Annotated in this window: 55 protein-coding genes, 1 pseudogene, 2 riboswitches and 1 other annotated feature (2 of these 59 only partly in view); of the genes and pseudogenes, 8 read left to right on the forward strand and 48 right to left on the reverse strand. The window is 34.2% G+C overall.

The features are described from left to right. Nucleotides 1-444 carry the 3' portion of a DUF4811 domain-containing protein gene (locus BW731_RS07310; RefSeq protein ID WP_079346949.1) on the forward strand. 273 nt of this gene lie to the left of the window's left edge, so the window shows 444 of its 717 coding nt (coding positions 274-717); its start codon lies off the left edge, out of view; its stop codon occupies nt 442-444. 247 nt (nt 445-691) lie between these two features. Here the strand turns inward: BW731_RS07310 and BW731_RS07315 are convergent, their stop codons facing one another. The 9 genes from BW731_RS07315 to BW731_RS07355 form a co-directional block, all read right to left on the reverse strand. Then, on the reverse strand, nt 692-1,228 hold the full coding sequence (locus tag BW731_RS07315) for an NYN domain-containing protein (protein ID WP_079346951.1): 537 nt from the start codon (nt 1,226-1,228) through the stop codon (nt 692-694). 17 nt (nt 1,229-1,245) lie between these two features. After that, complete coding sequence (rlmB, locus tag BW731_RS07320) at nt 1,246-2,061, reverse strand: 23S rRNA (guanosine(2251)-2'-O)-methyltransferase RlmB (protein ID WP_079346953.1); 816 nt, start codon at nt 2,059-2,061, stop codon at nt 1,246-1,248. Next, nucleotides 2,042-2,461, reverse strand: coding sequence for a Mini-ribonuclease 3 (locus tag BW731_RS07325; protein ID WP_079346955.1), 420 nt, complete (start codon nt 2,459-2,461; stop codon nt 2,042-2,044). Before BW731_RS07325 ends, rlmB begins: the two co-directional genes overlap by 20 nt. Further along, entirely contained in the window at nt 2,458-3,876 is a 1,419-nt protein-coding gene (gene cysS / locus BW731_RS07330; protein WP_079346957.1) for a cysteine--tRNA ligase, read from the reverse strand. Before cysS ends, BW731_RS07325 begins: the two co-directional genes overlap by 4 nt. Nucleotides 3,877-3,930: 54 nt before the next feature. Then, nucleotides 3,931-4,145, reverse strand: a binding site (T-box leader). After that, nucleotides 4,130-5,605 carry a glutamate--tRNA ligase gene (gltX, locus tag BW731_RS07335; RefSeq protein ID WP_079346959.1) on the reverse strand — a complete coding sequence of 492 codons (1,476 nt, stop codon included), beginning with the start codon at nt 5,603-5,605 and terminating at the stop codon, nt 4,130-4,132. It overlaps the preceding feature by 16 nt. A 101-nt stretch (nt 5,606-5,706) precedes the next feature. Then, the gene (locus tag BW731_RS07340; RefSeq protein WP_079346961.1) at nt 5,707-6,792 is read right to left on the reverse strand and encodes a PIN/TRAM domain-containing protein; all 1,086 of its coding nucleotides are present in this window, start codon (nt 6,790-6,792) and stop codon (nt 5,707-5,709) included. A gap of 19 nt (nt 6,793-6,811) precedes the next feature. Next, nucleotides 6,812-8,182 carry a DNA repair protein RadA gene (radA, locus tag BW731_RS07345; RefSeq protein WP_079346963.1) on the reverse strand — a complete coding sequence of 457 codons (1,371 nt, stop codon included), beginning with the start codon at nt 8,180-8,182 and terminating at the stop codon, nt 6,812-6,814. A gap of 108 nt (nt 8,183-8,290) precedes the next feature. Next, on the reverse strand, nt 8,291-8,818 hold the full coding sequence (locus BW731_RS07350) for a dCTP deaminase/dUTPase family protein (protein ID WP_079346965.1): 528 nt from the start codon (nt 8,816-8,818) through the stop codon (nt 8,291-8,293). Between the two features lie 99 nt (nt 8,819-8,917). Beyond that, on the reverse strand, nt 8,918-10,888 hold the full coding sequence (locus tag BW731_RS07355; RefSeq protein ID WP_079348585.1) for a KUP/HAK/KT family potassium transporter: 1,971 nt from the start codon (nt 10,886-10,888) through the stop codon (nt 8,918-8,920). A gap of 246 nt (nt 10,889-11,134) precedes the next feature. Between BW731_RS07355 and proB the strand changes: the two genes are divergently transcribed. Genes proB through BW731_RS07370 form a run of 3 tightly spaced genes read left to right on the forward strand, consistent with a single transcriptional unit; the run spans nt 11,135 to nt 15,872 of the window. Then, nucleotides 11,135-11,941: a glutamate 5-kinase gene (proB, locus tag BW731_RS07360; RefSeq protein WP_079346967.1), complete on the forward strand. Its 807-nt coding sequence runs from the start codon at nt 11,135-11,137 to the stop codon at nt 11,939-11,941. A gap of 19 nt (nt 11,942-11,960) precedes the next feature. Next, nucleotides 11,961-13,205, forward strand: coding sequence for a glutamate-5-semialdehyde dehydrogenase (locus BW731_RS07365; protein ID WP_079346969.1), 1,245 nt, complete (start codon nt 11,961-11,963; stop codon nt 13,203-13,205). Nucleotides 13,206-13,235: 30 nt separating this feature from the next. Beyond that, a complete protein-coding gene (locus BW731_RS07370) occupies nt 13,236-15,872 on the forward strand; it encodes a YfhO family protein (RefSeq protein ID WP_079346971.1) in 2,637 nt (878 codons plus the stop codon). Nucleotides 15,873-16,004: 132 nt separating this feature from the next. Here the strand turns inward: BW731_RS07370 and BW731_RS07375 are convergent, their stop codons facing one another. Both BW731_RS07375 and BW731_RS07380 read right to left on the reverse strand, forming a co-directional pair. Next, a complete protein-coding gene (locus BW731_RS07375) occupies nt 16,005-17,063 on the reverse strand; it encodes an IS30 family transposase (protein ID WP_079345281.1) in 1,059 nt (352 codons plus the stop codon). A 110-nt stretch (nt 17,064-17,173) separates the two neighbouring features. After that, on the reverse strand, nt 17,174-17,893 hold the full coding sequence (locus BW731_RS07380; protein ID WP_079346973.1) for a hypothetical protein: 720 nt from the start codon (nt 17,891-17,893) through the stop codon (nt 17,174-17,176). A 109-nt stretch (nt 17,894-18,002) separates the two neighbouring features. Between BW731_RS07380 and BW731_RS07385 the strand changes: the two genes are divergently transcribed. Continuing rightward, nucleotides 18,003-18,572, forward strand: a complete 570-nt coding sequence (locus tag BW731_RS07385; RefSeq protein ID WP_079346975.1) for a prepilin peptidase — start codon at nt 18,003-18,005, stop codon at nt 18,570-18,572. On the opposite strand, the gene BW731_RS07390 is transcribed toward BW731_RS07385, so the two are convergent. From BW731_RS07390 to BW731_RS07465, 16 genes are all read right to left on the reverse strand, one after another. Beyond that, complete coding sequence (locus BW731_RS07390; RefSeq protein ID WP_079348587.1) at nt 18,569-19,309, reverse strand: ABC transporter permease; 741 nt, start codon at nt 19,307-19,309, stop codon at nt 18,569-18,571. The genes BW731_RS07385 and BW731_RS07390 overlap by 4 nt on opposite strands. Before the next feature lie 8 nt (nt 19,310-19,317). Then, entirely contained in the window at nt 19,318-20,058 is a 741-nt protein-coding gene (locus BW731_RS07395) for an ABC transporter ATP-binding protein (protein ID WP_079346977.1), read from the reverse strand. 17 nt (nt 20,059-20,075) lie between these two features. After that, nucleotides 20,076-21,044 carry an ABC transporter substrate-binding protein gene (locus BW731_RS07400; protein ID WP_079346979.1) on the reverse strand — a complete coding sequence of 323 codons (969 nt, stop codon included), beginning with the start codon at nt 21,042-21,044 and terminating at the stop codon, nt 20,076-20,078. Nucleotides 21,045-21,126: 82 nt separating this feature from the next. Then, nucleotides 21,127-21,750 (reverse strand): sugar O-acetyltransferase, encoded by a 624-nt coding sequence (locus BW731_RS07405; RefSeq protein ID WP_079346981.1) that lies wholly within the window; start codon nt 21,748-21,750, stop codon nt 21,127-21,129. 102 nt (nt 21,751-21,852) lie between these two features. Beyond that, nucleotides 21,853-23,655 carry a sortase family protein gene (locus BW731_RS07410; RefSeq protein ID WP_079346983.1) on the reverse strand — a complete coding sequence of 601 codons (1,803 nt, stop codon included), beginning with the start codon at nt 23,653-23,655 and terminating at the stop codon, nt 21,853-21,855. Nucleotides 23,656-23,760: 105 nt separating this feature from the next. Beyond that, nucleotides 23,761-24,393 carry a pilin N-terminal domain-containing protein gene (locus tag BW731_RS07415; RefSeq protein WP_143592753.1) on the reverse strand — a complete coding sequence of 211 codons (633 nt, stop codon included), beginning with the start codon at nt 24,391-24,393 and terminating at the stop codon, nt 23,761-23,763. Nucleotides 24,394-24,502: 109 nt separating this feature from the next. After that, nucleotides 24,503-27,142, reverse strand: coding sequence for a Cna B-type domain-containing protein (locus BW731_RS07420; protein ID WP_079346987.1), 2,640 nt, complete (start codon nt 27,140-27,142; stop codon nt 24,503-24,505). 21 nt (nt 27,143-27,163) lie between these two features. Continuing rightward, a complete protein-coding gene (locus BW731_RS07425) occupies nt 27,164-28,930 on the reverse strand; it encodes a SpaH/EbpB family LPXTG-anchored major pilin (RefSeq protein WP_079346989.1) in 1,767 nt (588 codons plus the stop codon). 561 nt (nt 28,931-29,491) lie between these two features. Further along, entirely contained in the window at nt 29,492-30,661 is a 1,170-nt protein-coding gene (locus tag BW731_RS07430; protein ID WP_079346991.1) for an aminotransferase class I/II-fold pyridoxal phosphate-dependent enzyme, read from the reverse strand. 20 nt (nt 30,662-30,681) lie between these two features. After that, the gene (lysA, locus tag BW731_RS07435) at nt 30,682-31,944 is read right to left on the reverse strand and encodes a diaminopimelate decarboxylase (RefSeq protein WP_079346993.1); all 1,263 of its coding nucleotides are present in this window, start codon (nt 31,942-31,944) and stop codon (nt 30,682-30,684) included. Further along, on the reverse strand, nt 31,941-33,008 hold the full coding sequence (gene alr / locus BW731_RS07440; protein ID WP_079346995.1) for an alanine racemase: 1,068 nt from the start codon (nt 33,006-33,008) through the stop codon (nt 31,941-31,943). The genes lysA and alr overlap by 4 nt, the downstream gene beginning before the upstream one ends. Further along, nucleotides 33,005-34,150, reverse strand: coding sequence for a M20 metallopeptidase family protein (locus BW731_RS07445; protein WP_079346997.1), 1,146 nt, complete (start codon nt 34,148-34,150; stop codon nt 33,005-33,007). The genes alr and BW731_RS07445 overlap by 4 nt, the downstream gene beginning before the upstream one ends. Nucleotides 34,151-34,185: 35 nt before the next feature. After that, nucleotides 34,186-34,905 carry a 2,3,4,5-tetrahydropyridine-2,6-dicarboxylate N-acetyltransferase gene (gene dapD / locus BW731_RS07450; RefSeq protein WP_079346999.1) on the reverse strand — a complete coding sequence of 240 codons (720 nt, stop codon included), beginning with the start codon at nt 34,903-34,905 and terminating at the stop codon, nt 34,186-34,188. A gap of 15 nt (nt 34,906-34,920) precedes the next feature. Beyond that, complete coding sequence (gene dapB, locus BW731_RS07455; RefSeq protein WP_079347001.1) at nt 34,921-35,640, reverse strand: 4-hydroxy-tetrahydrodipicolinate reductase; 720 nt, start codon at nt 35,638-35,640, stop codon at nt 34,921-34,923. 3 nt (nt 35,641-35,643) lie between these two features. Next, on the reverse strand, nt 35,644-36,522 hold the full coding sequence (gene dapA / locus BW731_RS07460) for a 4-hydroxy-tetrahydrodipicolinate synthase (RefSeq protein WP_079347003.1): 879 nt from the start codon (nt 36,520-36,522) through the stop codon (nt 35,644-35,646). 18 nt (nt 36,523-36,540) lie between these two features. After that, complete coding sequence (locus BW731_RS07465; protein WP_079347005.1) at nt 36,541-37,743, reverse strand: aspartate kinase; 1,203 nt, start codon at nt 37,741-37,743, stop codon at nt 36,541-36,543. Between the two features lie 72 nt (nt 37,744-37,815). Next, a riboswitch (Lysine riboswitch) is annotated at nt 37,816-37,993 on the reverse strand. A gap of 151 nt (nt 37,994-38,144) precedes the next feature. Here BW731_RS07465 and BW731_RS07470 point away from each other — a divergent pair. Further along, on the forward strand, nt 38,145-38,774 hold the full coding sequence (locus BW731_RS07470) for a hypothetical protein (protein WP_143592754.1): 630 nt from the start codon (nt 38,145-38,147) through the stop codon (nt 38,772-38,774). A 60-nt stretch (nt 38,775-38,834) separates the two neighbouring features. On the opposite strand, the gene BW731_RS07475 is transcribed toward BW731_RS07470, so the two are convergent. The 10 genes from BW731_RS07475 to BW731_RS07520 all read right to left on the reverse strand — a co-directional run bounded on the left by BW731_RS07475 (nt 38,835) and on the right by BW731_RS07520 (nt 47,094). Then, the gene (locus BW731_RS07475; RefSeq protein WP_079347009.1) at nt 38,835-39,563 is read right to left on the reverse strand and encodes an LPXTG cell wall anchor domain-containing protein; all 729 of its coding nucleotides are present in this window, start codon (nt 39,561-39,563) and stop codon (nt 38,835-38,837) included. Nucleotides 39,564-39,673: 110 nt separating this feature from the next. Further along, nucleotides 39,674-40,495, reverse strand: coding sequence for a bifunctional hydroxymethylpyrimidine kinase/phosphomethylpyrimidine kinase (gene thiD, locus BW731_RS07480; protein ID WP_079347011.1), 822 nt, complete (start codon nt 40,493-40,495; stop codon nt 39,674-39,676). Beyond that, the gene (thiE, locus tag BW731_RS07485; RefSeq protein ID WP_079347013.1) at nt 40,485-41,135 is read right to left on the reverse strand and encodes a thiamine phosphate synthase; all 651 of its coding nucleotides are present in this window, start codon (nt 41,133-41,135) and stop codon (nt 40,485-40,487) included. Before thiE ends, thiD begins: the two co-directional genes overlap by 11 nt. After that, nucleotides 41,132-41,959: a hydroxyethylthiazole kinase gene (locus BW731_RS07490; RefSeq protein ID WP_079347015.1), complete on the reverse strand. Its 828-nt coding sequence runs from the start codon at nt 41,957-41,959 to the stop codon at nt 41,132-41,134. The genes thiE and BW731_RS07490 overlap by 4 nt, the downstream gene beginning before the upstream one ends. Further along, a complete protein-coding gene (gene thiW / locus BW731_RS07495) occupies nt 41,946-42,491 on the reverse strand; it encodes an energy coupling factor transporter S component ThiW (RefSeq protein ID WP_079347017.1) in 546 nt (181 codons plus the stop codon). Before thiW ends, BW731_RS07490 begins: the two co-directional genes overlap by 14 nt. Then, nucleotides 42,472-43,158, reverse strand: a complete 687-nt coding sequence (gene tenA / locus BW731_RS07500) for a thiaminase II (protein ID WP_079347019.1) — start codon at nt 43,156-43,158, stop codon at nt 42,472-42,474. The genes thiW and tenA overlap by 20 nt, the downstream gene beginning before the upstream one ends. An 11-nt stretch (nt 43,159-43,169) precedes the next feature. Continuing rightward, on the reverse strand, nt 43,170-43,823 hold the full coding sequence (locus BW731_RS07505; protein ID WP_079347021.1) for an energy-coupling factor transporter transmembrane component T: 654 nt from the start codon (nt 43,821-43,823) through the stop codon (nt 43,170-43,172). Further along, the gene (locus tag BW731_RS07510) at nt 43,762-45,192 is read right to left on the reverse strand and encodes an ABC transporter ATP-binding protein (RefSeq protein WP_079347023.1); all 1,431 of its coding nucleotides are present in this window, start codon (nt 45,190-45,192) and stop codon (nt 43,762-43,764) included. Before BW731_RS07510 ends, BW731_RS07505 begins: the two co-directional genes overlap by 62 nt. After that, complete coding sequence (locus BW731_RS07515) at nt 45,189-45,755, reverse strand: ECF transporter S component (RefSeq protein WP_079347025.1); 567 nt, start codon at nt 45,753-45,755, stop codon at nt 45,189-45,191. The genes BW731_RS07510 and BW731_RS07515 overlap by 4 nt, the downstream gene beginning before the upstream one ends. Nucleotides 45,756-45,972: 217 nt before the next feature. Continuing rightward, nucleotides 45,973-46,061: riboswitch (TPP riboswitch) on the reverse strand. 85 nt (nt 46,062-46,146) lie between these two features. Continuing rightward, the gene (locus tag BW731_RS07520) at nt 46,147-47,094 is read right to left on the reverse strand and encodes a hypothetical protein (RefSeq protein WP_079347027.1); all 948 of its coding nucleotides are present in this window, start codon (nt 47,092-47,094) and stop codon (nt 46,147-46,149) included. 179 nt (nt 47,095-47,273) lie between these two features. Here BW731_RS07520 and BW731_RS07525 point away from each other — a divergent pair, with 179 nt between their 5' ends. Beyond that, the gene (locus BW731_RS07525) at nt 47,274-48,332 is read left to right on the forward strand and encodes an IS30 family transposase (RefSeq protein WP_079346507.1); all 1,059 of its coding nucleotides are present in this window, start codon (nt 47,274-47,276) and stop codon (nt 48,330-48,332) included. A gap of 179 nt (nt 48,333-48,511) precedes the next feature. On the opposite strand, the gene BW731_RS07530 is transcribed toward BW731_RS07525, so the two are convergent. From BW731_RS07530 to BW731_RS07545, 4 genes and pseudogenes are all read right to left on the reverse strand, one after another. Next, nucleotides 48,512-48,919, reverse strand: a complete 408-nt coding sequence (locus BW731_RS07530; RefSeq protein WP_079347029.1) for a DUF4809 family protein — start codon at nt 48,917-48,919, stop codon at nt 48,512-48,514. Nucleotides 48,920-48,983: 64 nt separating this feature from the next. Then, nucleotides 48,984-49,508 carry an HdeD family acid-resistance protein gene (locus BW731_RS07535; protein ID WP_079347031.1) on the reverse strand — a complete coding sequence of 175 codons (525 nt, stop codon included), beginning with the start codon at nt 49,506-49,508 and terminating at the stop codon, nt 48,984-48,986. Between the two features lie 108 nt (nt 49,509-49,616). Next, a pseudogene (locus BW731_RS07540) lies at nt 49,617-50,325 on the reverse strand (MgtC/SapB family protein). An 85-nt stretch (nt 50,326-50,410) separates the two neighbouring features. Continuing rightward, nucleotides 50,411-51,148: a DUF4396 domain-containing protein gene (locus BW731_RS07545; RefSeq protein WP_079347033.1), complete on the reverse strand. Its 738-nt coding sequence runs from the start codon at nt 51,146-51,148 to the stop codon at nt 50,411-50,413. Nucleotides 51,149-51,313: 165 nt separating this feature from the next. Here BW731_RS07545 and BW731_RS07550 point away from each other — a divergent pair, with 165 nt between their 5' ends. Next, nucleotides 51,314-52,366 carry an endonuclease gene (locus BW731_RS07550; protein ID WP_079347035.1) on the forward strand — a complete coding sequence of 351 codons (1,053 nt, stop codon included), beginning with the start codon at nt 51,314-51,316 and terminating at the stop codon, nt 52,364-52,366. 180 nt (nt 52,367-52,546) lie between these two features. On the opposite strand, the gene BW731_RS07555 is transcribed toward BW731_RS07550, so the two are convergent. The 7 genes from BW731_RS07555 to BW731_RS07585 form a co-directional block, all read right to left on the reverse strand. Further along, nucleotides 52,547-53,107: a WxL protein host-binding domain-containing protein gene (locus BW731_RS07555; RefSeq protein WP_079347037.1), complete on the reverse strand. Its 561-nt coding sequence runs from the start codon at nt 53,105-53,107 to the stop codon at nt 52,547-52,549. Continuing rightward, nucleotides 53,071-53,559: a DUF916 domain-containing protein gene (locus BW731_RS07560; RefSeq protein ID WP_079347039.1), complete on the reverse strand. Its 489-nt coding sequence runs from the start codon at nt 53,557-53,559 to the stop codon at nt 53,071-53,073. The genes BW731_RS07555 and BW731_RS07560 overlap by 37 nt, the downstream gene beginning before the upstream one ends. A 20-nt stretch (nt 53,560-53,579) precedes the next feature. After that, entirely contained in the window at nt 53,580-54,302 is a 723-nt protein-coding gene (gene lepB, locus BW731_RS07565; RefSeq protein WP_079347041.1) for a signal peptidase I, read from the reverse strand. Between the two features lie 25 nt (nt 54,303-54,327). Next, nucleotides 54,328-54,684: a hypothetical protein gene (locus BW731_RS07570; protein WP_143592755.1), complete on the reverse strand. Its 357-nt coding sequence runs from the start codon at nt 54,682-54,684 to the stop codon at nt 54,328-54,330. Nucleotides 54,685-54,989: 305 nt separating this feature from the next. Then, nucleotides 54,990-56,033, reverse strand: a complete 1,044-nt coding sequence (locus BW731_RS07575; RefSeq protein ID WP_079347045.1) for a DUF3324 domain-containing protein — start codon at nt 56,031-56,033, stop codon at nt 54,990-54,992. 95 nt (nt 56,034-56,128) lie between these two features. Then, nucleotides 56,129-56,947, reverse strand: coding sequence for a WxL domain-containing protein (locus tag BW731_RS07580; protein WP_079347047.1), 819 nt, complete (start codon nt 56,945-56,947; stop codon nt 56,129-56,131). Between the two features lie 21 nt (nt 56,948-56,968). Beyond that, nucleotides 56,969-57,671, reverse strand: the 3' portion of a protein-coding gene (locus BW731_RS07585; RefSeq protein ID WP_158080178.1) for a WxL domain-containing protein. 98 nt of this gene lie beyond the right edge of the window; only the last 703 of its 801 coding nucleotides appear in the window; its start codon lies beyond the right edge, outside the window — the gene reads right to left on this strand; the stop codon is at nt 56,969-56,971.

Genomic DNA, 57,671 nt, shown 5'->3' on the forward strand with positions numbered 1-57,671 from the left:
AAAACAACACCTACTCAGAAAAAAGTTTCTCAAACAGGAACAGATCATGTAACGAACACTGTCAAAACAACTGATACAGATAAAGCAACTCTAGAAACGAAAACGACTCGTTGGGTATATAAAGATTCTTTTTATGACTTATTATTTGGTATTTCTGGAAACAATAAAGAATTTGATTCTAGAAAAAATACGTTCTATCTTCCAAGTGATTGGTTAGAATTAAGTACGGATCAAGCTAAAAAACTGGGAGAAGAAATGTCTGCTAAAAAAGATACCCTAGAAGCAGATATAAAAAAATATGTTGCTGATAAACTAAAAGAAGAGATTACTAAGGATCCATCCATCGCAACAAATAAAGATAAACAAACAGAATTATCTAAAACTTATGCTAAAGAATATCAAGAAAAAATGATGTCTGATATTCTGAAAAATATTTCAAAATAGACAAAACCAGTATCACACTGATTCAAGTGTCGATGCTGGTTTTTTATTGACCAAAATGGTACCTTTACTATTTAATGAATGTTATATTATGATAATAAAAATAAATTAATAACAAAAACCAAGAAGATCAAACACTCAAGTTAAATGCTATTATTTTATTATTGGCGATTGTTTTATTGAGCTTATGCGTTATGTAAAAAAATAAAAAATGACCCGTTACCATAATAAAGGTAACGAGCCATTTTGTTTAATGATACATTAAATCATCAAATAATTCTTGTAGTGTTTTGACTTGTTCTTGATTCCAAGGACTGTTTCGTCTCAAATTTTGATATTGGTAGTCCTGTGTGTCAGAATGAATTTCTTTTTCCACTTCTTTAATCGAATTAAACAACTCTCGTGCCGATACTCGTAGTGCTCCTTGTGAGAAAATAACCCATTGTTCTGCTAAATCACTTGTTGCCACACGAACAGTGGTCAATGCATTCATTTTATTAGGCACTTCTCGCTCAATATAAGTATCAGCCGTTTCATCTTCTTTTGTAAAAATAACCGTCAAGCCATACTTGTCATATGTTTGCTGAATTCCAGGAACAAGTTGGGCATCAAATACAACGATGATTTCGATTCCTTTATACTTTGCATAATTGGATAAGATAAATAATAATTGGTCTCTAGCGTCACTTAGTTTATCTTGTTTTTTCAATCGATTTAACTCAGGCCAAGCACCAATCATGTTGTACCCATCAACAAAGAGGACTTGATGTTTTAATTTTCGTGTCATGTGATGCCCTCCATAATTTATCTCCTTTTTCTATGCACTTCATACATTAACAAGCCAGCTGCCACACTCGCATTTAAACTTTGAACATGTCCATCTATCGGGATGGTAATCATTTCGTCTACTTCTTTTTTAAGTGCTTGCCCCATCCCTTTTCCTTCATTGCCAATAATTAAAGCAATGTCTCCTGAAACATTCCACTGAGTGTAATCTGTACCTTCCATATCTGTCCCAAATACCCAGATGTTTTCTTTTTTTAATTCCTTAACTGTTTGCGAAAGGTTTGTCACTCTTGAAATAGGAATGTGTTCTACCGCCCCTGTAGAAGTTTTCACTACCACTGGTGTCACTCCGACTGCACGATGTTTTGGAATAATGACACCATCAACATTCACTGCATCAGCTGTTCTTAGTATAGAACCTAAGTTATGTGGGTCCATAATGCTATCTAAAATTAAGAAAAAACGATTTTCTTTTTCTTTAGTTTTTTCTAGTAATTCTGATAACGATAGGTATTCATATGGCGTAATTTTTAAGACGATGCCTTGATGATTTAAGCCATCCACCATTTCATCTAATTTAGATTTTGGTACCCATTTGATAGACACAATCTTCTCTTGAGCCAATTGTTTAATCTCTTCGATTTTATTTCCTTTAATGTCTTCTTGTAAAAATAGTTTATTGCCTCGATTCGCTTGCAGTGCTTCTATTGTGGCATGTTTTCCTAACACTACATCATCCATCTCTGGTGTTGGTACATCTGCTTCTTGTTGATTTTTTTTATCAAATTTTGGGCGTTGTCTATCTGATTTTCTTTTATTTTGAGGTTTTCTCATTGTTTTTTTCTCCTATTGTTTGAATACACCATGCAATAACTTCTTCTAAGCGTTCTTTTTGCTCTGTTAAATGCAGGTAGCCCATCAATGCTTCAAATCCAGTTGATGAGCGGTACACAGCAATCGACGTATTTTTGGCACTCGTATGACTTTTAGCATTACGTCCACGGCGATACATATCTTGTTCTGTTTCAGTTAGTAAATCTTGCATCATCATTTGTTCAATCAAATAATGTTGTGCTTTTGCTGAAACATAGTGTGTTGCTAAACGGTGTAATTGGTTCGGGCGAGTTTGCCCACTTTTTACTAAATAATCGCGAATATAGGTCTCATATATGGCATCCCCCACATAAGCTAGTGTTAACCCACTTAATAAGGTATAATCTTTTTCATTTGTCATTCACTTCTACTCCATCTTGTTCCTTGAGGGGTATCTTCTAAAATAATCCCTTTTTCTTTTAATAAATCACGTATCTCATCACTTCTAGCAAAGTTTTTTTCTTTACGAGCGGCATTTCTCTCAGCGATTAACGCATCAATATCATCATCTAATAAATCAGTTTGATTAACAAGTTCAATCCCAAAAATAAGCATCAGTTTTTCTAATGTTTCTTGGTAAGCCGTGATAACTCCTTTTGAGACAACATCTTCTTCTAAATAACGATTCAAGTATTTCACTAATTGATAAACAACTGTGATACCATTTGCTGCATTGAAATCATCGTCCATCTCTGTAACAAATTCTATCATTAGTGAAGACAACTCTTTTAACCAATCATGGTCGTTTTCTAAAGAATCCACTGCTGTTTCTAATCTAAACGTTGCATTATTGTAACTACTTTTTATACGTCCTAAATTAGTCGTTGCTTCTTTGATGGTTGTCTCATTGAAAGGCATTGGTCGACGATAATGTGTCGTTGATAAAGCGAAACGCACCACTTCTGGTGACACATCTTTCATCAAATCATGTGCTGTAATAAAGTTGCCGAGTGATTTACTCATTTTTTCACCTGATTCACCTACAGTTAGATACGCATTATGCATCCAATAATGAGCAAACGTTTCACCCGTTTTCGCTTCACTTTGAGCTATTTCATTTTCATGATGAGGGAATTCTAAATCCTGTCCACCTGCATGAATATCTATTGTATCACCTAAATGCTTCGTTGCCATCACGGAGCACTCAATATGCCAACCTGGACGACCTTTTCCCCATGGCGAATCCCATGATACTTCTTGCTCTTTGGCTTGTTTCCATAATGCAAAATCTAATGGGTCCTCTTTTTTAGCTGATTCAGCACCCGTTCTTTGACTCGCACCTGTCTCTAATTCATCAATACTTTTATTACTTAATTTTCCATAAGGTTTAAATAGTCGCGTACGATAGTACACATCTCCTTGTGATTCATAAGCATATCCTTTTTCAACCAACACAGAAATAAATTCGATAATGTCATCAATATGATCAACGACACGCGGATGTAGACAAGCTGGTTGCACATTGAGTTTTCCGGTATCTTCTTTAAATGCGTCAATAAATTTATCTGCTAATTCTTTGGTTGAAATACCTTCTTGATTCGCTGTCTTAATAATTTTATCATCCACATCTGTAAAGTTAGAAACATAATTAACTTTGTAGCCCCTAAATTCAAAGTAACGGCGAACAGTATCAAATGCTACGGTACTTCTAGCATTTCCTATATGAATGTAGTTATAAACAGTTGGTCCGCATAGATACATGCTGACTTCATTTGGTTTAATTGGCACAAAATTTTCTTTTTTACGACTTAAAGTATTATAAATTTTTATTCCCATGATTCTCTCCTCTCACAAACAAAAAAAGCATCCTTTAACAATACACATATACTGTTAAAAGACGCTTTCACGTGGTTCCACTTTTTTTCATTCACTCAAACTATCTCAGTGAATCTTTTGATAAGGTAACGTCTATCACACGTGATAAGCTACTTGTTTCACTCACCCTACTCAAAGAGGCATTTCACTGATAGGTTGACACTTGTTTACACCTGCCACAAGCTCTCTTAAGACAATCTATCACTTACTTTTCTTATCCTTGTATTTCTTCTAACGCTAAATTAATATGTTCTGTTGCTTGTTCTTTTCCTAATAAAAGAATCGTTTCTGCTAATTCTGGTCCATGCATTTGACCACTCACGGCTACACGAATTGGCATGAACAGTTTTTTACCTTTAGCACCTGTTTCTTTTTGTACAGCTTTAATTGCTTTTTTAATTGCTGGAACATCAAATTCTTCTAAGTCATTTAATTCTTTTTTAAATGCTTCTAATACTTCTGGTACTTGCTCATCTGATAAGACTTCTTTAGCGGCATCATCAAATGACAATGTATCATTAAAGAATAAACTTGATAATTCAACGATTTCTTTTGCATAACTCATTTGTGGTTGGTAAAGACTTACCAATTCTTCCACCCATGCTTGTTTTTCAGCTGATGGGTTTTCTTCTACTAAACCTGCTTCGATTAAGTATGGTAAAGCCATCTCTGCCATTGTTTTTCTATCAAGTTGTTTCATGTATTGATTGCTAATCCACTCAAGTTTTTTATTATCAAATGCTGCAGGCGATTTACCTAAACGATCTGCATCAAATATTTTAATAAACTCTTCTTGGCTAAAGATTTCTTCTTCACCCACTGGAGACCAGCCTAATAAACTGATAAAGTTAAACATCGCTTCTGGTAAATAACCTAATTCACGATATTGTTCGATAAATTGTAGAATCGTTTCATCACGTTTACTTAGTTTTTTACCTGTCTCTGTATTAATGATTAACGTCATGTGACCAAATCTTGGTGGAGTCCAGCCAAATGCTTCATATACCATTAATTGTTTTGGCGTATTTGCAATATGGTCATCTCCACGTAGTACATGCGTAATGTTCATCAAATGATCATCTACTGCTACCGCAAAGTTATATGTTGGCATCCCGTCACGTTTTAAAATGACAAAATCGCCACCAACACTATCCGATTCAAACGTGATATTTCCTTTAACAATATCATCGAATGTATATTCTTCACCTTTTGGTACTCTGAAACGAACAACTGGTGTAATGCCTTCAGCTTCTTTAGCTGCTTGTTGTTCCGGTGTTAAGTGAGCACATTTTCCGTTGTAACGTGGAATTTGTCCACGACTACGTTGGCTCTCACGTTCTGTTTCTAATTCTTCTTCGGTACAGTAACATTTATAAGCTAAATTGCTCGCTAATAATTGATCTACTAATGGTTGATAGATATCTTTTCTTTCAGATTGACGATAAGGACCGTATTCACCTGGCTTATCAGGTGACTCATCCCAGTCAATATTTAGCCATGCTAAGTTATCTAACTGACTTTTTTCTCCGTCTTCAATATTACGTTTTTGGTCTGTATCCTCTATACGAATGATAAAATCGCCGCCATGATGACGAGCAAATAAATAATTAAATAATGCTGTTCGAGCATTTCCAATATGCAAATGACCTGTTGGACTTGGTGCATATCTGACACGTACTTTATTTCCCATGGTATTACCTTCCTTGTTCACGTATTATCGCTTCCTATGTTTCTAAGTTTACATGCATTTACCCAAATAGTAAAGGCACTTTCACAAGAGTTTTGTAACCTTTAATCAGCATTTATCGTTGTTTGAGAATGACTTGGTTTTGCAAAAATCATTCGACCAGCAGCCGTTTGTAATGCACTCGTCACAATAACATTTATTTTCTTGTTCATAAAGTGTTTACCATCTTCCACTACAACCATTGTGCCATCATCTAAATAAGCCACACCTTGCTGGCGTTCTGTACCATCTTTCATCACAATAACATCCATCGTCTCACCTGGAATAACAACTGGTTTAACAGCATTTGCCAAGGCATTAATGTTAAATACTGGCACATTTTGAAATTCACACACTTTATTTAGGTTGTAGTCGTTTGTAACCACAATTCCATCTAACATTTTAGCTAATTTAATCAATTTACTATCGACTTCTTGAATATCTTCAAAATCACCTTCATACATTTCAACCGAGATATTTTCTTCTTTTTGCAAGGCGTTTAAAATATCTAACCCCCGACGCCCACGAACGCGTTTCATACTATCCCCTGAATCCGCAATATATTGCAACTCATATAAAACAAAATTTGGAATTAATAACGTTCCTTCAATAAAGCCAGTTTTTGCAATATCATAAATACGGCCATCAATAATAACACTTGTATCTAAAACCTTGTATTTATGAAAATAGTCATCAACACGACGATCAAGAATTTCTTCCGAAACTTTTTTGGATTTTGGCACAAATAATTTCTTAAAATCCTCTGTTTTCATTGTGCCCACTCTAAACCCTAAGTACCCTGTGATTAACATAATAATTGCCGGAACAATTAAAGGGAGTGAATAAAATGGAATCGAAATAAGTGCTCCTAATAATAACCCAATAATCGTACTAATACTACCAAATAATAAATCAGATAAACTTTGTTCTGTTATAAATTTCTCTATTTTTCTTAAACCTGATACTAAATGTTGCTCTGTCAATGTTGCGATAATTGCAAAAATAATAGCTCCGATAATACCATTTGTAATTTCATTATTTAGCCAATTTAATGTTTCCTGGTTGGTTGCCTTCCATAATAATGGGAATAATGCCACACCTAAACTAAAGCCAATTAAAGCCATAATAATCGCGTAAATTTTTTTCTGCATACTATCTCTCCTCCTTTACTTAAGAAAATACTTTAAATAATGTTTCTGATAATGTTTCGACACCAATCACTTCAATGTCTTTAGGTGGTGTCCAACCTTGCAGATTATTTATTGGAATAAACACACGTTTGAAGCCTAATTTTTGTGCTTCACCAACACGCTGTTCAATTCGGTTCACTCGTCTAATTTCACCAGTTAACCCAATTTCACCAATAAAACAATCTTGAGGAGAAGTCCCTTTATCTTTGTAACTTGATGCGATACTCACAGCGATGGATAAATCAATCGCTGGTTCATCAAGCTTCACTCCACCAACTGCTTTTAAATAAGCATCTTGGTTTTGTAATAATAATCCAGCACGTTTTTCTAACACAGCCATAATCAGTGACACACGGTTATAATCTAGCCCTGTTGCCGTTCGTTTAGCATTTCCAAAAACAGATGGCGTTACAAGTGATTGTATCTCTGCCAAAATAGGACGCGTACCTTCCATCGAGCACACAATTGCTGACCCTGTCGCACCATCAATTCGCTCTTCTAAAAATGCTTCTGATGGATTTAACACTTCTACTAATCCAGCTTGCCTCATTTCAAAAATGCCAATCTCATTTGTTGAGCCAAAACGATTTTTTACAGCGCGCAGTATTCTGAAAGTATGGTGTCTATCTCCTTCAAAATAAAGCACTGTATCCACCATATGCTCAAGCATCCGGGGTCCTGCAAGCGAGCCTTCTTTTGTGACATGTCCCACAATAAATATAGCAATGCTATTTGTTTTAGCAATCTGCATTAATTCAGCTGTATTCGCTCGAACTTGACTTACACTGCCAGCAGCACTTTCAGTCTCAGGATGCACCATCGTTTGTATCGAATCAATAATGACATAATCTGGTGTTAATTGCTCGATGACTTGTTTAATACGTCCCATATCTGTTTCAGGATAAACATAAAAATCATTGCTACCATCAGCTAAGCGTTCCGCACGCATTTTTATTTGTTGTGAACTCTCTTCACCAGAAACATATAATACATTTCCTTTTAATAAGCTTAGTTGTTGGGACACTTGTAATAGTAAAGTAGATTTTCCAATACCAGGGTCTCCACCGATTAATACCATAGAACCTGGGACCACTCCGCCACCTAATACACGGTTTAATTCACCTAATTGTGTTTTAACACGAGGCTCTTTTTGTGCAGTGACTTCTTGCAACTTTTGAGGCTTACTCATTTCACCTGTTAAACTAACTCGACTATGTCTAGTTGGTGTATCTGCGATGACCTCCTCTACTAACGTGTTCCATTCACCACAGTTAGGACATCTTCCTAAATATTTAGGAGAGATGTACCCACACGTTTGACAGATAAATTCATTTCTCTTTTTTTTTGCCACAAAATCATCCTTATTTTACAATTTTTGATGGTTTATCTAAATACATCTTTAGTGGTATTTTAACATAAATTGTTCCATTATAATAAAGTTCGCTACTCTCTTAAAAAATTATTTACCTGATGAACCAAACCCACCTGTACGCTCTGTTTCTGCCGAATCATTATCTGCTTTTAAAAAAGGTAAAAAGATGCCTTGAGCAATACGGTCTCCTTTTTTGATGTGTTTATCTGTTAAACCAAAATTTAATAATTGAATCATAATATGCCCTTCATTTTCTGCATTATTATAATAATCACTATCAATAATCCCTACACCGTTTGTTAACACTAAAAAGTTTTTTAACGGGTTACTTGAACGATTCGCAATTTGTAAAAATTCATCATCACCCATATATGATTTTACTCCTGTTGGAACAAGCGTTGATTTTAACTCTTTTTGCATATCAGCATCCACTGTTAATATTTCTTTTGATAAAACGGCTTTTAATACTTTAGCAATTCCTTGCCTCCAAATACTTGGAATCACAATATCAACAGCTGACTCAAAATCATAACCTGCGGCACTTTTGGTTGCTCTTTTTGGTAAATTAATATCCTCAAATGTTGACACTTTTTCAAACCCTCTTACTTTACTCATAGTCTACCTTCCTTTACTTCTAATTTCTTTAATCCTACCCGAAAACAGGGCAAATAAAAAGAGTAAAAATAAATCTTACTCTTTCTTTTATCAATTATTTTATTCATCATCATCTTCGTTAAATTCTTTTACTTGAACTTGTCGCAAGGTAACTTTATTTTTCTTCGGCTGGATTACTAATGGCACATACTCCATAATCACATCACTATATTCTAGGCCATACCATTTAGCTGGATCAACTGCTGAACGCTTAATGCCAAGTTTAGCTTGCATCACTAAAGTATCTAACCAGTTTAATTCCGTCACACGTGATAGCTCTTCGCGTATCAACACAAATGAAAAATCTCCCGTATCTCTTCCTGGTGTAATCGAATATTTTTGTGGTTGTTTTGGTAGCTTTCCTTCATTCATTAAATCATAAACAATTTGTCGTAAATAGACATTCACTTCTTGCGGCATTTTAAATCCTAATCGTAATTGTACATTCACGATGTAATCCGTCTCCATCATATCCACATAATATTCCTTAGTGTATGGTTCATCGGTAACAAAGACATTCACAAACCAATATACTTTCGCTCGTTTTGGGCTTTTATCTAAAATTGAATACATGATTTCTCGATTAATTAAATGACCTTTAATTTTAGATGTTAGAAAGACCAAGTTAGTTTGAAGTTGTGGCCAATCCGTATCATCCCTTAACTCTCCTAATTGCTCTTTGTAGTCATATAAGGAAATCCGTTTAGATGTTGCTTCTGTAATGATATTTCCACGATGCCAAATGAGCATGATGAGGAAAATAATTAGAGCGATTCCTAATGCCACATAGCCTCCATGCATAAACTTAGACGCACTTGAAACAAAAAAGATACTTTCAATCCCTGCAAAAAAGATAAAAATCAGATACGCTAGTGGTCTTGGTGTGCCTTCTTGTAGTAAGTAAACAAGTAACAAGATAGTTGTCATTAACATTGTAATGGTGATTGCTAGCCCATAAGCAGCCTCCATACGAGCAGATGTTTGAAAGCCAAACACAACAGCTAAACAGCCAATCATTAACATATTGTTAATCGCTGGAATATACAATTGCCCCTTTTGGTCAGTGGGATAAATAATTTTCATCCTTGGTAGTAAACGTAATTTAATTGCTTCTGAGGCCAATGTATACGAACCAGAAATTAATGATTGTGACGCAATAATCGCCGCAACTGTGGCAAAAATCACTCCTACAATAGTCAGTGATTGTGGCATCATTCTAAAGAATGGATTAAGCATATCAATATTTTGATACTCAGGTATATCTTTAACACGGATAATCCATGCTGCTTGACCAAAGTAATTTAAAACTAAACAGACTTTAATATAAGGCCAACTTACACGAATATTTTTTCTACCAGCATGCCCCAAATCTGAATACAATGCTTCCGCTCCAGTTGTTGCTAGAAACACGCTTCCCAAAATAAGTATCCCTAATTTATTTTCCCCCGAAAACAGTAAATGAACAGCATAATATGGGTTTAGTGCACGAATAACTGAAAGATTTCCCATGAAGTTTGATAGACCAATTAATCCAATAAATGTAAACCAACCAAACATAATCGGGCCAAACAGTGTGCCGACTTTTTTTGTTCCTAATCGTTGTACCATAAATAATGAAAAAATAATAATAACCGTTATAATGACAATAATTTGTTGACTATCGCCAAACATCTCGTAAAAAGAAGGAATCCCTCTAAGGCCTTCAACAGCTGTTGTGACCGTTACTGCTGGCGTTAAAATCCCATCAGCGAGTAATGTTGCCCCACCTAACATTGCAGGATAAAGCAAATAACGACTATTCTTTCTAACTAATGTGAAAAGTGAAAAAATACCACCCTCACCGTGATTATCAGCGTTTAGTGCAATCATGACATATTTTATCGTTGTTAATAAGGTTAATGTCCAAAAAACTAATGATACCGCACCTAAGATAAACGTCTCTGATACGTGAGCTAGTCCTCCATTTCCATCCACAATGGCTTTCATAACGTACAAAGGACTGGTTCCAATATCTCCATAAACAACTCCCATAGCAACAAGCGTTCCACCTAATGTAAAACGATCGATAGCTTGTTGATTAGATTTTTGACTCACTTTTTTCACTCCTCATTTCTTTAAAAAGTTAGTATTCATGACAATCATATACTCATTTTTTTTAAAGTCAACACTCAAATAAAAAAATTCATTTTCTATTAGTGGAAACACAAGTAAAAATAAGTTATTATAGCATGGATAGACACTAAAAAAAATAGTCATTAAACAAAAAGAGGGATTACTTTGGAGAGAAAGAAATTATTAAAAGAAAGTAAGCGACTCGTGATTAAAGTCGGGACTAGTTCGTTAGTTCTACCAAATACAGAGATTAATTTACGAGCAATCGATCAATTAGCTTTTACACTTACATCACTTAGACAACTAGGGTACGAAGTCATCTTAGTTTCTTCAGGTGCAATTGGTGTTGGAATGAAGGTGCTTGGCTTGGATAAACGACCTGAAACAATCGCAAAACAACAAGCGGTGGCTGCAATTGGTCAATCTGAACTGATTAAAATATACACACAACGTTTTGCAGCCTACTATCAGCAATCAGCCCAAGTGTTATTAACTCGCGACGTGATTGATTTTCCAACAAGCAGACAAAACGTCATTAACACGTTTGAAGAACTACTTAACATGGGAGTGATTCCTATCGTTAACGAAAATGACAGCGTGTCGGTTGATGAATTGGATCACTTAACAAAATTCGGCGACAACGACCAATTATCTGCTATTGTATGTAGCTTAGCTCAGGCTGACTTATTACTGATGTTATCTGATATTGATGGGTTTTACGATGATAATCCACAAACAAATCCAGAAGCTCAACTTTTCTCCCATATTTCTGAAATTACAACAACGATGGAAGAGGCTGCGGGAGGAAAAGGCAGTGAGTTTGGTACAGGTGGTATGATGAGTAAATTAAAAGCCGCTAAACGCGTGCTAGATAACCAGTCACAGATGATTTTAGCTAGTGGAAAAGATCCGGCTATTTTATTTGATATTTTAGAAGGCAAAACAATTGGGACACTTTTTTCAAATAGGTGATAAAAAGGAGGAGTTATACATGACACTGTTAGAGACACTGGGTAAACAGGCAAAAAAAGCTGCATTCTTTTTAAACAATGCAACGACTAAAGCTAAAAATAATGCATTATTATCAATCGTGAAACATCTTGATAATAATATGGAAGATATTCTATCCGCTAACAAAAAAGATATTGAATTAGCTCGTGAAAATGGTATTCCTGAAACTATGGTCGATCGTTTACTCTTAACTAAAGAGCGCATTCACACAATGCAACAAGATATTAAAACTACCATTGAATTAGATGATCCAATCGGAAAAGTTGATCATATGTGGCGAAACGAAGATAACCTACTGATCGGTAAACAACGTGTGCCACTTGGCGTAATTGGAATGATTTATGAGTCCCGACCAAACGTGACAACAGACGCGTCTTCCCTTGCCCTAAAATCTGGAAATGCCATTATTTTAAGAGGAGGAAAAGAAGCATTTCATTCTAACCAAGCTTTAGTTCACGCCATTCAATCAGCCTTAGATGCTGTTGACTTTCCTAAAGAATGTGTCCAATTTATCGATGATACATCAAGAGAAACGGCGACAAAATTTATGCAATTATCTGACTATCTAGATGTCTTAATTCCTCGTGGTGGAGCAAATTTAATACAATCTGTTATCAAAAATGCGACTGTTCCTGTGATTGAGACTGGAACAGGAAATTGCCATATCTATGTTGATGACAAAGCAAATTTAGAGATGGCAAAAGATATCGTCATTAATGGAAAATGCCAGCGTCCTTCTGTTTGCAATGCTACAGAATCTCTTTTAGTAAATAAGTCTATAGCAACAGACTTTTTATCGTTAGTTGGTCCTGAACTGGATAATCATCATGTTGAATTACGTGCCGATAAAGAAGCTCTTCCCTACCTTCCAACCGCTAAACTAGCGACTGAAGAAGATTTTGCGACAGAGTTTAACGATCTAATCTTAGCTATCAAACTTGTCGATGATTTGGATGAAGCCATTAACCACATTAATCATTATGGAACAAAACATTCAGAAGTGATTGTGACAGATAGTTACCAAAACTCACAAAAATTCATGCAACAAATTGATGCTGCTGTGGTTTACGTTAATGCTTCTTCACGTTTTACTGATGGCAGTGTCTTTGGATTTGGTGGTGAAATTGGGATTAGCACACAAAAACTTCATGCCCGAGGGCCGATGGGATTAAACGAGTTAACCACAACAAAATATATTGTCTTTGGGGAAGGCCAAATTAGATAAATTTACTTTTTAGGAGGGAAATGAACGATTATGTTATCAAAAATAAAAAAAAGCTTTAAAACTAGTGGTAAGTATGGACTTACCGCTTTTATAATTCCCTTTTTAATCATGGTAGGCGTCTACCTTAGCCTAGGAATTTACCCTGGAAGTGCTAGAAGTGTGTTAGCAAGTGATGCCTTTTCACAATTTTCAAATTTTCATGCGAGTTTTAATAATGTCTTACATGGTAAACAAAGCATTTTTTACACATGGGATGCTTCGCTTGGCTTGAACTACTGGTCACTCATTTCTTATTATTTAGGCGGGATATTTACACCGATTGTCTTCTTTTTTAATAATCAAAATATTCCTGATGCTTTATATGTTCTGACGTTAATTAAAATCGGTGCCGCAAGTCTGTCTTTTTGGTATTTTGCAAAAGAAACGTATAAATTACCAAATCTATCTCATGTAACTTTAGCCATATCGTATTCCTTAATGTCATTTGCTATGGCTCAATCAGAATTAATTATGTGGTTAGATGTCTTTATGTACCTACCTCTTGTCTTTCTAGGAATCAATCGCGTGCTTGAAAAAGGAAGGTCCGCACTGTTATTTGTCTCATATTTCTTGCTATTTGTATCGAATTTTTATTTCGGCTTTATGGTTGGATTGTTTTCATTTCTTTATTTCGTTGTTAGAGTGGCAACAAACTCACAATTATATAAAAAACGAATCGTTCCCTACTTTACAACGTCACTACTTGCTGGTATTGCATCCATGATTATGATTCTTCCAGCCGTTTTTGATTTACTATCAAATGGTGAAACGTTATCAGAAATGACAAAATTCAAAACAGAAGCCACCGCTTTTTGGGATATTGTCATAAAAAATATGATAGGTGTTTATGATACAACAAAATACGGTTCTATTCCTTTTATTTATGTTGGTATTTTGCCACTTATTTTCTGTATTTTCTACTTCTGTTCACGGTTAATTTCATTAAAGAATAAAATTGGTTATGCTAGTTTGTTTGCCGTCTTAATAGCAAGTTTTTATATTGAACCTCTGAACTTATTCTGGCACGGCATGCATGCTCCGAACATGTTTTTATTCAGATATAGTTTCTTATTTTCATTTTTAGTTGTGATGCTAGCTGGATTTGGATGGGAAAAATTCACCAAAAAAGATTTAAATATCATGGTAGGGATTGTCTTGATTTTAGCCGTGCTATTTTCAATGGCATTCTTTGCTTCAAGTAAAGATAGCTACGATTTTGTCACATTAAAACAATTTGTCTTGACCATTTTATTCTTGGCTTTATATCTTGTGGGAATCTTTTTCTATCAAATCAATCAGTTACCTCGAAAATCTTTTGTCTTTTTATTGTTACTCATAGTAACTGGGGAAGCCTATATCAATACATCCTTTATGTTAAATGGTATTTTAGAAGACTGGAACTATGCTTCAAGAAACCTTTACTCTGGTCCATATCCTGATTATAAATACTTGGTTGATAAAGCTGAAAAAGATGATAGAGACTCTTTCCAACGTTTAGAATCATTAGCTCCAATCTCAAGCAATGATAGCTTTAATTATGGTTATAGTGGCATTAGCATGTTTTCTTCTATTAGAAATCGACATTCTTCTGCTTTACTAAATACTTTAGGGTTTAGATCCAGAGGGACTAGTTTAAATATACGCTATCAAAATAACACGTTATTAATGGATAGCTTGATGGGAATTAAATATAATATCAGTAATCAGAATCTATTAAAATATGGCTTTTCTCCCGTTGAAAAGCGAGGGAAATATACACTATATGAAAACAAAAATGCTATACCTCTAGGGGTGCTCACCAATGAAGAGCTATACAAAATTAAACTACCTGAAAAAGATAATTTAGGTGCTCAAACGAATTTAGTCAATCAACTAGCTGATTTAAATGAAGTTTACTATACCTTCACATCACCATCAGTCATTAGTACACAAAATGCTCAAATCACTAATCTACCCAATAATCGAATAGCTATAAAAGAGCAAAAGCCGAATGTCGCGAAAGTAGTGAACTACCAAGTTAGTGTTCCTGCTGGAAAACAAGCTTACTATAGTCTATTCCCAACAAACTTTGGAGCATTGAAAAGTTCTACAGCTAAAGTAACAACGCAAAATGTCAGTTATGAGTCACAAATTGGTATCACTGGACAATATTACAACCTAGGGTATTTCAAAGAAGATTCGATCGTTGAATTTTCTGTGACACTTTATGGGACAGATGAAGTTGAATTAATTAATCCACCAATTGTTTTATTGGATATCCCAAAATTTGACGCTGCAATGAACTCTATAAAAGATAAAGGTGTAGAATTTGCTGTAAATGGTAGAAAAGCAACGGCTCATGTTGAAACACCTGAAGAACAAGTCGTCTTTACGACCATTCCTTTTGATAAAGGTTGGACCGTAAAAGTTGATAATAAAAAAGTCGCAACAAAAGATTTTCAAGATGGTTTCTTAACATTCAAAGTTCCAGCAGGTGTTCATGATATTGAATTAAGCTTCTTACCTCCTGGATTTGTTGTTGGTGTCATATGTTTCTTTAGTGCTACAGGACTGTTCATTGTTTACTACATATTTACAAACACAAAAAAAGTGAAAAAAAAGAAGAGCTATTTAATTAATACACCTTAAAAATACCTTTTTTCCAATTAAGTGGAAAAAAGGTATTTTTGCTTATTTTATTTTGTTTCTAAATTGCAATATTAAGTTAGCCACCTAGGTAAAAACATCTAATTTTTTGTGTTATTCTATTAAAATCCATCCTTACCAACATGTTTTGATTTTAAGCTTTTGAATTTCTTCTAAAAATAATGTAGCTGGTTGTCTATAATTTAAGATTTTACGTGGTAAAAGATTAATTTTTTCAGTAGCCAGTTGAATGAATTGTTTTGAGTAGTTGCAGATTGGAGTTCCTTTCGGAATAAATTGTCTTAATAAACCATTATGTCTTTCATTTGTACCTCGTTCCCAAGAAGAATAAGGATGAGCAAAATAGACATCCGTTATTTGTTGGAGAGTATCATGAAGCGAGCTAAATTCACTACCATTATCAGCAGTAATTGATTGAAACATCTTGCTAAAATTAACTTGTCCGAACTCAGATTTTAATCGATTAACAGTATAACAAACAGACTCTTCTGTATGATCATCTAAAACAACAGTGATCATGTAACGCGTTTTTCTTTCAACAAGAGTAAGTATAGCATTATCATCTTTAGATTTTGAACCAATAACGCTATCTATTTCCCAATGACCAAAGTTTTTTCTATCATCAACTGTACTTGGTCGTTCATCAATCGATTTTCCTAGTTCTTTTTTATGCTTACGACTTCTTTTCTTTTTAGGTGAGAGTCTGATCTTCATCTTGAGATGATGGTTTCTAATAGGTAAAAAGCCACTATCAATATAATTATAAAGTGTCTTAGTAGAGACAGTAGGTGTATTCCAAGTCCTCATGGACTTGGTAAAACCAACAATTGCATCTGGTGACCAATTAAAATCAATAATCTGTTTACAGGCATAATTAATAAAGTCAACAGCACTGGCTAGCTTAGAATTAGCACCACAACGCTTTCTATTTTCTATATATTTAGCTTGTCCTGTCTCAGCAAAATAGAGTTGTCTAGGCTTTTTATTTTCTTTGATTTGCGTTGTTGTACCACGTTTTAGCTCATTGTTTATTGTTTGATGGTGTCGACCTAATCGTTTACCGATTGCTCTATTAGAATCACCTCTATTATGCCAAACTTCAATAAGTTGTCTTTCTTCAAAGGAAAGATGTTTATAAGTCAATTTTTGTGTGGTATTCTGAATTTGCGCCATGATAAAAATTCCTTTCGTTGTTGGGTAGATACTTCAATGATACATGAATTTTTACCATGGTGTTTTTTTATTATTTTAGGGTGGCTAACTTGATTCTACAATTAACCATTTTATTTTGTTTGTTCTTTCGATGTAATTTGATTAATCTCTTCTATCATTTTTTTTTCGTAGTCATCATCATGTCTTTTACCTGTCATAAATACAAACAATAAATTCTGAATGTCTTTTTCCTTTGATTTTTTAGTATCTACTAACCATTTTTTATTATCATCTCGCTTAAAATAAATACTGATATCAACTGGTTTATCAATACTTGATGCTTTTTCCAATGCATCATAATAAGCTATTGTCACGATGTGTTTTGCACCAACAGTTCCTATCTCTATGTTATCTGCATTTTCGTTTAAATTTGACATCGTCATACCTACTAAATGAGCATAATCAAATCCTTTAATATGATATGTCACTTTTATAGTATTTTTCGTGGTTTCATCAATTGTATAAGAATAACTCGCCTTGTCCCTGACTTTATCAATGAGTGATATTGAGATATCTTCTCTTTCGCTTTTAGATAATGTTCCAGAAATCGGCTCAAAAACTGTTGCAAAATTATTTTGTAAATCTTCTTCTACTTCTTGAGCTCGTTCATTATATAACTGGCTATCTGAAAACATCTCTTTATATTCATCTACTTGAGTATCATAAAACAAGCGATTTGCAAATAACGATACCACTTTATCTGTATTTTCTACTTTAGATGAACATCCAGAAAGGCAGAAAATAGCAATTATACAAAATACTAAAACAAGTTTTTTTTTATGTTTAAACATGCCATCTACACTCCATTATGTGACTTTATTACTATTATTTTACCATACCTTTTTTAAAAAAAGAATGTTTTATCTTATTACGTATGTTTTCTTAAAGGAGGGAATTCTATTGTTATTACTTTACTTACCTTTATACTGGTTTTATGTGATGTTATTTCATCACTATTTTGACCAATTTTACAAGAAAAAAAACATGATACGTCCTAAACCAACTATACGATTTGATAATTGGTTTTGGTGCACATGCTTTTTGGTATTATTAGGATATTCCCCTCTATCTATCACTAATATGTTACTGATTTTGATGGGTATTTCATTATCAATCATTGACATTCACTACTACGTCGTTGATCCTGTTCTATCTAAATTATTTTATTTAGCAGTTCTTACATCACAACTACCTAATATACACATTATTTTACCCGTTATAGTTTTGCTGATATTACTGCTAATCAACTACTTTTTACCTGGTCAATTAGGCTTTGGTGATGTGAAACTTTTAGTCATGTGGGCAACATGTTTGTCTAGCTTACAACTCATTTGGCTCATTTTCATCGCATCATCACTTGGTATTCTATTTATTTTGTTCATGAATTCACTCTCATCAGAACGTATAGAAAAAATTGCGTTTGTTCCTTTTCTGACGACAGCTTTAACTGTCGTTATCTACCTATTTTAATCAGTTTTACGCCATTTGTTAGCTCTAGTTTCTGCCAAGTCTATTAATTGAAATAAAATAAACGCTACTAAACTCAATACCAAAATACCACTATACATATCTAAGTAATCCAGTCGGCCCCAAGCATCCATAATAAAAAATCCTAACCCATAACTAGTGCCATACACTTCTGTAAAAAATAAAATAGCTATAGCTGTTCCTAGTGCAATTCTTATAGCATTTAAAATAGCAGAATAAGCAGCCGGTAAGGTAATTTTGTAAAACTGCTGAAATTGACTAGCTCCTAACACATACAAATGATGATAGTAACTTTTTGGAATAGTCTTTACACCATCTCTAACAGATAAGACCACTTGAAATACAATGATTAAAACAAGTAAGGTAATTTTTGACACATTACCTAAACCAAATAACAGCATAATAATAGGTAATAAGGCAATTTTAGGAATTGGATAAGTTAAATACACGATGGGATCTAATAACTGATTTATTTTTGGAAATCTCCCCATCAACACTCCAATCACAAACCCAATTACTACTGCAATAAACATGCCCCAAAATAAGCGAACCAAACTATTATAAGTGTGTAACCATAGGATGGAGGGATTCATTGCAAATAAATGACGATACACTGCAAATGGTGATGGCAACATGTTTTGATTGAGCGACACACTAGCCAACCACCACAAACAATTTAAAAAAATAAATGCTATCAGAGCATGAATAAGTTTTGACATATTTTTTCTCATTCTGTTTCCATCGCTCCTCTCACTTGTTTAATAGTGTCATAAAACAATGGAGACAGCCTTTTTTCTTCTAATGAAAGTGAAAAGCTAGGATTATCAATTACTGCTTTGATTGTTCCGGGTTTACCAGATAATAAAACGAGTTGACTTGCCATAAACACCGCCTCTTCAACATCATGGGTTATTAAAATAGTCGGTGATAATTCTTTTGACCACTGTGTTAAGAATAACTCTTGCATACGCTCACGTGTTAATGCATCTAGGGCTGAGAATGGTTCATCTAATAAAAAGATATCTGGCGTCACCAACATCGCTCGGGCAATAGCAACGCGTTGTTGTTGGCCACCGCTTAATTGATTTGGGTAACGTTCCAAAAGTCCCTCCAACCCAAGCTCCTCTACTAAATGATTTAATCGTGAGTTTAAATCAGATGGTTTTAATTTACGAACAGTTCCACCTAATAAAATATTCTCTTTTACTGTCTCCCAAGGTAATAAACCATAATTTTGTGGTATCCAAGCAATTTTTTGTTTTTTTGGATTTATGACGTCACCATTTAGAGTAATCATTCCTTCATACTCCTTATGAAGTGTGGTAATCGAGTTTAATAGTGTTGACTTTCCCGTTCCACTAGGCCCTATCAATGCCACAATGTCTCCTTTAGAAACAGTAAAAGAGATGTCATCCAAAATCAGGCCGACATCATCATACGACGCGCTGACTTTATCAATGTTTAACATCTCTTTCACCTCTATACTTATTTAACGAGTAAATCACTCATCACATCTTTTTGATTATACTCTTTTGTAAAGATTCCTTCTTCTTTAGACCAATTAAAAGCATTATCGACTTGTTTACCATCAATTTGTTCAGCATGAACATATTTAGGTAGCGTCACATCTTTTTTTATCTCATCTGTAAACCCAATTTTTTCTTTCAATACATCATAATATGTATCTATATCATGCTCATTAACATAATCAACGGCTTTATTATAAGCTCGGTAAAATGCTTCAATGGCTTCTTTATTATTAGTCAATGAATCATTTGTAAAGCCAAATACTGTTGATTGGATATTTAAATCTTGACTGTTAGTTAATTCTCTTAATCCTTGGGAGATTCCAATTGTTCTAAATGGCTCTGGAACTACCGTTGCATCAATTTTATGATTAAGAGTTAATTCCACTCGAATTGGAATTTGTGGCACTTCTTCAAAGTCAACTTCCCTCACATCTAACTCTTTGGATTTTAATGCTTCATCTAAGAAGTAATACGGTGCTTGATTTTTGGCATATCCTGCTTTTTTTCCTTTTAAATCAGTTAAAGACGTTACTTTATCATTTCCTGTTAAAATTGAAAACGTTCCAATTGATTGACTAACAATTTTCACATCCATATCGCCTTGTCTATACGCACTTAGCGCAATAAGGTTAGTATTAGCTCCATCTAAGTTTCCACTAGTTAACGCAGCATCACGGTCTTTAGGTGATTTAAAACTATTTAATTTTAAATTGAGTCCTTCTTCTTTAAAATAGCCTTCTTTTTCTGCAATATAAACCGGTAAACTATCTACAGCTGGCATGGCACCAAAGCTTAATGATAAAGTATCTTTTTGAGATGTATCTATGGTCTTTTTCTCTTGTGTTCCTTCTTTTGTCCCACAACTAGTTAACAAACCTAATGTTACAACTGATACTAACCCAAACCATCTTAATTTCTTTTTCACTAATAAAACTCCTTTGTGCTAGATTATCTACTTATATAAAGTAACATAACTTTATGCAATATACCATATACCGTCATTACTTCTAACCTTTGACTTCATTCCAATATATTTGTGCTTTTTCTTCCCAATATTTTTTATCTTCTTCTGTGATGTCACGTATTACACGACACGGGTTCCCAGCAGCAATTGTATTAGCTGGAATGTCTTTGGTGACAACTGAACCAGAACCAATGACACAATTATCCCCAATCGTTACACCTGGATTGACTATCACACCACCACCAAGCCAAACTTGATTACCTATTTTAATCGGTGAACCAATTTCTAGACCAGATGTTCGAATGTCAGCGTCAATCGGATGAGAAGCCGTTAGCAAACTCACTCTGGGCCCAAACATAGTATAGTCTCCAATTGTAATAGGACAGACATCTAACATAATACAGTCGAAATTGGCATAAAATTTTTCTCCGACTGATATATTTGATCCATAATCACACTTAAAATTCGGCTCAATATATATTTTGTCTCCTGTTTTGCCTAACCATTTTTTCAATAGTTGTGTTCGTTTTTTACCGTCTAGCTCACTTGTTTGATTATACTCTCTCATCAAACGTCGGCTCTCCATAAATAAATGTCTTAATTCAGAATCACCACTACCTGGGTAATAAATTTCTCCATTAATCATGCGTTCCCTTTGCGTCTTCATACAATACCTCTTCGTTTTTATTTACTATATCTATTTAAACAAATATGACACATTATTTCAATTGAGTAACGACAATGCTGTTCTCTTCTCCTTCCAAACATATTATCTTAATAACCCCAATATAATGATGGGAAACAACAATAGTAAAAATAACGGAACCACCGTTTGTACAGGGTCAGATAAAATAGAAGATGCTAAGTTCATTCCAAATTGGCTCTTATATGTTATAGGGTTATCAGGAATCATCGTTCCATCTGACTGACTATTCTTTGTCACTCTTACCTGGTCTAACTCCTGGTTTGTCGCCTCTTTCACTAATACCTCTTTAGTTAACTTTCCCTGAACTAATCGCCGGTATTTCGTTCCAATATCACCCTCACAACGTAATAAAGTTAACTGTTCTGAAGGTGTTTTTTTGATGACATCAACGTCGGTTTCTTTAATAACTTTATTATCTGTTACCTCAAAGGTATAAATGGTTTTAAAATCTGTGGCATACATCTTATCACCTTTTTTCAATTGATCTATCGCCGTTAATAAAGCCGAAGCACCCACTAAATTATGTGACATTAAGACATAATTATCTTTCCCTAATTCTTGATCTTGCCGATAACTCGCGGCCCCATTTAATAAATTAGTATTAGAAAGACCTGACAAAATAGGAATATCAATCGAAACAGATGGAATGACTAGACGCCCAATCCCCCATTCGTTCACATTTTTTTGAAAACTTCCTAAAGCTTCTGAATAATCTGCTACATTCACGCTTCGAATTTGTCGTTCATCATAATTTCCTTTTAGTATCTTATCTGCATTGTATGTATACAATTCTTGTTGTTCTCCCACATTTATCTCACCAAACTCTGCATTTTGTTGCATTTGGGTAAACCCGTATATCGCATAACAAAGGACACCAACCATCGCAATCAATAAGCCGACAAATAATAGTTTAATCACCTTAACCAGTCTGTTTAATTTTTTACGATAACGTCTGACTAGTTTTTTATTTTCAGTAGCTATTTGTTTACGATAATGTCTATATAATAACCATAAAATAATAAACAATACTAGACAAAAAGACAATGAGGCTAACACAATCACTTGATAACTGAGTAAATTTCGACGAACTACTTTCTTTTTAACGGCTTCATTATATGGAATCCGGTGGCCATTCACTAATAAGCGGTACGTATTAATCCCAGGCGGTGTACAGGTTAATAATGTCACCATGTCTTTGCCTTTCTCTATCGCTACTCTGTCTACCTCAGAAGGCAGAACTTCTTCAAATGATTCAATTTCATAAGCGAGTTTTTCGCCTAAAATATTAATAAAAAAAATGTCCCCTTCTTTTAAATTTCGCACTTCTGAAAAAAGAACTTGATTTTTCATACCACTGTGTCCTGTAATAACTGAGCGAGTATTCTTTCCACCAATAGGGATAGAAGAAGGCTCAAAATGTCCTAACCCTTTATCTAATGTTTTATAACTTGTTCCGTGATAAAAGGGCAAGGCACTAATTTTTAATGCAGGAATATCAATGGTTCCCATAACATTTTGGTTGGCAAGAAATCCGTTATAATCAATGGGTATTTGACTCCCATTTCCTTGTTGTCTATCATATATTGCCTGATTATAGCGTTCCGCTAATTCGATATTTTTATCGCGTTCTTTTTTAGTCATGTGTTTCATTTCTTTGTTGTATTGGTCAATTGCTTCGCTACGATCACGATTGGCCAAATAATTACCCACAATAGGATACAACAAGGCACATATGCCAATCAAAATCATTAGAATAGCAAAAATTCTTAGAAAACTTGTTTTCATTTTTTTGGGAGTTGGTTTCGACACAGACTGTTGTGACGACTTATTTAATTTCTTATGCGTTGCCTTTTTTGAATGACTCATTTTACATACCTACCTAATGACATGATGCCACCTACTCTTCTTTTATATTAAATAAGACACTATTTCATCAAAAATGAAATAGTATCTTATTAGAATGTTTTTAACTTATGACAGCTTTTTAAACTGCCTTACCCCTAGAAATCCCATACCACCTATTAAACCAATCATCCAATAAAACTGACTGGTTTTTCCAATATTACCACTTGTTTGAGGCAATTTATTGGGTAATTCAGGTTCATCGGGTGTATTCGATGCAAGACTTGACTTCGGGTACACATAAACCTCACTCAATAAGCCATGTTTACTTTCCAATGGAAGCGAGATAAGAACGGGCTCCATCACATGCGACAATAGCTTATTAGGTAATTCACTCACTTGATACACCCCTTTTGGTAACCCTGTGACCTGGGCCTCCCCATCCTGGTTTGTTGTCACCGTTTGGGTAAAAGCTTCTTTACCTGTGACGATTTCATACGAGTCTAACTTGGTGGGATCTAAATCAGACGTCTTCAACGCCATTCGCGTAATAGTATATGAAATCGAGGAGACACCGTTTAACACATTCCCATCCGCATCTTTTACCTCGTCAACCTTGATACCATTGGAGATGAAGTCATTCGGTAACTTAGTGGTGTCACGTAATCCTAGCTTTATAATGTGAATGTCATAGGAAGATGCTTCGACTTTCAACATTTCTATACTGAATGAGAACAGTACTAATAGACAGCATATTGTCAATTGATATTTTCTAACATAGTCTTTTAACAACCCGTAAATAACCTCCTCTCATAATTTGTAATACTTTGTTTTCGAACTAAAAGTGATGCATGCTATCAATACAACATAATTATTTTATTTGAAATAAATCACCATCAAATAAAAAAACTAATATACTGATTACTAAAGTGATCATAGACAAAATAATAATTATTAATATACTATTATTACCACCTGTAAAAGGTAATGTGGTTTGTGGTTGATTAACCATTTGAAGTTTCACAATTTCTTTTTGATTTTTTTCAATTTTAAACTTTATAGGAGTCCAATCCAATTCATAATTTTCTGGTGCTTTTATTTCCACCAACTGATACTCACCAGGGATTAAATTATCTACAAACAACCTTCCATCATCATCTGTCACTAAATTTTCTTTAAGTAACGTACCATCCTGCTTTAACAATTTAAAAACTGCTCCTGCTAATGTTTTATTTTTATCTGGAGCAGTTTTTATTAGTTCCACTCCACCAGTAACTATTTTATTTGTGATAGTGATATCTCCTACTTCATTAGTACTTATAATCGATTCATATCCATCTGGAATAGACACTTCTCTTACTTCATAATTTATTCTTTTAGATTCCTTATCACTTTCATCTAAACCTAAAAAAGTGTATTCCCAAAGATTAGCCTCATTAAGTTCTACAACAGTACCAGTTGCAACACCGTTAGCAAACAATTGTACTTTAATCTCATTAGGACGCGTATTTCCAGAATTGTTATCGTCATCCCATACTTTGTTTACTTTTAGAGATATTTTATTTAGACCACTACTACTAGGTGGTCTCACCATACTAGCTATTGATTCATCTTTTAATACACCTGTTCCTTCACTACTCGCTTGCATAGATACTTTATTTTCAATAACACTTTCTTCTTCAAAGCTTGTTATATCTGTTTCAAAGTAAATATAGTAAGACTTCGATGTATCTGATATTCCATCAATCACATTAGGCCCAGTTTTTTCAATGCTTACTTTTCCATCTTTAAAATATGTTTGTAAATAGTAACTAAACATATAATTGTACTCATCATGAGATAAATTTCTATCACCATTCAATATAGGGTTTTTCACATCGTAAGCTGCAATAGTCTCTTTTATAATATGTTGATTTCCTATAGGTGTTTCCTCAAATTTAAAAGGAAATTCTGAACTCCCGCCTAAAACATAGTTGTTATAATTCCAATATACCACCCACGCTGCATTGCCATCTTTTGTAAAACCTAAGGGTACTTTTTTCACCAATTCTTTCATTGAAACAATATCTATATATTTTTTTACAGTAACAGAATCATGAACCAAACTAGATTGTTCTTTAAAAAGCAATGAAATATCTAATTTAACCTCTTCCATATCATTGCTTATATTTTCATTATAACGTAGGGGTATATTTAAATTTAGATTTCCAGCTTTAGTGTCAGTCATAGCTTCAATAGTAAAATTACCATTCTCACCCGGAGTAACTTTATAATTCCCAATAATAAAGGAAGACTTTGAGTAATCAAATTTGCTACCATTATCTCCTAGATTTAAATTTAACACCTCTCCAGAATTCATAGGGGGTATCGTTATATCTAAAGATAATGTGAAGTAATCTAATGTTGCTGTTATATAATCCTGTTCTGCAGGATAGTTTATTATATGTGAATTAATTTTTAATTCATTGATACTAGCCTTTTCTTTACTTGCTTCTTCTTTAATTACTTCTTCTTTAATTACTTCTTCTTTACTTGCTTCTTCTTTACTTGCTTCTTCTTTACTTGCTTCTTCTTTACTTGCTTCTTCTTTACTTGCTTCTTCTTTACTTGCTTCTTCTTTACTTGCTTCTTCTTTACTTGCTTCTTCTTTAATTGCTTCTTCTTTACTTGCTTCTTCTTTACTTGCTTCTTCTTTACTTGCTTCTTCTTTACTTGCTTCTTCTTTACTTGCTTCTTCTTTACTTGCTTCTTCTTTACTTGCTTCTTCTTTACTTGCTTCTTCTTTACTTGCTTCTTCTTTACTTGCTTCTTCTTTACTTGCTTCTTCTTTACTTGCTTCTTCTTTACTTGCTTCTTCTTTACTTGCTTCTTCTTTACTTGTTTCTTCCTTCTTCACTTCTTCTTCAGTGGGAAATACTAAGTCTTCTTTTGATACAAATTGATCATTTTGCTTAAACGAGACTAATTGACCACTGTGTTTATCTCCCATCAATTCGTCAAAAGAAAGAGTCGTCGCTTTCGTACTCTGCCGATAAATTCCTAATGTCACAGCTTTATCAGGGACAAGTCTTAAATAAATCACCCGTTTGTCACCTTCTGATGATTCAAATAATTGACTCGTAATCACAGTATCTGATTTTCCTGTTTTGTTTCGTTTGGCAGATACTGTCAACTCATCCTTTATCGAGAAATCTTTCTCCGATAAAAAAGGCAGACCGTATTCCGTCTCTTTTTTCGCCTGATGGCTGACATACATGAGATGTGTTGGATAGGGTAGTTTGACCCATGTCTCTTGAGTCGATTTAAATGTCACTTCGACTTTATCATCATCTACTTCGACAGGCTTTTCCCAATTTTTCCCATCAATTTTGATGGATAATGACTCAGACTCCTGAGCCGCTAAGACAACTTCCCTACCCCCAAACAAAAAGATGGTCACCAAACTGGTCACCATCACTATGACAAAAGAAAGAGTGGCAACCAGCTGTTGTTTAGTTAACTGTCTAACCAATGTGCCAGTCCTCCTTTATTTTTATGCGTGTTTACGTTTTTTATCCATCGTCAACATCACTGCTCCTGAGGCAATCGCACCAATCGCTATCACCACAATAATCGTTGTGCCTGTTCCCCCAGTAAATGGTAGTTTTGTTTCTTTCTTATTGACAATATCTACGTATGATTTACTCGCTGTATCTAACGTTACCACAATTTCTTGTGGTGCTTTAATTAATTCATACCCACTTGGTGCTTTTGTTTCCACTACCCAATAAGATTTCTTAATATCTGATGTCGCAACATCTGCTTCACCTGCATCTTGTTGGCCGTTGCCGTTGGCATCGTTAAACCAAATTAATTTCAACCCGTTAAAGGTGACTTTTCCATCAGCGGCACTCGTACTCTTCATTAATGATGTGCCAGCTGCTTCGGCAGCTGCTTCTGCTTCAGCTAACGTTCCGCCGACTAGCGTATCACCGTCTTTTTTACCATAACGTTTGCCATCAAGTCCTAAAAAGATATTTTTTTCGGCATCCGCTTTCGTATCCGCAATGTGGAATTCAGCACCCGCTAAATTTTCTGTTCCAGTGGCACTTTCTCCTTTTTTCGTTAAATCAAATCCACCAGTGTAATATTTTGGTTTGTCTTCATTTCCAGGTGTAACGGGTTTATTACCCGGTGTTAAAAATTTAATCCGGAACGCATTCTCTACTGTTCCGTTAAAGTCTACCCCTGTTTTCGTTTTATAAACGACTCTTATTTGATCATATGACTGAGCCTTTTTCATACCAGCTTGAGTTAACGACACATCCACTGGTTTAACGTCAGCTGTTGAATCTGTGATGGGTTTCGTTGGTTTCGCTTCATTGTTTACTTTTACTTCATAATCCGTATTAAACGTTAGGTCAGTCCATTCTGCGTCACCTGTTTTCTTCACTTGTGTGGTCACATCAAGTAATTCTAAGTTTTTATCAATGTTATCTAGAATATGGAAATAATTGGCATAAATTTCATCGCCTTTTTTAACCTCTTTTTCAGCATCAGGGATAATCTCTCCCTTATCATCATAAATCGGGGTAATTTTCATATCTTGTGAAGCCACTGTATATAATCCTGCTGGAACCGTCGCAGTTGCTTCCCATGTAAATTCTTGACCGGCTTTAATCGAATAACCAGAACCGCCATTGACTGTTTTAACAGGATTCATTAACGTTTCTAAAATATTTTTTGGTTGAACAACCACATCATAAATTAATTTCCCTGTATCATCTCGTTTAGTTTGTGGAATATAAACAAAGAATGGATCGGCTGGTTTTGCGACAGATGGCTTCACTCCTCGATCATCTGGTAACTCTGTGACTAAATAAATCCCATCGGCAGATATTCCTGTTCCTAATGCTTGCGTCGCTTTTCCATCAGCCCCTGTGGTAATGGTTTTTTCCTCAAATGAACCATCAATGGTGTAATCTGTCCCTTCTTTTACTGTTAAAGGATCTTCTAGTGGTTTGCCTCCCTCTTTTGCCGTAACACGTTGGATTTTAAACTTAATTCCTTCTAAAGGCGTTTTATCAATTCCATCAACCGCTTCCCCAGTCCCTGGATTGCCTAATTCAGAGGCATCTTTCACCGCATATTTATAAATAGAGAGTGAACGAGGGGATGTTTCATCTGCGACCGCTCCTCCAACCACTGATGCAGGTGCTGCTTCAGACACAATCGGGTTCATCACACCAATCATACCCGAACAAATTAATGTAGCCGATAATAATCCAGTCACAATACTACTCTGTATCCCTTTTTTCATATTATTCATTTCTCCTCCAATAATGATATCTTTTGTTCGATTATACTACTTTTTTTGATAGAATAGCAAGATTTAAATTTAAATCGTATAAAAATACCGGAGGAAAAAATAAACATACTATACCTTACCATATAAAAAGTGTACTCATTACTTCGGGATTAAACTTAACGGAAAAAGATTTCATCAAATGAATATCAATTAGAACTTACAAAAAAGTTAAACCTAGTCAACTACGAAAAAATGTTTTTTTCTATCATATAAATACAAAAGTTTACTCAATAATAGAACAAACAGTTTGTTATGAAAAAGTATCTTCTAACCTTAATGTTGTTCCAGAACTAAAAAAGAAAGACACAAGTCTACTCCACCACTGTCATCTAGGTAGAAACTTGAATCTTTCAAAAGATATATTCTAACAATACTTTTTAAGAAGATGAAGCTATATTCTGTATTATACAGACAAATTTTCGTTAATATGAGCACTCATGTTAATACATTTTTACTTTTAATAGTAAGATTTAACCTCAAAACGTTTAAAAATTAGAATAAATCTAATCTTTATTATTTGTTATACGTTAATAAAAATCGTTCCAAACGATTACACCCTTCTTCAAGTTCTTCCATTGAACACGCAAAAGATAAACGAATATGCCCTTCACCATAAATTGAAAATGTTCTTCCTGGTACTACAGCTAAATGTTCTGCTTCTAAAAGTTCAGAGGCAAATTCAAATGAATCTTTGTTGTATTCAGCTATAATCGGGAAAATATAAAAAGCACCTTTTGGCAATTCAACGGGTAGACCCATGTCTCTCAAACGTTTATAGGTAAAATCTCGTCTTTCTTTATATGCCTCATTCATTTTTGCTAAAATACCTGGCCCTGTTTCATCTGTAAAAGCAGCTATTGCTCCATATTGAGAAGGAGTTGCCACACAAACTGAATTATACAAATGCACTTTTGTAACTTGTTCTGTTGCAAAAGGTGGTGCTAATATGTAGCCGATTCTCCCACCTGTAATCGCGTGAGATTTAGACAAACCATTAATGACAAATAATTGTTCTCTAACTTCCGGAAACTCCATAAATGAATGGAACTCACCATCATAAACATTATCAGAATATATTTCATCCGTCAGAATAAATATATCCGTGTCTTTCAACACATCAACCAGTTCGTTCATTTGTTCCAACGATGGAATCATACCTGTTGGGTTTGTTGGGTAATTAAAAATGATCGCTTTGGTTTTTGGGGTGATAGCTTGTTTTAAAACTTCTTTTGTTAAGACAAAATTGGTCTTCGTCGTATCAATTAAGACTGTATTAGCTCCTTGAAGTGTCGCAATTGGTTCATACGCTAAATAAGTTGGACAAGGAATAATAACCTCGTCTCCTTCTTCAAGAATTGTTCGTAATACACTATCAATCGCTTCAGACCCACCGTTCGTCACGATGATTTCTGTCTCAGCATCATATGTCACATCGAAACGTTTTTTATTGTAAGCTGAAATAGCTTCACGTAATTCGATTAACCCTCTATTGTGTGTGTATCTCAATTTATTTTGGTTGATTGCCTCAATCATAGATTCTCTAATGTACTCAGGTGTTGCAAAGCCAGATTGACCAAGTGTTAAGTCCACCCCGTCTTCATATTCTTTGACTTGATTTGAAAATTTTCTTGTTCCTGGTACTTGTAGATTGATGGCTCTTTTGTTAAATTGTGTCTCTTCCATTGCTCTTCTCTTCTTTCATTTTACCTTACATCTTGTGCTGTAAGGTGTTCTAGTGTCTGACGTCTCACCACTAAACGAACTTTTTCTGGCGTGACAAAGACTACAGCAGGTTTTAACATTTGATTATAATTCGAACTCATACTGTAATGATAGGCACCTGTTGATAATACCACAAGTAAGTCTCCACGGTGTATACTTGACGGTAATTTTATATCTCGTCTAATAATATCACCTGATTCGCAAAGTTTACCGGCAATTGTCATTAATTTATCGTGTTCTTCTTCTCGATCTACTAATAATAAATCATACGTAGCTCCATAAAGCGCCGTTCTGATATGATCACTCATTCCCCCATCAATTGATACATAATAATTTGTTTCAGGAATATCTTTAACCGTTCCTACTTCGTATAGTGTCATACCTGCTTCTCCAACAATCGAACGCCCTGGCTCTAATGAAATGGCAGGAAGTGGGTAACTTGCTTCTTGACATGCTGTTTTCAATGTATCTGTAATGGTTTTAATTCCTTCTTCAATCGGATAACTCACATCATCATCCGTATACTTGATGCTAAATCCTCCACCAATATTTAATACTTGAGCTTGAATCTGATTATCTGACAACCAATTGATGACTTGTTTAATAGTTGCGACTGTCCCAGTAGACTCAAAAATCTGAGAACCAATATGAAAATGAACTCCCATAAACTCTATATTTTCAGCTTGTTCAATTTTTCTGACACCGTCAAGAGCCAGCCCTTTTTGAATACTTAAACCAAATTTACTGTCTTCTTGACCTGTTTGGATAAACTCATGTGTATGTGCTTCAACACCTGGGTTGATTCTAAGTAATGCTTTGACTTTTTTTGTTGTCAACTCGTTTAATCGCTCAATTTCTGATAAACTATCTATCACAAAATACTCGACTCCCGACTCGATTGCGTAACGAATTTCTCGATTGGTTTTATTATTTCCATGAAAATGAATCGTGTCTGGTGACACACTTGATTGCAAAGCCGTGTATAACTCTCCCTCACTCACCACATCAAGTCCCATGTTCTCTTCTGCCATTAAATTAAATAATTGAATAGCTGAAAAAGCTTTTGATGCATAGGAAATGGTATACGTTAGCCCTGAAGACTTTAAAGCTTGATGAAATCTTCGGCACTGATTACGAATCATCTCTTCGTCATAAACAAAAAGAGGTGTACCATACTCTTGTGCAATATCTGTTAATTTATGACCATGTAAAGTTAATTCACCATTTATATAATCTAGTGTCATTCAATAATCTTCCTTTCTAACGTACAATGATTTAGTGCACTGAGCTGTTCTGAGTTAGCTCCTACCCCTTTAAACGTGTATTCATCAACTCGCATGTCTTGACTATATAACACAACGGTATCTTGTGGTTTCACCGTTTTATCCACTTCAACCAATAAGTGACTCATCATGAGCGCTTTTATTTGGTAATGTGTACCATTAATAATACAGTCATGTTTACTACGCGTGCGTAATAATCCGTCGCCATATCCAATATCAACAACTGCTATCGTCATATCTTTATCAGCAGTATAAGAAAAACTATAACCAATTGATTCACCTTGTTTTAACTCACGACATTGAATCACATTAGCACTTAATGTTAGTGACTGTTTCACGAAGTCTTCAGGTAAACTTGAATACGGCCGACACCCATACAACACGATGCCTAATCTTGCGTGAGTGTGGTTTTCAAATAACTCATCCCGCATGAAACTCGCACTATTTTGTGCATGAATAAATTGAAAATCATATTGTTTTAATATATCGTTTAATCCTGTTAACCACGCTTCTTTTTCTATCTCATATTCACTCACATCAAATTCATCAGCGTAGCCAAAATGCGTCCAAATACCGGTAATATCTAGTTGTTTTTCTTTAGGTAAGTAACTATTTTCTTTTATCACCTGTTTCATCTCATCAAATGTTTTAAACCCTGAACGATGAAGTAGGTTTTCATATTCTAGATGAACTTTAATCCCAGATAACTCATTCTTATATTGATGATAAAAAGATAAAGACGGTAATGTCATCTGAATGTCCCACTCTTTTAACGTGTCAAATTCAACAGAGGGATTCATTAAAAAAATCACTACTTCCGGTGCTAATTGTCTAATTTTAATGGCTTCTCGTAAAGATGTCGTGCTAAACGTCTCTACTCCAGACTCCACAAACGTTTTAATCGCAAAGTCTAGTCCAAAATTATACGCATTATTTTTTACAACAGCCATCACTGGTGAATTTCCGCCGACTTGTTTGATATTTTCTTTAAAAATTGATGTATTTACCGTCCAAATTGCTGTCATACTGTTTCCTCGAATCGTTTTAATAATGATGTATATAATTCGACACCTTTTGCTAGTACTCGCTCATCAAAATTAAGCGTCGATGTATGTAACCCGGTGACATAACCTTTGTCTTCATTACGACAACCTAAAAAAGCAAATGATGATGGGGCTAGTTGTTGATAAAATGAAAAATCTTCTCCAAATAGATAAGGTTCATCTTTTTCAACCCACGTTAAACTTGTGTCCTCACTCGCGTCTTTCATCAAGTCATAAGCTGTCACATCATTAATCGTTGAAGGATACCCTTCAGCAAACACTAGCTCAACCGAGCAATTTGTCAACAGCTCACTTGCTTGTTTAATTTTTGTCATTTGTTCTTTTACAATGTCTAAATCCTCTTGGCTATAAGTTCTTATCGTCCCTTCTAGATACGCATTTGATGGGACAGTATTAATCGCTTCTCCAGATTTAAATGAGCCAATATGCACAATATTTTGGTGTAACCCAGCGAGATGATACTGTTGCAGTTGAGATAACTGATTTAAAATAGTTAATAATGCCTCTCCAGCTGAATGGCCTTGCTCTTTATTAGCAACATGAGCTGATAGTCCTTTAACAAAAAAACGATACTCTGTTGCACTAGCTGTAATAGGTCCTGGCTTAGATACAATGACTCCTTCTTTTTCATCTGGCATCATATGTAACCCAAAAACAAACGATGGTGTCATATCAAACTGATACTGGTTTAGTAAGATATTTGCACCACCATAAGTTTCTTCTGCCGGTTGAAAAATAAAATAAACCGTTGATTTAAGTGGAGAAACTTCAGATAATTGTTTTACCTGTTTAACAAACGCTAATAACATGGTGATATGACCGTCGTGACCACACGCATGCATGACATTATCTACTTGTGAGCGGTAATCCACATCATTTTCTTCATGAATAGGTAACGCGTCTATATCTGCTCGAAACGCAATACTTTTATCTCCGCTTCCTTTGATATAAGCTACAACGCCTGTTTCAAGTGGCGTGTCATATGCTACAACCATTTTATCCAACTCTTTTTTAATAAAAGCAGTTGTTTCAAATTCCTGCAAACTTAATTCAGGGTGTTGGTGCAACCAACGACGTGTCTGTATTAAATACTCTTCTGTCACACGATCATCTCCTGTTATCTATAGTCTTTCTTGGGTTAATCTTCATTTAGCTTTCTTAATGCTTGAACGATTTCAATTTTTGATTCATTTACGTCGCTCACTTGTTTAATCACTTTTGCTGGGATTCCTGCTACAACACTGCCAGCTGGAACGTCTTCTGTCACGATTGAACCTGCAGCCACAACCGCTCCTTTACCAACTCGAACACCTTCTAAGATAACGGCGTTCGCCCCGATTAACACATCATCTTCTACCACAACTGGTTGAGCACTAGGTGGTTCGATAACACCTGCTAACACCGCTCCTGCACCAACGTGAACATTTTTTCCTGTTGTTGCTCTCCCACCAAGTGTGGCATTCATATCAATCATCGTTCCTTCGCCGACGACCGCCCCAATGTTAATAGTCGCTCCCATCATGACAACTGCACCATCTTTAATCACTGCATGCTCGCGGATAAATGAACCTGGTTCAATACGAGCATTTAATTTTGTTTGGTCAATCAGAGGAATAGCTGAATTACGTCTGTCATACTCAATCTCTACCTCTTTAAAAAGTGATTGATTCGCTTCATAAAAATCTTCCCACTCACTATAATCTGCAAAAATTGTTTTCGAGCATTTGCAGCCAAATACTTTAAAACTTTCAGGAAATTCGACTCCTTTAAATTCTCCATTCGCGTAAACTTTTACTGGTGTTTGTTTTTTACTCTCACTAATATATCGAATAATTTCTTGTGCTGATTGTAATTCCAAAAATACCCCTTCTTTCTATAAGTTATCAAATGTATAAAATCCTGGTTGTTTGTGGACTAATTTTTCAGCCACATCTAAACTACCATTGGCAAAAATATCTTTACTCTGTGCTCGGTGAATAATTTGAATCGTTTCCTCTTCACCGGCAAATAGCACTTCATGTTCTCCAACAATCGAGCCACCACGAATCACACTAATGCCAATTTCATCAGCATCTCTTGGTGTATGGCGTTCATGTCTATCATAAACAGGATAAGAATCTTGTTTGATTTCTTTTATGGCATCATATAATTTAACGAGAGTGCCACTTGGTGCATCGACTTTTTTACGGTGATGCTTTTCTGTTAATTCGATATCAAAATTTTCAAGTAGCGGTACACTGTATTTTATAATTTCCGTCAAGACATGGACTCCGTAACTCATATTGGCACTAAAGAAAACTGGTGTTGTGTTTGATACAGCTTCTAATGACGCAATGATGTCTTCTTTTTGTCCAGTTGTTGCCACAACTAACGGGATTCCAACATTTTTTTTAATCATCGGTAAACTTAAGTTTGGATGGGAAAAATCAATCATGACATCTGCTTTAGGTAACTCATCTGTAACTTGAAACACTGGATAAGGATACTCTCCTTCAACAGGCGTCACAATCCCCACTACACGATGTCCTCGTTCACTAGCTAAGTGAGCTACTCGTTGATTCATTGCACCATAGCCAACTAATATAATATCCATAGATTACTCTCCTTTAAATGCATGATATGCTTGTTCGATCGGCACACGTGCATCGGCTTCTAGTTCGACCAATGGCAAACGAACTTCATCTTCAGCATACCCTAAATGATTAACCAAAGCCTTAATTGGCATTGGATTGATATCAACACTCAAACTGTTAATAAGTGGTAATATTTGTTCAAATAATTCTTTTGCCTCAACTGGATTTTCCTGGAATGTCGTATAAATTTCTTGAAATTCTTTTGGTGTAGCGTTAGCTAAAACAGAAATCACACCGTCTCCTCCACCTTCAAAAAACGGGATAATCGCGTCATCATTACCACTATAAATAGCAAAATCACTAGGCAATAATTCTTTACATTGACGTAAATATTCCATATCTCCAGTTGCATCTTTCAATGCCACAATATGTGGATTTTTTGCTAATTCAACTAACGTTTCAGGTTCAATTGTCATATTAGTTCGAGAAGGTACATTATACAAGATAACTGGTAACCCTACCGTATCTGCTATCAATGTGAAATGTTTGATTAAACCACGTTGACTTGTTTTATTGTAATAAGGTGTAATTAACATAATCGCATCAGCACCGGCTTCTTTTGCTTTTAAAGAATGTGATAGTGAAGCTTTTGTGTCATTGGTTCCTGTATTTGCGATAACTGGTACTCGTCCATTTGATACTTTAAGAGATGAACGAATTAAGTTAAGTCGTTCTTCTTCTGTTAATGTCGATCCTTCACCAGTTGTCCCATTAACAAACAACGCTTGAAGTCCTTCCTCGATTAAAAAATTTACATGTTTTTCAAATGTCGCATAATCTACCTCGTCATGACTAAATGGAGTGGTAATTGCAACAGCTGCACCTTTAAATAATGGGGCCATCATTCATTCTCCTCTCTTTTATAACCCAAACGCTTCGCATAATTTTTCAACTGCTAACACACCATTTGTCCGATCCACGACATAAGAAATACTAATTTCAGAGGTGGTTACTTGATAAAATTCAATATCATTTTCTAACAATGTCATAAATACTTTACTTGCAACACCAGACATATCTCGCATACCTGAACCAATCACAGATACTTTGACATAGTCTGATTTCACCACGTAATTTAGTTCGGTAAATTCTTTGTGTAACGTATCAAATATATGTTTTAATTCGACCGTATCTGTATCTTTCATCGTAAATGACAATTGCAACCCGTCTTCATTGACAATTTGAGAAATCATATCAATATTAATTTCTTCTTTTTCTAATAAATTAAACAATTGTTTCAATAAAGTGGCATCATTTTCTGGATAGCTAAATGTGACATAATGCATGTCTTTATCAAGCGCAACACCTGTGACTGCTTTTTTTTCTAAGATATCTTTTTGTGGCATAACCCAAGTCCCTCTTTCATCTGATAATGTTTGCCCTAAATAAATGGGTACATGATAATTTTTAGCAATTTCAACACTTCTTGTTTCCAGTACGCCAGCGCCTAACGCACTCATTTCCATCATTTCCTCAAAACTCACAACATCTATTCGTTTTGCTGGATACAATCGTGGGTCCGTACCATACACTCCCGCGACATCGGTATAAATTTCGCAAGATGTTTCTAAAGATGATGCAATGGCAACAGCTGTTGTGTCACTTCCTCCACGACCAAGCGTTGTTAACTCGCCATCTGCATTCATCCCTTGAAAACCCGCTACAACAACCACCTTATTTGAACAGAACGCTTTCTCAAAAGCTTCATTATCAACTTCTAGTATCTTACTCTTCATGTAATGCCCTTTTGTTTTTATCCCTGCTTGAAATCCTGTCATCGCTTTGGCCTTGACATCAAGCTCTTTTAGCGCAATAGCTAAGTAAGAAATTGTTTGTTGTTCTCCAGTAGTTAAAAGTAGGGCTAAATCATGTTGGTCTGGTTCCTTGGATAACAAATCAACATTTTTTAACAACTCATCTGTCGTTTTCCCCATCGCAGAAACAACGACAACTAATTCCTCACCCTTATTGGCACGATTTGCTAGGTATTTTGCAATGTTTTTAATTTTTGAAAAATCTCCGACCGATGTTCCACCAAATTTAATGACACTTCTTTTTGTCATTTTATTTTCCTCCTAATCGGCATCGAAAAATAAAAAAGACAAGTTCACAGGCATGAACTTGTCTTAACTATCTACAAGCGATGCACCCCATTATTTTTAAAATAATGACAGACTTATAGCTATTAACTACAAATCCAACACCTATACCAACTGCAATAGCATAGATATTTCGGCATATCACCCTTTCAGTAAAGTTATTTGCAGATTCCAAACTTTACCTACTAATGATCAATGCGCCTCATCTCTAACTTTTATTTAATTATTGTTTATGATTATAGCAAATCAATTCTCATATGACAAGTGTCATAATAAAAATTGTCTGAGAAAAAAATGAGAAGATAATTTAAATGTTATATCATCAACAAAATAATTTTTTATAGTATAATAAATAAAAAAAGGATGTGTCACTAATTATTCGAAAATTTTTTAAACTAAAAGTTCATATATGGGTTATTGTTTGCTTTGTAGCACTACTACTTGGAACGTGGGTTATTGGATTAATGTCAGGTAATAGTTCAATTTGGCATACAAAATCGAAAACATCTGAAACTCAAGTTGTCAATGCCATGACTAAACACAGTCAAGTGGCGATACTAGGACTGAGCGTGACAGATATTTACGATAAAAGTCAGGTGAAAACATTTTTAGGAATGGAAGTTCCTTTTAGTGAAAAAACAACATATGTCAAAGGAACTTTTGAAGCAAAATTAGGATTTGATGGCAATGTCGTCACGATACAAAAAGCACCTGGTTCACAAAACACATACAACATCACCATTCCCGAATTTATCGTGGTGGGGATTAGTAACCCAAGTTTTGAAGTAGTCAATAGTAAAGGTGACATTCTCAGTTTCGTTACTGAAGACATCGACACTCACGAGTTAGCAAACAACGCGATGAGTGATGATACATTAGTTAAATATATTGATATGAATAAAGAATGGTTAAAAGATCAAGCAACAGATTATTATCAAAGGCTATTAACCAGTATCGATCCAGAAGCCACACTATCTGTGACATTTTCAGAATAGTCATAAAAAGAGAGTCAGAACCAAAATGAACTGGTTGCGACTCTCTTTTTGTTTTAATTATTATGATTTTCGTTTTATCAATATAACAGTCATAAGTAATGACCCTACAGCTATTAACTGTAATCCAACATTTGATTGTTTTTCACCTGTTTTTGGTAAATTAGATGAGCTGTTTTTAGTATCAGATTTGGGTGTCGTTTTAACCGCTTGTGTCTGTTTAACACTGCTTGAACTTGAGCTAGTACTGCTTGTTGTATCTGTTGATTTATTCACTGTAGCTTCAATTTCTGCCCACAAATTATCTAACTCTTCGATTGTTGTACTTTTATCAATTTTTTCAATGAACTGATCAGCTTGTTTTTGTGTCAGTTTACCTGTTTTAACCAATAGCCCTAATTGATATTTTGTATTATAAACTTTTTCATCAAAACTACTTTGATATAAATCTTTATTTAATTTTGCTAAATCAAGGGCGTCAGAATAAACTAAAGTTACTTCTTTTATTGTTGTTGCTTTTTCTATACGCACTTGGAAATCTTCGTATTGAAACTGTGATAATTTCCCTTCATTTACCATATCAGTGATTAATAACGAAACATCTGATTTTGTGATAGCAAGACCATCTGGAATTGCTTCGCTTGTAGACTCTGTTGTCGTTTCAGTCGAATTAGTCGTCACTTGACTAATTGACTCACTTTCTTTTGTTTCTGTTGATGAATCAACAGCTTGACTAATATTACCAACCATTAATGTACTTATTAAAATACTACTCCAAATTAACTTTTTCATGTCAATTACCTCCTTAACAACAAAATATTACAACTTCGTTACTCCTTTGTAACATTATTGTAACATTTATTTGATAGTTCGGCAATAATAAACATCCATTTTAAAGTCTGTTAATCGATGATAATATCTTGAACTGGATTAGCCCAATGATTCGTTGGACCATGTCCATGTCCAACAAATATCTCTTGTTCTATCGCACCTTGAATAAAACTTTTCGCAATGTGTATAGCTTCTTTAACCGACTTTCCTTTTGCTATTTCAGCTGCTATGCATGATGAAAATGTATCGCCCGTCCCATGTGTTTTAATCGTTTCAATGCGTTTTGAACTCATCCAAAATGTCTCACCATTTTCTAGTAAGACAAAGTCTTTTGCCAAAATATCTGTTGAATGACCTCCCTTTATTACCACATTTTTGACACCCATTTCTTGTAAAACGTGTGCTGCTTGAATCATATCTTCGCTTGTTTTTATCTCTTGCTGAATTAATTCTTCTGCTTCTGGAATATTTGGGGTTAACACCGAAGCTAGTGGGAGTAACTCTTCTTTAATGCAATCTACCGCTTCTTTTTGTAATAGCGAATGCCCTCCTTTAGCAATCATCACAGGATCTACAATCAGTGGGCCAAAATCCACTTCTTTTAGTTTTTGAACAACGATTTGAACATGTTCTTTATCGGCAAGCATCCCTGTTTTACATGCTCGAATACGAAAGTCAGCTGCCAAAGAATCAAATTGTTCCGCAACAAAGTCACATGGTATCGGTAAACTACTTTGTACACCTAATGTATTTTGTGCAGTCAAGGCAACGACAATACTCATGCCAAAAACATCTCTTGCTTGAAATGTCTTTAAGTCTGCTTGGATTCCTGCTCCACCACCTGAATCACTTCCGGCAATGGTTACTACTTGAGGGGTTTGGTTAACGGTCATGATGATTTTTCTCCTTTATACTTACAATCTGTTTCTTTAAGGCTTGTGTTTTTTTCGCTACATCATCAGCTTGCATAATGTCACTCACAATCGCGACACCTGAAATATCTGTATCACGTAATGCAGCCATATTTTCTTCTTTAATCCCGCCAATCGCGACAACTGGTAATTGTGCTGCGTGAATGATATCTTGCAAAACTGAGATATCCGTTGTTGGAGCATTTTCTTTCGTCGTTGTTGGAAACATGGCCCCGACACCTAAATGGTCTGCTCCTTGTTCTTTGGCCTCAAGTGCTCGCTCAACGGTTTTAGCTGAGACACCTAACCATTTATCCGGACCAATCAACTGACGTGTCACATCAACTGGCAACTCATCATCTCCAATATGCACACCAGCTGCATCAACAGCCAAACACACATCGACTCGGTCATTGATAATAAGAGGTATGCCATATTTATCCGTAATACCTTTAATTGCTAACGCTTTTTGATAAAATTCTCGTGTGCTAGCTTTTTTTTCTCTTAATTGGACAAGTGTCACACCATTTTTACAAGCTTCCTCTACTCTGGTTAAAAAGACGTCATCAGATAACCCATCTGAATTTGTCACTAAATATAATGTTAATGCCTCATCAATCATAACCAATCTCCTTTTATCCTGTTTTGCCATAACTCATTTTGTTTTAATAATGATAATTGATTCAATGTTTCTTCGCGAATGCTCGCAATTTTCGCGTCATTTTGAACTATTTCTAATGCTTCTTCACCACACAAATTAAAATAGCTTACTGCCTGTAAAACACTTGGCAATACATCCACCCCACTACCTAAAAGTGTTGCAATTAATGCCCCAACGACGTCTCCCGTCCCTGTGAATTTATCTAATGCCTCAATGCCATTTTGTAGCAAGACAACTTGTGATTGATACACCACTAAATCACTTGGTCCTGTCGCTAAAAAACACGTATTTGGATGGATTTTAGCTAGTGCTAATAGTCCTTCTTCTAATTCTTTCATCGCTAACAAATCTTGGTCTTCTTCTGCTGCATCGACACCTTTTCCATGACTGGCTAAATTACATAACGTTCGCATTTCTGACACATTGCCTTTGACAACAGTTGGTTCAAGAGATAATAATTTGTTGGCTACTTCTTTTCGTATTCTTGAACTAGAGACGCCGACATTATCTACAACGATAGGGACGTTACGTTTATGAGCCTCGTCCATAGCTAATACCATAGCTGTTTCTTTTTCTTCTGATAAATGGCCAATATTGATTAACACGCCACCTACTTGTTCATATAAATCTGAAAAATCTCGCGTATCTTCTGTCATAATTGGTTTTCCTCCAATGTATAACACACTATTTGCGACCGTTTCACATGTCACTGAGTTCGTAATACAATGCACTAGGGGAGAAGGTATTAGAGGAAAGGGTGTTTGAAATTGATTAACTCGTAACATGTTGCTCGTCACCTACTTTCTCATTAAAAAAAATCGCTTGAATTCGTTGAAACGTTGGTACATTCGCTAACTTTTTCATCACGATAAAAGCTACAAACGAACCAATCACCGCACCACCAATAAATCGTGGTGTATAGAAAAACCAGTACATACCATTACGACTTCCTGTAAACCAAGCCATAACAGGATAGGATAATAATGAGCCAATAATTCCTGTTCCTAGAAACTCACCAAACATCGCACTGTAAATTGTTGGATAAATTTTGTAAAATATTCCAGCAAGTAATGCACCAAAAACAGCACCTGTTAAGGCTAGTGGTGGAATGCCTAGAAGCATCATCCGTAATACGCCACAGACAAGTGCCATAATCGTGCCGTAAAAAGGTCCCATTAGCATCACACCAATCACATTCATTACACTAGACATTGGTGCCATCCCTTCGATGCGAAAGAGTGGTGATAACACCACATCCATCGCAACCATTAGAGATAAAATCAATAGTTTTTTTAAATTAGTAGTTTGAGACGGCATCTTTTTCTCCTTCTGGCCATTTTTGATGTGTGTATGCCATTTCCCAAAACAGGTATTCCATTTGAGCACTCACATAAAAGGCCTCAATCATTTTTTCTTGTTCTTCCTTGTCGCTTTCTTCGTACAGTCGATTCAGTAAAGCACATTGATGAGCGACTTCTTCTTTTGATTCTTCACCAGAGTACGTTTCAATCCATCGTTGATACAACTGATGAGGAGAACCTGTTTTAATTAATTCAGTCCCAATTTCTTGGTACAACCACGCACACGGTAGTAACCCTGCGACTGCACTATTTGGTGTGCCATCAATTAATTGACGATACATATGCGACACATAATTATAAGCAGTCGGGGCAATTTCAGTGCTAGCAACTTCTTCATCTGTAATGCCTAACTCAGTAAAGAAATCCTCTCTAATACTCATCTCACCTTCTTTTAAGTGATCCGCTCCTGTTAGTAACATCTCTTTTACTTCTTCATCTTCTACTTGTTCTGCTATCAAACGGTGAAGTTTGCTAAAATGTTCTAAGTAGTACCCATCTTGAATCAAATAATAGCGAAATGCTTCATCTGATAGCGTTCCTTCTTGAAGTCCTGCGACAAATGGATGAGTAAAACTTCCTTCCCAATAAGGTGCTGATTTCTCTCGTGCAATGTTTGTAAACATCTTTCTTCCTCCTAAGTAATGATTAATATAAATTGTGATATAACCGTTAATACGCCTAATGTAGCTAAACTTTTAGGACACACTTTATATTGTGTGTAATGCGTCCTTTCGCCTTCTTCATCAAATCCTCTTGAAAACATGGCTTCTGTGTAACTGTCCCGCCAATGATTAGCGACAAAAATCACTTTTAAATACATCAATGGCGAATAAAAATGGAGTTTTTTTCCACGAAATAAACTGGCTTCTCTTAGTGCCACAATCTCTCGTTGAATCACAGGCATCGCATGTAAAACAACTAAAATGCCATAAACAAATGACGCTGGTAATTTTTTTTGCTCTAAAATTAAGAGTAATTCTTCTAAGTCGACCCCAAATGCAAACACCATGCCAATGGCAGCAAAAGCAAAGGTTCGACTCACTAGAACAAGACCATAATCAGGATTATTTCCATATAGATAAACTGACCAATACGTTCCTAAAGCTGGAATTAATGGAAAAAAAACTAAACCAAACAACCCAAACCATTTTTTCTTACTAATAAGATATAAAGCACTGACTAACACAACAAACCAATTTAACTGAATAGATGAGGTAAATGATAATTCAATAGTCAAAAGTAGTAGTAGTCCGCTTAGCACTAAAGCAGAACTTTTCGTCACTGACATCCTTTATCCCCTCCCCAACCGAATAATCTTGTTGCCATAATTGTTTCTTATCTAAATGCACATGATGTTGACTAACGCCATGAAGTGGTGCCAATCGATGCGAAATAATCATCATATCTTGTCTGTTTGCTTGCCTTTTAAACCAATTAGCAAAATAGTTAGCAGCACGTTCATCTAAACCTGAAAACGGCTCGTCTAATAATAAAAACGGCACATCTAAACTCAACATCGTCAATAATTGAATACTTTTTTTCTGTCCTTCACTTAGATGGAACACGCTTCGATTAAGTAGTGGTTCCAATCCTAAAAACTCAATCGCTTCCTGTCTTTGACGTTTAGCGTCCTCCCACTGATACTCGCTATAAATAAATTCTTCAGCTGGTGTGAGTGTCACAAATTGTTTTTCCGCTTCTTGAGTAACTAAGGATAATGTCTGATATAGCGTACGGCTTTTTTTAAGCTTTTTATCGTATAAAAACATCTTGCCTTTATAACGATGACATTGTGCTATCGAACGAAACAACGTTGATTTTCCTGTTCCATTATCTCCTGTCAGTGTCGTGATTCCTTTAGAAAAATGAAAAGAATCTTGACTTAGTAGCTCGCGTTTATTTTGCTTGTATCTGACATCCTCTAATCTTAAAATGACATCTGTTGGCGCTCTATGATCCGTCAATAGCACATTTGTCTGTTCTTGCTTTAAAAGAGCTAATGGAACGTTTTGTAATACTTGATTATCTAGTGTCACCCATGTATCAACCACTTCAGCATAATCATTAAAATCATGGTCGCAAATAATAATCGTCTTACCTTGATGTTTTAATTGATGTAACTGTTGAATTAATAATTTTCTTGTTTTAGGATCAATACTGGCAAACGGCTCATCTAATAATAAAAATGGACTTCTCATCGCTAAGAGAACTGTTAATGCCGCACGTTGTTTTTCCCCACCTGATAACGTAGATAACTGCCTATCTAATAATTCTGTCGTATCGGCTAATAGGACGGCTTCTTGCATTTGTTCCGTAATATCACTAGGTTTTGTTTGCAAATTTTCTAAAACAAAAATAATTTCACGACGTAGTGTTTTCATTGTAAATTGTTGCCCTGGATTTTGAAACATCATGCCAATCTGTCTAGCCTTATCAGACATACTCGCTTGTGTTAAACTCTTTCCATCAACGGTAATCGTGCCCGAGTATGACACATCAGCAAATCCGGCAATGGCTTTTAATAACGTTGATTTACCACTACCACTGGCACCAGATAGCAAAATAAATTCATGAGGAGAAAAACCAAAGTCAACCTGACGTAACACCTCTTTGTCGCCACGTTTAATCGTCAACTCACTTAATTCAATTCCTCTCATTCGTTTACTACCGAAAGATCTTGTGATCGGTTATAAAGCTTCATGACCATTGACACAACAACAACGCCAAAGAACGTCACCGACAAAAATCGCACAGCAAGAAGTGATAAAATCATCCTAATTGAATACGTTCCATAACCAAATTTAAAAAATTCATACACAAAACTTAAGACCGTTGTGCCAATTGCTCCGTAGAATAATGGCACGATGTCGTAGCGTTTATATCGTGTTACCATAAACCCTAGTTCTGTTCCAAGACCTTGGAAAAAACCTGAAATAAGAACACCTGGTCCAAAATATGTTCCATACAACATCTCTGCTAATGCAGCCAACATTTCTCCTAAAATTGAACTTCCTTTTCTAGGAATTAATATCCCTGCCATCGGTGCAGCCATTGTCCATAAACCAAATAATAGTTCATTAGCAAAAGGACTTAACCCAAGGGGCGTTAATACAGCTGATAAACCAGCATATAAAAATCCTGCTCCCATAAATACACCACCAAATAAAAAGGCTAATAATGCTAACAAAACAACCTGACGTAACGTCCATTTTTCCTTCATTTTACCCATCTCCCTAATTTTATTTACCTTTATGTCCATCAAAATATACTAAATAAGTGTTAATTTTAAATATAAAAAAACCTCCTTTTTTCTATAATAAGAAACAAAGGAGAGTTGCTTTTGATGATTCATCTTGATAAAAATTGACACTTTTCCAATAAAAAAGCCCGTCCAAATAAATTGGATGGGCGTAAATAGACCTAGGTTCAATGTTTTCATCATAAATGATACATTTCTCTTCGCCAGTACTAACTGGAGCAGATTCCATGGGTATAATCTCAGCTTTACGCACCCCAAATGTTTCTAGTATTTAATTCTACTCAAATATAACACGCTTTCATAAAAATAGCCAACCATTTTCACAAATGTTTATAAAAATAGTGTGTTAAAATTATTGTTCTACTTTTTTAACGACTATTGATGGAATAGTTATTGTCCCACCTATTGTTGATTTATAACTCAATAGTCCCATTGAATAACCTGATATTGTAATATAGTCATCTTCTAGAACACGTGATGAAACGAGTTTACTTTCATACTCGGCATACACGATAGTATCATGATTTCCATCAACTGCTATACGAAGTTGTGTGTCTTTATCATTTTCTAATACCTGAACTACTTTGCCAGAAAACTTAACTTTTTTCATCATATAATCATCAGGTGTTCTAGCTAACTGTTGATACGTAATACCTGTATCATAGCCTTTAGCATCTTCCTCAGCTTTTTCTTTCGCTCGTTTATCTTGCTCTTCTTTTTGTTTTTTACGTTCATCTTCTTCCTTTTTTGCTTTGTCTTCAAGCTCTTTTATTTTATCAGACAATTCATTAATGACTGTTCCATCAACATATGCTTTTTGTTCGTCGTTTAATTGTTCATATGCTTTTTTCGCTAGTTCCACTTTTTCCTTATGCTCTAGACTTATAAGCGTCACACTTGGTAGCGTACTTAATTGATTAGATACTTTCTGAGCTATCTCAACATTTTTCTGTTGTTTTTCTAAATCAGCATCAGCGAGTTGCTCGTATGGTGACATTTTTTCTTTATAATCATAATATAAAGACTTTTGTTTATCTATGTCTCCATATGCGAATCTAATCTGTTCTCGTAACTGTTGATTTACATCAATGATTCTAATTAAAAATATCCACATCAGAATAAACCAAATAAATTTCAACGGCAAAATAATACTCAATGCTACCTTAGTCTTTTTACCGTATCTGTTATTTTTCCATAGTAAAAACAATCCTAAAGGAAAAAATACAATTAGTGAAATGATTAAAAACCATTCTGTTCTCATCATCTCTTTAATCTTATAACCCACATTTTCTTTCTCCAATACCTTCACTCCTAATTTTTTTAATCAACTAGAATAAGTTTATATATTTATATTCAATAATTCTATAAAATAGGTTAATTGTAGAATCAAGTTAGCCACCCTAAAATAATAAAAAAACACCATGGTAAAAATTCATGTATCATTGAAGTATCTACCCAACAACGAAAGGAATTTTTATCATGGCGCAAATTCAGAATACCACACAAAAATTGACTTATAAACATCTTTCCTTTGAAGAAAGACAACTTATTGAAGTTTGGCATAATAGAGGTGATTCTAATAGAGCAATCGGTAAACGATTAGGTCGACACCATCAAACAATAAACAATGAGCTAAAACGTGGTACAACAACGCAAATCAAAGAAAATAAAAAGCCTAGACAACTCTATTTTGCTGAGACAGGACAAGCTAAATATATAGAAAATAGAAAGCGTTGTGGTGCTAATTCTAAGCTAGCCAGTGCTGTTGACTTTATTAATTATGCCTGTAAACAGATTATTGATTTTAATTGGTCACCAGATGCAATTGTTGGTTTTACCAAGTCCATGAGGACCTGGAATACACCTACTGTCTCTACTAAGACACTTTATAATTATATTGATAGTGGCTTTTTACCTATTAGAAACCATCATCTCAAGATGAAGATCAGACTCTCACCTAAAAAGAAAAGAAGTCGTAAGCATAAAAAAGAACTAGGAAAATCGATTGATGAACGACCAAGTACAGTTGATGATAGAAAAAACTTTGGTCATTGGGAAATAGATAGCGTTATTGGTTCAAAATCTAAAGATGATAATGCTATACTTACTCTTGTTGAAAGAAAAACGCGTTACATGATCACTGTTGTTTTAGATGATCATACAGAAGAGTCTGTTTGTTATACTGTTAATCAATTAAAATCTGAGTTCGGACAAGTTAATTTTAGCAAGATGTTTCAATCAATTACTGCTGATAATGGTAGTGAATTTAGCTCGCTTCATGATACTCTCCAACAAATAACGGATGTCTATTTTGCTCATCCTTATTCTTCTTGGGAACGAGGTACAAATGAAAGACATAATGGTTTATTAAGACAATTTATTCCGAAAGGAACTCCAATCTGCAACTACTCAAAACAATTCATTCAACTGGCTACTGAAAAAATTAATCTTTTACCACGTAAAATCTTAAATTATAGACAACCAGCTACATTATTTTTAGAAGAAATTCAAAAGCTTAAAATCAAAACATGTTGGTAAGGATGGATTTTAATAGAATAACACAAAAAATTAGATGTTTTTACCTAGGTGGCTAACTTAATATTGCAATTTAGAAATTCTATAAAATAATCAATATATTACTATATAGGAGTATATAAAAAAATAAAGACACAAATAAAAGCACGTTTATTCAAATGAACAAACGTGCCATTGTTTTTTTAATTTTCTGGTATATCTGTGACAAACTCAATTGCCTCAAGTTTAAATAAATCAGTTAACAACTCATTTACCACTTTAAACAACTCATCTTCTGACTCATAAGTTTGTTTAACTTCTTTTTCACCAGATTGCGTTTCAAAACGTAATCCTTGATAAGATTCAAAAATATTTACGGTATTCAATGTGTTTTCAAATACATCGTAATCCCCAGCTACGTCATATTCTTGACGCTCTTTGTAACCATGTTCTCTTAAAATTGGACGTAACAAGGAAACAACATCAAGATTAGGAATGGCGGTTGTTTTTCCAGCTATCTCTACATCATAAGTCGGTGTTGCAGTTGTTGGACAAACATTACATCCACCATGAACAATTTCTGTGGTACAATGAATGACAATTTTTTCCATTTTATCTCACCTTTGCTTTTTCTATGATTAATTTGTTTATATTATAACATAGTAATCTAATCTTCTAACGAAAAGCATATGTGATTTCTGTAATACCAAACATCATAAAGTAAAATCCTACTAAAAAGCTTAAGGTTAAAGCGGACGATACCGGATTCATTAATAACATAAACCCAACAATCACACCTAAAATATTAATAATAATAGAGAACCAATAATAACCTGTACTACTGTTTTTTAAGGCACCTGAACTAAACAAACCAACAAAAGAATCTACTAAAAACCAAACAGCAAAAACAAAAGGTAATGCAATGACACCTGCTGAGATATTAAACAATAAAAAAATTCCAACAATTACATCAAATACCCCAACAATAATTGGCATTGTGGAAGATATTCCCGTAAACTCTCTGACTTTTTTTCTTAAAAATAATTCAAAAATCCCCTTTATAATAGCAAACATTCCAAACACGACCACAATGGCTACTAAATTTCCTGTTGGGTCTTGAAAAGACGTAAGTGAAGCAAAAATAAATAAAATCCCTAGTAAAAATGAAAACCAATCAAAACCATTTCGTTCATTTGACATAATCCTCTTCCTCTCTTAACTTCTATATTTATTATCATACTATTCTTTTGTAACTAAATTCGCAAGAAATTACACTTTCAATCTAAAAATAACATAATATATCATTATTTAATCACTAATAGCCACCAATCTTATTTCTCGTACATTTGTGTACATTGATAACTCCTCGATAACATCTGCATAAGTTAATGATTTTGGTAAATCAATTGTATACACATTTTTATAATACTTTTCACCATCTATAATTTGTACTTCAAACGTCACATCATCTATTTTCAATATGATGAGCATCAAAATAATGATTTATAAAATCTTTCGTTTCCTTTCGATGCACATATTGAATTTCTAAATTGTTAACTTTGGACACTGTAATAATCCTTTTAACCAAAGAAAGAGAAAACATAATTGAAAGAAAGCCTAGTATCGTAACCAAATAAAATCCCATTCCTAATCCTATACCAATTGCAGCACATGACCATAGTGAAGCTGCCGTCGTCAATCCCGTAATACGTTGTCGTGTCACAATAATCGTTCCTGCACCCAAAAAACCAATCCCACTTACAACCTGAGCAATTAGTCTCGACTGATCAAATTTGACAATATGAGCAATATCAGGGTTTGATTTTACTAAACGAATTGCTTCTTGCGCTATTTCTTGCTGAATTAATGCAATAATTGTCGCACCTAGACATACCAATATATGCGTCTTCATTCCTGCTGGCCGATTCTTTTGTTCTCGCTCATAGCCAATTGTCCCTCCCATGACAATCGACAACCCTAATCTTAAAACAGTTTGAAATAATGCCAATAAAGTCATTACAACTCCTCCTTTTTTCTGATAACTTTATTATACCATTGGCACATTTTTATCTTCACTGTATACCATACCAATAACAATGATTTTACATTCGCTCTTTTACACCAGTTTTTATAAGAAACCAATTCATTGGATATGCTGTACAAAAACCTACTAACATAGCAATCTGCATCATAAACCAAAAAACTGGACTTGTTGGGGGAATCGCTCCTCCAAAACAATGAGGAAATACAACTAATTGACATAATGATACCGTAATATACATTCCGATTTGCCAACAAGATAAAGACAATGTGTCTGCTTTTATAGCCGCTAAAATCCCCTCTTTTCTAGACAAATGCTTCATAGGCACAATAGCAAAATATTGAAACATAATGCCGATACAAAGTGCAAGAATAAAGGCTAAAACAAATCCAGAGAATAATTTTTGAGAGAAAATAGTAGGATAGCCACCAAAAATATAGAGTGTTGGAAAAAAATATAAAAGCCATTCTATCATCAAGTCAGCTAAACTGCATCCAGCTCCACAATGACATGTTCCAATAAAAACAGACACAGCCATCGGTTTTGGGTTCATTGAATTTTCCATGTTCATCGAACCATCCATTACCATCTCATGTGATGAGTTATTTTCACCCCACTTTTTGTAAGCTATAACCCATATAATTGAACCAAATAAAGCTGTTAATGGCCAAACAAGAGTCATTATTTTCATTTGTTGTGGATGTTTGATGATATCACATACAATATAAATAAAACAGATACTTGCGAGTATGATACTAACCCACGATAAAGCTGTTAACCAATAGGGTATAGTTAACATAATGATACCTCCTTCTAATGAATTATGTTCAGTATAGAGGCTTACCTCGAAAAAAATGTGATCTTCCAATGACTTTAATCTTAAAAATGACAACATCTTATTTTTAATTACTCTAATCTGTTTTATAATAAATCTTAGTCATTTTACTGACATAAAGGAGAAAATATGAAAAAGATATTAAACATAATCGTTGGAGTTATGGTGAGTTCGTTAATTATTATATTGTTATTTATTGGTTATCTCACTGTAAATGAATACAAACCTAAAAAAATGGAAGATTTAACCATTACGAATGGAAAAAAAGAGTTAATAAAGCACCATGATATTTCATTGTTAACACTAAATATTGGTTATGGGGGCTTATCTAACTCCGAAGATTTTTTTATGGATGGTGGAAAAACGGTTCAACCAAAATCAAGTGAGTTTATAAAACAAAACTTAACTGGTATTATAAACATGTTAAAAGAGCATCCTTCTGATATTTATCTTTTACAAGAAGTCGATATTAATTCAAAACGCTCATATTATATAAATCAAAAAAGTATATTGTCAACATCACTTCATATGCCTAGTGTTTTTGCTTACAATTTCAATGTTCCCTATGTTCCCTTTCCCTTACCTCCAATTGGCAAAGTAGAAAGTGGTATAGCGACTATGACTAACTTAAATATGAATGAAGCCAAACGTATCGCATTACCAAATCCTTTTCCATGGCCAATCAGCCTAGCTAATTTAAAACGTGCATTGCTTGAAACAAGATTTCCTATTAAGGATAGCAAAAAAGAATTAGTTGTTTTTAATTTACATTTGGATGCCTATGATGACGGACAAGGGAAGATCGAACAAAGTAAATTACTAAAAAAAATGATTGAAACAGAATATAACAAAGGTAATTATGTCATTGCCGGGGGAGATTTTAATCAAGTCTTTGATGGAAGTCATCCCTTTCCAAACACAGGACAGAATGGATGGAAACCTGGGAGTATTAGTTCAACTGATATCCCTGACCATTTCTCTTTTTCATATGATGATACCCATCCATCAGTCAGAGTATTAAACCATGCTTTTACTGGTAATTATGAATCCTCTCAAGTCTATGTGATTGATGGCTTTATCGTTTCAGATAATATCAAAGTTAAACGAACGAATAGTTTTGACTACAACTTCAAATACACTGATCATCACCCTGTACAAACCATTATTCATTTACAAGATTAGTGTTACTATTATCTATAGCTGTAAAATTTCTACTGTCGGTAAATTGTGTTACCAACAGTAGAAATTATAGAGCCAAAAAAGATGATAAATCTGAGATTGCTCTCACGTTTATCATCTTATAAATTTAACTCATCAGTCCAATTTAACAGAGCCATTTTTTAAATGAATAATTTAATAACTTTATTTAAATTTATACTTTTTTAAAATAAAATACAAAATACTTGTTAATAAGAAAAATACTATTACTATATAAACCATTATTATAAATTTATTATTACTATCTTCTTTGTTACTTTCAACTATACTATCCATATCATCTGTTTCTTTAGAATCCAGTTTAATTTTACTAGTAAACTTCCAATTTTTTTTCCCGTTAGTTATAGTTGTAGTAGTAATATAGTTTCCATCATCTAAGTTAGCCTTGTCAAACATAGGTATCTCTATATCTGAATTAGGTGCCATAGTGTACTTATCAACAGAAAAGGTATCTAATACTTTATCTGATCCTTCCTTTTTTAAAGTACTTTCTATTTTAATATTATTTACTATTTTTGCAACATCATTTCTAAAACTAACATTAATATAATTATTTTTCACAAAGCTGTCATTATCTTTAAACCTAGTACTCAGTTCCTTATTGTTTTCTTTCAAAGATATAGTGTAAACATACGAATACTCGTTATCTATTGAAACAGATTCATTACTTACGTGGCTAGAAGTATTTTTTTTTGTTCCTGTAATTTTACAGCACCTAAAATAATACCGTCAAACTCTTTTTTAGGCAAATTAAGTTTGATTTCTAATTTTTTAGATTCATACGGTTTTAATTCAATTGATTTAGGTACATCTACAATATCAGTTAGTTTTAAAACATCTTCTTCTTTTATTTTAGTAGGTACTGTATAATTCAAGATTCCAGATGAACTGGTCGATGCATTTTGAACAGAAACATCTACCTTTAATGATTTATTCGTTTCATTTTTGACATTTGTTATTAAGGTTTGTTTACTATCTGGTTTTACTTCTAAGTCAAAATATGTGGCCTCTTTATCAATTTGATTTTTAGGTATTTCATTATAATATGAAAATTTTAGTTCATTAGACACACTGTCTTCATTTAAAGCATTAACACTAATCTCTAAAGTTATTAACATAAAATATATAATAAAGATAGAAAGCACTATTTTTTTCATTTTTTACACTCTTTCATCAATTAATTTCGTATTGATAGCTTAGATGATATTTTTCCTTTAACTGAATCTCTAGGTATAAAGCCAAAATCCCTGCTATCAACAGTACTATTTCGATTATCTCCTAAAACAAAATAATAGTCACTTGGCACCTCGTCTTTACCAACTACTTCTTGTAAACTAAAGTCTTCAGTAAGTATCATCGGCTCCATCATTTTCTTTTTATTATTTAAATACGGTTCATTTATATTTACATTGTTCACATATAATTCATCATCTTTATATTTTATTTTATCTGTAGGCATACCAATTACCCTTCTAACTAGATATTCATTAGGCCTATTGGGATTTCTAAAATAAATCAAATCAAAACGTTTTATAGAAGCATGCTTATCTATAATTAATATGTCATTATTACGAATATTAGGCGTCATAGAATAACCATCCATATATCCAATTGAGAAGAAAAATTGAAAAGAAACAATCACCGTAATAAATGCAATACTCATAGATATACTAAAGACTTTTATGTCAAATAGTTTAAAAAAAGTTGTATTCTTTTTATTCTTTTTATTCTTTTTATTCTTTTTATTCTTTTTATTCTTTTTATTCTTTTTATTCTTTTTATTCTTTTTATTCTTTTTATTCTTTTTATTCTTTTTATTCTTTTTGATTAATACCTTTTTGGATTTCTTTTCGTACATGTCGAGTAAATTATTTATCATATTAAATTTAAAAAAAGTCATTAAGTTCACCAAATATTTTTATACATTATTTTTTTTGCTTTAATGAGTCCTCATTAATCTTATAATACTCTAGTGCTTGTTTCTGGACAGATTTTATATTTTTTATATCCTCTTGGTACTCCCCTATATTACTTTTTATATTATTAAAATTTTCAGCGGCAACGTTGACACCAAATTGACCTAATCTAGAGTAATATCTATTTAATAATACTTGAGATTCTTTTGTTCCTCTATCACTTCCACTTTTAGAAGAATAAGTAGATATTTTTAGGGCTAATGAATGAATATTTTCTTCCGTTTTTTTAGAGTCATCTTTTTCTGCTACTTTAAGCTGTTCCTCTACTTGATTTAACAAATAATAACCAAAAACTAAATTATCCATATCTTCATCTTGCAAATTAGTCGACTGATACCACTTTAAATAAAAAGTTGATCCTCCCACTATAATTATCCCAATAATTGAAAGAAAGACTCTACGTATATATATTTTTTTTATTTTAGTAATATTGTTTAGTTCTCTCTTTACTTTCTTATTCTTTCTTTTTATATTTTTTAATTTCTTTATTTTTCCAGATAAAATCAGATTTCTGAAAAAAATACAAAAAAACTAATAAATAGTAAAATAGTGATTGAAAAACCAATAATCAGCAACCAATCAAATAAAGTCATATTAATTACACCCTTTTACTATTTTTTTCTTTTTTTACTTGTTTTTTTAGATACTTTCTTTTTAGTAATATATCTGTAAATCATATAAATCACTATAATAACAACTAATACACTCACTACTATTGTAATAACAAGTTTAATATTAATGCCTCTCTCTTGAACAACGTAAACATCAGATTGATTAAATTTATCTGCTTGTTCATCCGTTACAGTAAAATCCTGATCCCATTTCCATTCTTTTCCATATCCTTTTAAGACGACATGCGCTGTATATTCACCCGCTTGCATTAATTCACCATTAAGACTAATTGGAAATGTCATTAACGTATTCGGTGCCATAGAAATATCCGTTTTTTTTCTTGTATACAAAACATCTTTTTTACCCTTATTTGTTATATCTACATTTAATGTTCGTAAATTGGCAATCATCGGCTGAGTATTCGCAATATCCACTAACATAGCATTTCTATAGTTTTCTTGACCTGCATATGCTTTCCTTAGAGTAAAGTCCGGTTGAACTTCTTTTTGATTATTAAATAATGTTACCCCAAATAAAAAAGCCATTTTATTATTAATTGCGGCAGCAGATTTTTCTTTATTTTCCTCTTGACCTTTTTCCATTAACTGGATTCCTCCAGTGATAATTCCATCAAATTCAACATCTGGCATACTAATATCTAAAACCAGCATGGCTTTCCCTTTGGCAGGAACTTTAACTTCCTCTGGAACTTTGACCACATCGGATAAATCATATTCCATGGTTTTATCTTTCTTAAAATCACTTTTGGAATATTCAATTACACCACTTCCATTAGTTCTCGCTCCACTTAAGGAAACTAAAACTGTCGTTTCTTTATCACCATAATTTTCTATTTCAACCTCAACTTGTTGTTTTTGACCTGGTTTCATTAATAGATTTAGTGCTTCCCCTTCTCCAACTTGATTTTCTGGATGAATGACTTTCTTGGAAAAACCAGTTGCTGCAAAAACAGTAAAACTATTGACTATAAAAAAGACGCAAACTATAAAAAAAGTTACTACCAATTTATATCTTGACTTCATGACCTATCCTCACTTAAAAAAGTTTTTATTATCATAAATAGAAGCACTAAAAAAAGTATTTTTAGTGCTTCTATGATTATTAATTAGAAAATATTTTATCCTTCTGTACTTGAACTACCAATTTCAGCAATTGTCCAAGTAATTTCTGCTACATAAGCATCTTTAGTAGATAAAGGTGTACCAGCTGGAACAGTTAGTGTTACAGAATTTCCAGTTGTGTCTGTCTCATTAGCAGGAACTACTGAATCTCCTGCATATACTGGTCTACCAAATTCTAATGTATATGTACCCCATCCAGTTTTACTATCTGCAGCTAGAAAATCAACAGATTCATTGTATTTTAATGTTTTGCTTCCTGGGCTTTGCAAATCGATTGCTGTTTTAGCATCACTTATTTCAGTATTTACAAAAGCATTATCATAGCTAATTGTTGCTCCTGTTAACTCGTTTACTGAATTAGTAAATTGTTTTGTCATTTTTGCACTTAATTTCCAACCATCGCCTCTTTTATCTGCTGATCTTTTGTCTGTTACTTGAACAAAATTACCACGATCAGCTTGTGTACCATCAGCTTTAGTTATTGTTTGTTTTGTTGCTTTATATACCCCTGTTCCGGTTGTTACATTTTGTGTCTCAAAATTTAAATTAGATACCCAATCAACACGTAGAGCTCCGTCGTTCTTATTATCTTGTCCGTCACCTGGGTTTGTTGGTTTTTTATCAGGATCTGTTTCTGGTTTTTCAGGGTCTACTGGGCCTCCACCAGGTGTAGTATCTTCTTGATATTGAATTGTACCTGTTCCGGTAACATTTTTAGCATCTGCTGCTCCGGCTGCCGCAAGTGTTGATGGTGCGAATAAAGATACCCCCAATCCTAATAATGCTAAAGATGAAACTAATTTTTTTGCTTTCATTTTAAAATCCTCCTAATTTTTTTATGTCAACTCGGACAATGTCCAAGTGAGCTCAGTTTTATATTTTGCTGGATGTTTTGTCGATTTACTTGGGACAAACAGCCTAATCGCTGAATTTTTGTATACACCATTATTATTAAATAATGGATTGGTTACTGGTTGTCCTTCAGCATTTAGTAACGGTGTTAATGTTTTTTCAATTCCTTCAATCTCCCCTGTTGAACCAAAAACGATTTCCCAGGTTCCAGCTCCTTTTCCTGGTTCTGCTTTGGCGATAGGATATGAAGCACCAATCTGTTCAATTTTTATAGCATCTTTTACAATAGTAGGTGAGTATTCTTTACTCATTGTTGAATTTGCCCACTGCTTGTCAAAAGATAAAATCACCCCCTTTAATTCTTCCTTTTTATCATCATCACTATAAAATTGAGTATCCTGCTTAACAGATAACTCCCAACCTGATATCTCCCCTCTATTGTCCGTAATTTGAACATGATTAGGGCGAGCACTCCTAGTATCAGAGAATAGCTGTGCATTTACTTCATAGACACTATCCTTTGAACTAATTGCTTGTGCTCCAAAGTGTAAATTAGGGATAAAATCAAACCTCAACAATCCTGAAGTTGAAGTATACTCACTTTCGGGTACATTTATAGCTTCCTCTGGATGTTCTGGATCAACAGGAACAGTTTTTTCATCATTTACTTCATATTGTACAATACCA

Source organism: Vagococcus martis (assembly GCF_002026305.1).
Lineage (GTDB): Bacteria > Bacillota > Bacilli > Lactobacillales > Vagococcaceae > Vagococcus > Vagococcus martis.

What these genes read in the sequence shown, in the direction of transcription:
- BW731_RS07355 (WP_079348585.1), bottom strand. Translation starts at nt 10,888, where the DNA reads ATGGGAGTTGTTTATGGAGATATTGGAACCAGTCCTTTGTACGTTATG.
- BW731_RS07530 (WP_079347029.1), bottom strand. Translation starts at nt 48,919, where the DNA reads ATGGAAAAAATTGTCATTCATTGTACCACAGAAATTGTTCATGGTGGA.
- BW731_RS07510 (WP_079347023.1), bottom strand. Translation starts at nt 45,192, where the DNA reads ATGAGAGGAATTGAATTAAGTGAGTTGACGATTAAACGTGGCGACAAA.
- BW731_RS07515 (WP_079347025.1), bottom strand. Translation starts at nt 45,755, where the DNA reads ATGAAGGAAAAATGGACGTTACGTCAGGTTGTTTTGTTAGCATTATTA.
- BW731_RS07490 (WP_079347015.1), bottom strand. Translation starts at nt 41,959, where the DNA reads ATGTTACGAGTTAATCAATTTCAAACACCCTTTCCTCTAATACCTTCT.
- BW731_RS07570 (WP_143592755.1), bottom strand. Translation starts at nt 54,684, where the DNA reads ATGGATAATTTAGTTTTTGGTTATTATTTGTTAAATCAAGTAGAGGAA.
- BW731_RS07340 (WP_079346961.1), bottom strand. Translation starts at nt 6,792, where the DNA reads ATGCAGAAAAAAATTTACGCGATTATTATGGCTTTAATTGGCTTTAGT.
- BW731_RS07380 (WP_079346973.1), bottom strand. Translation starts at nt 17,893, where the DNA reads ATGTTTAAACATAAAAAAAAACTTGTTTTAGTATTTTGTATAATTGCT.
- BW731_RS07575 (WP_079347045.1), bottom strand. Translation starts at nt 56,033, where the DNA reads ATGAAGTCAAGATATAAATTGGTAGTAACTTTTTTTATAGTTTGCGTC.
- BW731_RS07350 (WP_079346965.1), bottom strand. Translation starts at nt 8,818, where the DNA reads ATGAGTAAAGTAAGAGGGTTTGAAAAAGTGTCAACATTTGAGGATATT.
- lysA (WP_079346993.1), bottom strand. Translation starts at nt 31,944, where the DNA reads ATGACACTAGATTATATAAATGGTGAATTAACTTTACATGGTCATAAA.
- BW731_RS07560 (WP_079347039.1), bottom strand. Translation starts at nt 53,559, where the DNA reads ATGAAAAAAATAGTGCTTTCTATCTTTATTATATATTTTATGTTAATA.
- BW731_RS07315 (WP_079346951.1), bottom strand. Translation starts at nt 1,228, where the DNA reads ATGACACGAAAATTAAAACATCAAGTCCTCTTTGTTGATGGGTACAAC.
- BW731_RS07580 (WP_079347047.1), bottom strand. Translation starts at nt 56,947, where the DNA reads ATGAAAGCAAAAAAATTAGTTTCATCTTTAGCATTATTAGGATTGGGG.
- alr (WP_079346995.1), bottom strand. Translation starts at nt 33,008, where the DNA reads ATGACAGCAATTTGGACGGTAAATACATCAATTTTTAAAGAAAATATC.
- BW731_RS07545 (WP_079347033.1), bottom strand. Translation starts at nt 51,148, where the DNA reads ATGTTAACTATACCCTATTGGTTAACAGCTTTATCGTGGGTTAGTATC.
- BW731_RS07395 (WP_079346977.1), bottom strand. Translation starts at nt 20,058, where the DNA reads ATGTTAAACATTGATAAAGTCAGCGCGTCGTATGATGATGTCGGCCTG.
- dapB (WP_079347001.1), bottom strand. Translation starts at nt 35,640, where the DNA reads ATGGATATTATATTAGTTGGCTATGGTGCAATGAATCAACGAGTAGCT.
- BW731_RS07465 (WP_079347005.1), bottom strand. Translation starts at nt 37,743, where the DNA reads ATGACAAAAAGAAGTGTCATTAAATTTGGTGGAACATCGGTCGGAGAT.
- BW731_RS07410 (WP_079346983.1), bottom strand. Translation starts at nt 23,655, where the DNA reads ATGAGTCATTCAAAAAAGGCAACGCATAAGAAATTAAATAAGTCGTCA.
- lepB (WP_079347041.1), bottom strand. Translation starts at nt 54,302, where the DNA reads ATGACTTTTTTTAAATTTAATATGATAAATAATTTACTCGACATGTAC.
- BW731_RS07375 (WP_079345281.1), bottom strand. Translation starts at nt 17,063, where the DNA reads ATGGCGCAAATTCAGAATACCACACAAAAATTGACTTATAAACATCTT.
- thiE (WP_079347013.1), bottom strand. Translation starts at nt 41,135, where the DNA reads ATGATTGATGAGGCATTAACATTATATTTAGTGACAAATTCAGATGGG.
- rlmB (WP_079346953.1), bottom strand. Translation starts at nt 2,061, where the DNA reads ATGAGAAAACCTCAAAATAAAAGAAAATCAGATAGACAACGCCCAAAA.
- thiW (WP_079347017.1), bottom strand. Translation starts at nt 42,491, where the DNA reads ATGCCGTCTCAAACTACTAATTTAAAAAAACTATTGATTTTATCTCTA.
- tenA (WP_079347019.1), bottom strand. Translation starts at nt 43,158, where the DNA reads ATGTTTACAAACATTGCACGAGAGAAATCAGCACCTTATTGGGAAGGA.
- BW731_RS07525 (WP_079346507.1), top strand. Translation starts at nt 47,274, where the DNA reads ATGGCGCAAATTCAGAATACCACACAAAAATTGACTTATAAACATCTT.
- BW731_RS07325 (WP_079346955.1), bottom strand. Translation starts at nt 2,461, where the DNA reads ATGACAAATGAAAAAGATTATACCTTATTAAGTGGGTTAACACTAGCT.
- BW731_RS07505 (WP_079347021.1), bottom strand. Translation starts at nt 43,823, where the DNA reads ATGTCAGTGACGAAAAGTTCTGCTTTAGTGCTAAGCGGACTACTACTA.
- dapA (WP_079347003.1), bottom strand. Translation starts at nt 36,522, where the DNA reads ATGGCCCCATTATTTAAAGGTGCAGCTGTTGCAATTACCACTCCATTT.
- BW731_RS07405 (WP_079346981.1), bottom strand. Translation starts at nt 21,750, where the DNA reads ATGAAGACGCAAAGGGAACGCATGATTAATGGAGAAATTTATTACCCA.
- BW731_RS07390 (WP_079348587.1), bottom strand. Translation starts at nt 19,309, where the DNA reads ATGTCAAAACTTATTCATGCTCTGATAGCATTTATTTTTTTAAATTGT.
- BW731_RS07365 (WP_079346969.1), top strand. Translation starts at nt 11,961, where the DNA reads ATGACACTGTTAGAGACACTGGGTAAACAGGCAAAAAAAGCTGCATTC.
- thiD (WP_079347011.1), bottom strand. Translation starts at nt 40,495, where the DNA reads ATGACCGTTAACCAAACCCCTCAAGTAGTAACCATTGCCGGAAGTGAT.
- BW731_RS07550 (WP_079347035.1), top strand. Translation starts at nt 51,314, where the DNA reads ATGAAAAAGATATTAAACATAATCGTTGGAGTTATGGTGAGTTCGTTA.
- gltX (WP_079346959.1), bottom strand. Translation starts at nt 5,605, where the DNA reads ATGGGAAATAAAGTACGTGTCAGATATGCACCAAGTCCAACAGGTCAT.
- BW731_RS07370 (WP_079346971.1), top strand. Translation starts at nt 13,236, where the DNA reads ATGTTATCAAAAATAAAAAAAAGCTTTAAAACTAGTGGTAAGTATGGA.
- BW731_RS07535 (WP_079347031.1), bottom strand. Translation starts at nt 49,508, where the DNA reads ATGTCAAATGAACGAAATGGTTTTGATTGGTTTTCATTTTTACTAGGG.
- cysS (WP_079346957.1), bottom strand. Translation starts at nt 3,876, where the DNA reads ATGGGAATAAAAATTTATAATACTTTAAGTCGTAAAAAAGAAAATTTT.
- BW731_RS07430 (WP_079346991.1), bottom strand. Translation starts at nt 30,661, where the DNA reads ATGGAAGAGACACAATTTAACAAAAGAGCCATCAATCTACAAGTACCA.
- BW731_RS07475 (WP_079347009.1), bottom strand. Translation starts at nt 39,563, where the DNA reads ATGAAAAAGTTAATTTGGAGTAGTATTTTAATAAGTACATTAATGGTT.
- BW731_RS07425 (WP_079346989.1), bottom strand. Translation starts at nt 28,930, where the DNA reads ATGAAAAAAGGGATACAGAGTAGTATTGTGACTGGATTATTATCGGCT.